Annotated in this window: 50 protein-coding genes (1 of these 50 running past the window's edge); 23 read left to right on the top strand and 27 right to left on the bottom strand. The window is 71.2% G+C overall.

Going from position 1 to position 56,036, the window contains the following annotated elements:
• Together Q0741_RS22645 and Q0741_RS22640 are read right to left on the bottom strand one after the other, a co-directional pair.
• Window positions 1–1,113, bottom strand: partial view of an acyl-CoA dehydrogenase family protein gene (locus tag Q0741_RS22645; protein ID WP_298235457.1) — the 5' portion only. 93 nt of this gene lie to the left of the window's left edge; 1,113 of the gene's 1,206 nt are visible here — the first part of the coding sequence; the start codon lies at window positions 1,111–1,113; its stop codon lies beyond the left edge, outside the window.
• A gap of 123 nt (window positions 1,114–1,236) precedes the next feature.
• On the bottom strand, window positions 1,237–2,304 hold the full coding sequence (locus Q0741_RS22640; RefSeq protein WP_298235456.1) for a class I SAM-dependent methyltransferase: 1,068 nt from the start codon (window positions 2,302–2,304) through the stop codon (window positions 1,237–1,239).
• Between the two features lie 147 nt (window positions 2,305–2,451).
• Between Q0741_RS22640 and Q0741_RS22635 the strand changes: the two genes are divergently transcribed.
• Window positions 2,452–3,468, top strand: a complete 1,017-nt coding sequence (locus Q0741_RS22635) for a GlxA family transcriptional regulator (RefSeq protein WP_298235455.1) — start codon at window positions 2,452–2,454, stop codon at window positions 3,466–3,468.
• A 100-nt stretch (window positions 3,469–3,568) separates the two neighbouring features.
• Window positions 3,569–4,912 (top strand): NADP-specific glutamate dehydrogenase, encoded by a 1,344-nt coding sequence (gdhA, locus tag Q0741_RS22630; protein ID WP_298235454.1) that lies wholly within the window; start codon window positions 3,569–3,571, stop codon window positions 4,910–4,912.
• A 9-nt stretch (window positions 4,913–4,921) separates the two neighbouring features.
• On the opposite strand, the gene Q0741_RS22625 is transcribed toward gdhA, so the two are convergent.
• From Q0741_RS22625 to Q0741_RS22600, 6 genes are all read right to left on the bottom strand, one after another.
• Window positions 4,922–6,898, bottom strand: a complete 1,977-nt coding sequence (locus Q0741_RS22625; RefSeq protein WP_298235453.1) for a VWA domain-containing protein — start codon at window positions 6,896–6,898, stop codon at window positions 4,922–4,924.
• A gap of 21 nt (window positions 6,899–6,919) precedes the next feature.
• Window positions 6,920–7,732 carry a CbbQ/NirQ/NorQ/GpvN family protein gene (locus Q0741_RS22620; protein WP_298235452.1) on the bottom strand — a complete coding sequence of 271 codons (813 nt, stop codon included), beginning with the start codon at window positions 7,730–7,732 and terminating at the stop codon, window positions 6,920–6,922.
• On the bottom strand, window positions 7,732–9,123 hold the full coding sequence (locus Q0741_RS22615; protein WP_298235451.1) for a cbb3-type cytochrome c oxidase subunit I: 1,392 nt from the start codon (window positions 9,121–9,123) through the stop codon (window positions 7,732–7,734). The genes Q0741_RS22620 and Q0741_RS22615 overlap by 1 nt, the downstream gene beginning before the upstream one ends.
• A gap of 15 nt (window positions 9,124–9,138) precedes the next feature.
• On the bottom strand, window positions 9,139–10,002 hold the full coding sequence (locus tag Q0741_RS22610; RefSeq protein ID WP_298235450.1) for a c-type cytochrome: 864 nt from the start codon (window positions 10,000–10,002) through the stop codon (window positions 9,139–9,141).
• Window positions 10,003–10,010: 8 nt separating this feature from the next.
• Entirely contained in the window at window positions 10,011–10,139 is a 129-nt protein-coding gene (locus Q0741_RS22605) for a hypothetical protein (protein ID WP_298235449.1), read from the bottom strand.
• 215 nt (window positions 10,140–10,354) lie between these two features.
• Window positions 10,355–11,872 carry a YdiU family protein gene (locus Q0741_RS22600; protein ID WP_298235448.1) on the bottom strand — a complete coding sequence of 506 codons (1,518 nt, stop codon included), beginning with the start codon at window positions 11,870–11,872 and terminating at the stop codon, window positions 10,355–10,357.
• Window positions 11,873–12,059: 187 nt separating this feature from the next.
• Between Q0741_RS22600 and Q0741_RS22595 the strand changes: the two genes are divergently transcribed.
• Window positions 12,060–13,991 carry a PAS domain S-box protein gene (locus tag Q0741_RS22595; RefSeq protein ID WP_367184165.1) on the top strand — a complete coding sequence of 644 codons (1,932 nt, stop codon included), beginning with the start codon at window positions 12,060–12,062 and terminating at the stop codon, window positions 13,989–13,991.
• An 18-nt stretch (window positions 13,992–14,009) separates the two neighbouring features.
• Here the strand turns inward: Q0741_RS22595 and Q0741_RS22590 are convergent, their stop codons facing one another.
• The 6 genes from Q0741_RS22590 to Q0741_RS22565 all read right to left on the bottom strand — a co-directional run bounded on the left by Q0741_RS22590 (window position 14,010) and on the right by Q0741_RS22565 (window position 20,818).
• Window positions 14,010–14,663, bottom strand: a complete 654-nt coding sequence (locus Q0741_RS22590; protein ID WP_298235446.1) for a methionine ABC transporter permease — start codon at window positions 14,661–14,663, stop codon at window positions 14,010–14,012.
• Window positions 14,644–15,813 (bottom strand): methionine ABC transporter ATP-binding protein, encoded by a 1,170-nt coding sequence (locus Q0741_RS22585; protein WP_298235445.1) that lies wholly within the window; start codon window positions 15,811–15,813, stop codon window positions 14,644–14,646. The genes Q0741_RS22590 and Q0741_RS22585 overlap by 20 nt, the downstream gene beginning before the upstream one ends.
• Before the next feature lie 8 nt (window positions 15,814–15,821).
• On the bottom strand, window positions 15,822–16,631 hold the full coding sequence (locus Q0741_RS22580) for a MetQ/NlpA family ABC transporter substrate-binding protein (protein WP_298235444.1): 810 nt from the start codon (window positions 16,629–16,631) through the stop codon (window positions 15,822–15,824).
• 39 nt (window positions 16,632–16,670) lie between these two features.
• Window positions 16,671–18,029 (bottom strand): LLM class flavin-dependent oxidoreductase, encoded by a 1,359-nt coding sequence (locus Q0741_RS22575; protein ID WP_298235443.1) that lies wholly within the window; start codon window positions 18,027–18,029, stop codon window positions 16,671–16,673.
• Window positions 18,030–18,063: 34 nt separating this feature from the next.
• The gene (locus Q0741_RS22570; RefSeq protein WP_298235442.1) at window positions 18,064–19,347 is read right to left on the bottom strand and encodes an acyl-CoA dehydrogenase family protein; all 1,284 of its coding nucleotides are present in this window, start codon (window positions 19,345–19,347) and stop codon (window positions 18,064–18,066) included.
• Between the two features lie 70 nt (window positions 19,348–19,417).
• A complete protein-coding gene (locus Q0741_RS22565) occupies window positions 19,418–20,818 on the bottom strand; it encodes an acyl-CoA dehydrogenase family protein (protein ID WP_298235441.1) in 1,401 nt (466 codons plus the stop codon).
• 140 nt (window positions 20,819–20,958) lie between these two features.
• On the opposite strand from Q0741_RS22565, the gene Q0741_RS22560 reads away from it, so the two are divergent.
• Complete coding sequence (locus Q0741_RS22560) at window positions 20,959–21,588, top strand: YidB family protein (protein WP_298235440.1); 630 nt, start codon at window positions 20,959–20,961, stop codon at window positions 21,586–21,588.
• 260 nt (window positions 21,589–21,848) lie between these two features.
• On the opposite strand, the gene Q0741_RS22555 is transcribed toward Q0741_RS22560, so the two are convergent.
• The 3 genes from Q0741_RS22555 to Q0741_RS22545 form a co-directional block, all read right to left on the bottom strand.
• A complete protein-coding gene (locus tag Q0741_RS22555; RefSeq protein ID WP_298235439.1) occupies window positions 21,849–23,324 on the bottom strand; it encodes an aldehyde dehydrogenase (NADP(+)) in 1,476 nt (491 codons plus the stop codon).
• Between the two features lie 192 nt (window positions 23,325–23,516).
• A complete protein-coding gene (locus tag Q0741_RS22550) occupies window positions 23,517–24,050 on the bottom strand; it encodes a hypothetical protein (RefSeq protein ID WP_298235438.1) in 534 nt (177 codons plus the stop codon).
• A 145-nt stretch (window positions 24,051–24,195) separates the two neighbouring features.
• Window positions 24,196–24,801 carry a hypothetical protein gene (locus tag Q0741_RS22545; protein WP_298235437.1) on the bottom strand — a complete coding sequence of 202 codons (606 nt, stop codon included), beginning with the start codon at window positions 24,799–24,801 and terminating at the stop codon, window positions 24,196–24,198.
• Between the two features lie 415 nt (window positions 24,802–25,216).
• Between Q0741_RS22545 and Q0741_RS22540 the strand changes: the two genes are divergently transcribed.
• Genes Q0741_RS22540 through Q0741_RS22530 form a run of 3 tightly spaced genes read left to right on the top strand, consistent with a single transcriptional unit; the run spans window position 25,217 to window position 27,632 of the window.
• Complete coding sequence (locus tag Q0741_RS22540; protein WP_298235436.1) at window positions 25,217–25,699, top strand: hypothetical protein; 483 nt, start codon at window positions 25,217–25,219, stop codon at window positions 25,697–25,699.
• Window positions 25,696–26,637 carry a thiamine pyrophosphate-dependent dehydrogenase E1 component subunit alpha gene (locus Q0741_RS22535; RefSeq protein ID WP_298235435.1) on the top strand — a complete coding sequence of 314 codons (942 nt, stop codon included), beginning with the start codon at window positions 25,696–25,698 and terminating at the stop codon, window positions 26,635–26,637. The genes Q0741_RS22540 and Q0741_RS22535 overlap by 4 nt, the downstream gene beginning before the upstream one ends.
• An 11-nt stretch (window positions 26,638–26,648) precedes the next feature.
• The gene (locus Q0741_RS22530; RefSeq protein WP_298235434.1) at window positions 26,649–27,632 is read left to right on the top strand and encodes an alpha-ketoacid dehydrogenase subunit beta; all 984 of its coding nucleotides are present in this window, start codon (window positions 26,649–26,651) and stop codon (window positions 27,630–27,632) included.
• 118 nt (window positions 27,633–27,750) lie between these two features.
• Here Q0741_RS22530 and Q0741_RS22525 read toward each other — a convergent pair whose 3' ends face one another.
• The 3 genes from Q0741_RS22525 to Q0741_RS22515 are packed head-to-tail and all read right to left on the bottom strand — an operon-like array spanning window position 27,751 to window position 30,348.
• Complete coding sequence (locus Q0741_RS22525; protein ID WP_298235433.1) at window positions 27,751–29,193, bottom strand: GAF domain-containing protein; 1,443 nt, start codon at window positions 29,191–29,193, stop codon at window positions 27,751–27,753.
• Window positions 29,190–29,681 carry a hypothetical protein gene (locus Q0741_RS22520; RefSeq protein ID WP_298235432.1) on the bottom strand — a complete coding sequence of 164 codons (492 nt, stop codon included), beginning with the start codon at window positions 29,679–29,681 and terminating at the stop codon, window positions 29,190–29,192. The genes Q0741_RS22525 and Q0741_RS22520 overlap by 4 nt, the downstream gene beginning before the upstream one ends.
• Window positions 29,682–29,700: 19 nt before the next feature.
• Window positions 29,701–30,348, bottom strand: a complete 648-nt coding sequence (locus Q0741_RS22515) for a hypothetical protein (RefSeq protein ID WP_298235431.1) — start codon at window positions 30,346–30,348, stop codon at window positions 29,701–29,703.
• 296 nt (window positions 30,349–30,644) lie between these two features.
• On the opposite strand from Q0741_RS22515, the gene Q0741_RS22510 reads away from it, so the two are divergent.
• The 6 genes from Q0741_RS22510 (at window position 30,645) to Q0741_RS22485 (ending at window position 39,307) form a co-directional block, all read left to right on the top strand.
• Complete coding sequence (locus Q0741_RS22510; protein WP_298235430.1) at window positions 30,645–31,364, top strand: phosphatase PAP2 family protein; 720 nt, start codon at window positions 30,645–30,647, stop codon at window positions 31,362–31,364.
• A gap of 242 nt (window positions 31,365–31,606) precedes the next feature.
• Window positions 31,607–33,016 carry an OmpP1/FadL family transporter gene (locus tag Q0741_RS22505; RefSeq protein WP_298235429.1) on the top strand — a complete coding sequence of 470 codons (1,410 nt, stop codon included), beginning with the start codon at window positions 31,607–31,609 and terminating at the stop codon, window positions 33,014–33,016.
• A 74-nt stretch (window positions 33,017–33,090) separates the two neighbouring features.
• A complete protein-coding gene (locus tag Q0741_RS22500; RefSeq protein ID WP_298235428.1) occupies window positions 33,091–33,756 on the top strand; it encodes a TetR/AcrR family transcriptional regulator in 666 nt (221 codons plus the stop codon).
• Between the two features lie 30 nt (window positions 33,757–33,786).
• Window positions 33,787–35,574, top strand: a complete 1,788-nt coding sequence (locus Q0741_RS22495; protein WP_298235427.1) for an acyl-CoA dehydrogenase C-terminal domain-containing protein — start codon at window positions 33,787–33,789, stop codon at window positions 35,572–35,574.
• A 120-nt stretch (window positions 35,575–35,694) separates the two neighbouring features.
• On the top strand, window positions 35,695–38,085 hold the full coding sequence (locus Q0741_RS22490; protein WP_298235426.1) for a 3-hydroxyacyl-CoA dehydrogenase/enoyl-CoA hydratase family protein: 2,391 nt from the start codon (window positions 35,695–35,697) through the stop codon (window positions 38,083–38,085).
• A 19-nt stretch (window positions 38,086–38,104) separates the two neighbouring features.
• Window positions 38,105–39,307, top strand: coding sequence for an acetyl-CoA C-acyltransferase (locus Q0741_RS22485; RefSeq protein ID WP_298235425.1), 1,203 nt, complete (start codon window positions 38,105–38,107; stop codon window positions 39,305–39,307).
• Window positions 39,308–39,328: 21 nt separating this feature from the next.
• Here Q0741_RS22485 and Q0741_RS22480 read toward each other — a convergent pair whose 3' ends face one another.
• Window positions 39,329–40,291, bottom strand: coding sequence for a LysR substrate-binding domain-containing protein (locus Q0741_RS22480; protein WP_298235424.1), 963 nt, complete (start codon window positions 40,289–40,291; stop codon window positions 39,329–39,331).
• Window positions 40,292–40,374: 83 nt separating this feature from the next.
• Here Q0741_RS22480 and Q0741_RS22475 point away from each other — a divergent pair, with 83 nt between their 5' ends.
• Window positions 40,375–41,115: a TSUP family transporter gene (locus Q0741_RS22475; protein WP_298235423.1), complete on the top strand. Its 741-nt coding sequence runs from the start codon at window positions 40,375–40,377 to the stop codon at window positions 41,113–41,115.
• 7 nt (window positions 41,116–41,122) lie between these two features.
• Here the strand turns inward: Q0741_RS22475 and Q0741_RS22470 are convergent, their stop codons facing one another.
• Entirely contained in the window at window positions 41,123–41,959 is an 837-nt protein-coding gene (locus tag Q0741_RS22470) for a fatty acid desaturase (protein WP_298235422.1), read from the bottom strand.
• On the opposite strand from Q0741_RS22470, the gene Q0741_RS22465 reads away from it, so the two are divergent.
• Complete coding sequence (locus tag Q0741_RS22465; RefSeq protein WP_298235421.1) at window positions 41,958–43,265, top strand: nucleotide disphospho-sugar-binding domain-containing protein; 1,308 nt, start codon at window positions 41,958–41,960, stop codon at window positions 43,263–43,265. The genes Q0741_RS22470 and Q0741_RS22465 overlap by 2 nt on opposite strands.
• A 47-nt stretch (window positions 43,266–43,312) precedes the next feature.
• On the opposite strand, the gene Q0741_RS22460 is transcribed toward Q0741_RS22465, so the two are convergent.
• Window positions 43,313–43,747: a hypothetical protein gene (locus tag Q0741_RS22460; protein ID WP_298235420.1), complete on the bottom strand. Its 435-nt coding sequence runs from the start codon at window positions 43,745–43,747 to the stop codon at window positions 43,313–43,315.
• 95 nt (window positions 43,748–43,842) lie between these two features.
• Between Q0741_RS22460 and Q0741_RS22455 the strand changes: the two genes are divergently transcribed.
• The 8 genes from Q0741_RS22455 (at window position 43,843) to Q0741_RS22420 (ending at window position 53,041) form a co-directional block, all read left to right on the top strand.
• Entirely contained in the window at window positions 43,843–44,400 is a 558-nt protein-coding gene (locus tag Q0741_RS22455) for a DedA family protein (protein ID WP_298235419.1), read from the top strand.
• An 82-nt stretch (window positions 44,401–44,482) separates the two neighbouring features.
• A complete protein-coding gene (locus tag Q0741_RS22450; protein WP_298235473.1) occupies window positions 44,483–45,913 on the top strand; it encodes a cobyric acid synthase in 1,431 nt (476 codons plus the stop codon).
• 118 nt (window positions 45,914–46,031) lie between these two features.
• Window positions 46,032–48,071: an ATP-binding protein gene (locus Q0741_RS22445; protein ID WP_298235418.1), complete on the top strand. Its 2,040-nt coding sequence runs from the start codon at window positions 46,032–46,034 to the stop codon at window positions 48,069–48,071.
• A gap of 207 nt (window positions 48,072–48,278) precedes the next feature.
• The gene (locus Q0741_RS22440; protein WP_298235417.1) at window positions 48,279–48,836 is read left to right on the top strand and encodes a hypothetical protein; all 558 of its coding nucleotides are present in this window, start codon (window positions 48,279–48,281) and stop codon (window positions 48,834–48,836) included.
• A 554-nt stretch (window positions 48,837–49,390) separates the two neighbouring features.
• Complete coding sequence (locus tag Q0741_RS22435) at window positions 49,391–50,992, top strand: methyl-accepting chemotaxis protein (RefSeq protein WP_367184164.1); 1,602 nt, start codon at window positions 49,391–49,393, stop codon at window positions 50,990–50,992.
• Window positions 50,993–51,309: 317 nt separating this feature from the next.
• Window positions 51,310–52,401, top strand: a complete 1,092-nt coding sequence (locus tag Q0741_RS22430) for a hypothetical protein (RefSeq protein ID WP_298235415.1) — start codon at window positions 51,310–51,312, stop codon at window positions 52,399–52,401.
• Between the two features lie 47 nt (window positions 52,402–52,448).
• On the top strand, window positions 52,449–52,643 hold the full coding sequence (locus tag Q0741_RS22425; protein ID WP_298235414.1) for a type II toxin-antitoxin system VapB family antitoxin: 195 nt from the start codon (window positions 52,449–52,451) through the stop codon (window positions 52,641–52,643).
• Window positions 52,640–53,041, top strand: a complete 402-nt coding sequence (locus Q0741_RS22420; protein WP_298235413.1) for a PIN domain nuclease — start codon at window positions 52,640–52,642, stop codon at window positions 53,039–53,041. The genes Q0741_RS22425 and Q0741_RS22420 overlap by 4 nt, the downstream gene beginning before the upstream one ends.
• 45 nt (window positions 53,042–53,086) lie before the next feature.
• Here the strand turns inward: Q0741_RS22420 and Q0741_RS22415 are convergent, their stop codons facing one another.
• The 4 genes from Q0741_RS22415 to Q0741_RS22400 are packed head-to-tail and all read right to left on the bottom strand — an operon-like array spanning window position 53,087 to window position 55,980.
• Window positions 53,087–53,770 (bottom strand): GNAT family N-acetyltransferase, encoded by a 684-nt coding sequence (locus Q0741_RS22415; RefSeq protein WP_298235412.1) that lies wholly within the window; start codon window positions 53,768–53,770, stop codon window positions 53,087–53,089.
• Window positions 53,771–53,826: 56 nt separating this feature from the next.
• The gene (locus tag Q0741_RS22410) at window positions 53,827–54,525 is read right to left on the bottom strand and encodes an aspartate/glutamate racemase family protein (RefSeq protein WP_298235411.1); all 699 of its coding nucleotides are present in this window, start codon (window positions 54,523–54,525) and stop codon (window positions 53,827–53,829) included.
• A gap of 19 nt (window positions 54,526–54,544) precedes the next feature.
• Window positions 54,545–54,868: a hypothetical protein gene (locus Q0741_RS22405; RefSeq protein ID WP_298235410.1), complete on the bottom strand. Its 324-nt coding sequence runs from the start codon at window positions 54,866–54,868 to the stop codon at window positions 54,545–54,547.
• A gap of 23 nt (window positions 54,869–54,891) precedes the next feature.
• Window positions 54,892–55,980, bottom strand: coding sequence for a PHB depolymerase family esterase (locus Q0741_RS22400; protein ID WP_298235472.1), 1,089 nt, complete (start codon window positions 55,978–55,980; stop codon window positions 54,892–54,894).
• Window positions 55,981–56,036 lie beyond the last annotated feature (56 nt).

Here is a 56,036-nt window from a genome sequence, read left to right as displayed (position 1 = left end):
CACGCGGGCGTTGCGCCAGAAACGGTCCAGCCCCAGGCGCGAGGCCGTCGCGCCCGCGCCGGTGAGCTCGAAGACCTGGGTGCTGACCTCGATGGCGGCGCGGTGCGCCACGGCCTTGGCCTGCGCCACGGCCACGGCCACCTCGCCGCGGTCCGGGGCCGTGACGTCCTCGCCCAGCGCCAGCGCCTGGTCGAGCTTGTGCGCCGCCAGGTCGGCCAGCACCTCGGCCGGCCGCACCAGCACCGACAGCTCGCCGTAGCGGTGCTGCACGTAGGGGTCGTCCACGGCGCGGGCCACGCCCGAGGCGAGGAAGGGGCGCGAGGATTCGCGCGTGTAGCGCAGGCCCTGCGCCAGCGCGCCCTGGGCGATGCCGGTATAGAGGTTCACGAGCACCAGCTGCGCGATCTGCGCGCGCAGCGTGGCGCGCGGGCGTGGCACGGTGCCCGGGCGCACCAGCGCCTGATGTGCTTGCACGCGCACCTGGTTGAAAGTGACGGTGCCGCTGTCGGTCTGCTTCTGGCCGAAGGCGTCCCAGTCGCCGTGGATGCTGATGCCCGGGTGGCGGCTGGGCAGCGCGGCGATGAGCAGGCTCTGTGAAGCTTCGTGCCAGGCGGAAAAGGTGAGCTGGTCGGAGCCCACCGAGCCGGAGCAGTAGCTCTTGGGGCCGTGGACGATGAAGCCGTCGCCGTCATCGTGCGCGAGCGCGCGCTTGTCGTTGGGGTTGAGCGCGTTGCCCCAGAACAGGCGCTCGTTCACCGTGGGCAGCAGAAAGTATTCGTGCTGCTCCGGCGTGCCGTACAGCAGCACCGTGGCGACCTGCAGGTGGTGGAAGGCGTACACGTGCGCCAGCGCGCTGTCCACCTGCGCCAGGCGCCGCAGGCCCTGGAAGAAGAGCTGCCAGGGGTGGCCCCAGCCGCCGAAGGCGCGCGGCGTGGTCAGGTTGAGCAGGCCGCTGCCGCGGATGAGCTCGCGCTCCTCGCGGGCGTGGCCGCCGCGCTGGTCGCGTGCGACGGCGCTTTCCTCCAGTGCTCGGGCCAGCGCTTCGGTTGCGAGCTCGACTTCCGCCGGATCGGCCAGGCTGGCCGCGGCCGGGCCCGTGGGGGTGCGGTGCAAGGGCATGTTCCTCGGTTTTCATTCGACTGAATTCAGTCTAGGAGGGGCCCCTTGGCCGCGACAACGACGCATTCCGAGCGTGCTTATGCGGGGAGCTGGGATGCCCTCAGCCCCGTGCCGCCGTCAGCGCCGCGCTTCCAGGATCAGGTTGAACGGCGTCTGCGCCGCGCGCCGGAAATGCGTGAAGCCCGCCTTGCGGAACACCTCGCGCAGCCGCGCCTCGCCGGCCTGGGCGCCCAGCACCAGCTGGCCGCCCTCGGAGATGGCGTGCGCGCAGCACATGGTGGTCGAGGCCGAGTAGTACAGCCGCGCCACGGTGTCGGGCTGGCCGTCGAAGCGGTCGGGGGCGAAGGGCTCCACCAGCAGCACGGTGCCGCCGGGCGCCAGCACCTCCGAGGCGTACTGTGCCGCCGCCACCGGGTCGCCCATGTCGTGCAGGCAGTCGAAGAAACACACCAGCCCGTAGTGCCGGTTCGGGTAGCCCACGGCCGGCGCCACCTCGAAGCTCGCCCGGTCGGACACGCCGGCCGTGGCCGCGTTGCGCCGGGCCTCGGCGATCGAGCCCGCGTGCACGTCGAAGCCGTGGAAGCGCGAGTTGGGAAATGCCTGCGCCATCAGCACCGTCGAGTGCCCGTGGCCGCAGCCCACGTCGGCCACGCTGATGCCCGCTTCGAGCTGTTCCACTACGCCCTCCAGCGCGGGCAGCCATTGCGGCACCAGGCAGGCCTTGTAGCCGTTGCGGTAGAAGGCCGCCACGCCGCAGTGCAGCCGCGCGTCATGCTCGCCCCAGGCCAAACCCTTGCCGGTGCGGAAGGTCTCCAGCGTCTTGTCCTCGTCGAACCACATCGACGCCGGCACGTGCCAGGCGTTGGGGATGAACACCGGGCTGTCCTCGTCGGCCAGCACCAGCGCCTGCTCGGCCGTGAGCTCGAAGGTGCCGCTGGCGGCGTGGTAGTCCACGTAGCCGCCCGCGGCCTGCGCGTTGAGCCATTCGCGCACGTAGCGCTCGGCGCAGCCGCTGCGCGCGGCCAGCTCCGCGGCGCTGACCGGCCCGGCGCCGGCCATCGCCTTGTACAGGCCCAGGCGATGGCCCAGGCTCACCATCACGCCGCCGTAGGCGGAAGCGATGTCGCCGATGGCGCGCGTGACGAAGGCGTCCAGCTTGTGCTGATCGATGGTGGCCGTGTCCATGGTCTTTGCTTCCTTTCATCGGCGCCCGAGGCGGGGACCGTGGCAGCCATGGTGGCGAGGGCGCCTCTTCGGACGAAGAGGCTAAATCGCCCAAAATCGGTCCGTTCGTGCCACGCCGGCGCGGCGGCGCCGAAGGAAACCGAGGCCATGATCCGAGCGAACAGCCCTGCCGCAGCGGCTCCGCGCCACGTCAGCCTGGTGGCCCTGCCCGAGGCCGCGGTGTCCACGCTGTTCGGCCTGTACGACGTTCTGAACGCCTTCGCGCTGATGGGCCTGCCGGCGCCGTTCCAGGTCGAGATCGTGGGCGAGGCCATGGGCCCGCTGATGCTGGCCAGCGGGGTGCCCGTGCAGGTGCAGCGCTGCATCGGCGACATCGCGGCCAGCGACATCGTGATCGTGCCGTCCGTGGTGGTGAGGCCGCAGGGCTGGGGGACGGGGCGCCATCCGCGCGTGGTGGAGTGGGCCCGCGCCATGCACGCGCGCGGCGCGCTGCTGTGCTCGGCCTGCTCGGGCATCTTCCTGCTGGCCGAGACGGGGCTTTTCGACGGCCGGGACGCCACCGTGCATTTCGAGTACGCGCGCACCTTTGCCGCCACGTACCCGGCCGTCACGGTCCATCCCGAGCGCGTGCTCGTGATCTCGGGGCAGCACGACGAGCTGGTCACGTCCGGCGCGTCGAACACCTGGCACGACCTGGTGCTGTACCTGATCGCGCGCCACGCCGGCGCCACCACGGCGCAGGCGGTCGCGCGCATGTTCGCGCTGCAGTGGCACCAGGACGGGCTCACGCCCTACATGGTGTTCGAGGGCCGCAGCGACCACGGCGACGCCGAGGTGCTGCAGGCGCAGAAGTGGTTGAGCACGCATTTTTCCATGGCCAACCCCGTGGAGGAGATGGTCAAGCGCTCGCGCCTGGCCGAGCGCACCTTCAAGCGCCGCTTCGCCGCGGCCACCGGGCTCACGCCCATCGCCTACGTGCAGCGGCTGCGCATCGAGGATGCCAAGCGCCGGCTGGAGCGCACCGATGCGCCGGTGGACGAGATCGGCTGGCGCGTGGGCTACGAGGACGCCGCCTTCTTCCGCCGCCTGTTCAAGCGCACCACCGGCATGGCGCCGGGCGCGTACCGGCGGCGCTTCAGCATTCCGGCATTCGCCCGGACGTAGCGGCGGGGCAGGGACGGCCGCGCCGCAAGGCCCCTGGCTCGGCCATTGCTGCTCCCAGGCCACCGGAGCGTCCCGGTGCAGCCGCCATGAAAGGAATGACTTGAAGCTTGCAAACCTTTCCGATTTCCTGGGCGCGCTGAAGGCGCGCGATCCGCATCAACCCGAATTCCTGCAGGCGGTCGAGGAGGTGATGGGCAGCTTGTGGCCCTACATCCAGCAGCACCCCTACTACGCCGAGCAGGCCTTGCTGGAGCGCCTGGTCGAGCCCGACCGCGCCATCCAGTTCCGCGTGTCCTGGGTGGACGACAAGGGCGAGGTGCAGGTCAACCGCGCCTGGCGCGTGCAGCACAGCAACGCCATCGGCCCGTACAAGGGCGGCATGCGCTTTCACCCGTCGGTGAACCTGTCGATCCTGAAGTTCCTGGGCTTCGAGCAGACCTTCAAGAACGCGCTGACCACGCTGCCCATGGGCGGCGGCAAGGGCGGCTCGGACTTCGACCCCAAGGGCAAGAGCGACGGCGAGGTCATGCGCTTCTGCCAGGCGCTGATCTTCGAGCTGTTCCGCCACATCGGCCCTGACACCGACGTGCCCGCGGGCGACATCGGCGTGGGCGCGCGCGAGGTCGGCTACATGGCCGGGATGATGAAGCGGCTGAGCAACGACGCCTCGTGCGTGTTCACCGGCAAGGGCCTGTCCTTCGGCGGCAGCGCGATGCGCCCGGAAGCTACCGGCTACGGCACGGTCTATTTCGCCCAGGAGATGCTGCACCGCGAGCACCTGGCCTTCGACGGGCTGCGCGTGTCCATCTCGGGCGCGGGCAACGTGGCGCAGTACGCGGCGGAAAAGGCCATCGAGCTGGGCGCGCGCGTGGTCACGCTGTCGGATTCCGAAGGCACGCTCGTGGTCGATCAGGGCCTGCAGGCGGACCAGCTGGGCGAGATCATGGAGTGGAAGAACGTGCAGCGCGGGCGCCTGTCGGCCTTTGCCGAGCGCCACGGGCTGCAGTTCGAGGCCGGCCGCCGGCCCTGGCACGTGCCGGTGGACGTCGCGCTGCCCTGCGCCACGCAGAACGAGCTCGATGGCGACGACGCGCGGCTGCTGGTGCGGCAGGGCGTGCGCTGCGTGGCCGAGGGCGCCAACATGCCCTCCACGCTGGAGGCGGTCAACGTGTTCCTGGACGCGCGCACGCTGTACGCCCCGGGCAAGGCCAGCAACGCCGGCGGGGTGGCGACCTCGGGCCTGGAGATGACGCAGAACGCCATGCGGCTGTCCTGGCTGCACGCCGAGGTGGACGAGCGGCTGCACGCGATCATGAAGGACATCCACATGCATTGCGTGCGCCACGGCCGGCGCGACGACGGCTCGGTCAACTACGTGGACGGCGCCAACATCGCCGCCTTCGTCAAGGTGGCCGACGCGATGCTGCGGCAAGGCGTGGCCTGATCCCGGCCCTCAGGGCGCCATGAGCAGCCGGCGCAGCCACTGCAGCACCAGCAGGGGCAGCCGCTCGGGCTGCTGCAGCAGCGCCCAGTGTCCGGGCGGGAACACCCTGGGCATCCAGTCCGCGGCCTGGCGCTCGACCGTCAGCGCGAACGGGTGCTGCCCCTGCGCCCGCGCCTCCAGTACCGCGCGGCGCAGGTCCTGCACCGCCGCGGCGCCCTCGTAGCCGCCGTCGTCCTGCGGCTTGCCGTCGGACAGCAACAGGAGCAGCCGGTGGTGCTCCGCACGTTGCGACAACAACCACGAGGCATGGCGTAGCGCCGCCCCGGTACGCGTGCAGTGCTGCGGCTCCAGCCCGGCGATGCGCGCGAGCACCGCCTCGCTGGAGGGCTCCTCGAAGCCCTTGAGCTGCCACAGGGTCACGCGGTGGGAGCCGCGGCCACTGAAGGCCATCAGGGCATGGGGCTCGCCCAGGCGCTGGAGCGCCAGGGCCAGCAGCAGCAGGGCCTCGCGTTCGACGTCGATGACGCGGCGGCTGCCGGCCAGCCAGCCGTCGGTGGAGCCGCTGATGTCCACCAGCACCACGCACGCCATGTCACGCCGCAGCAGCCGCTGGCTGCGGTACACGCGCTCGCTCAGCGGCAGCCCGGCGCGAAAGTCCGCGCGCGCCTGCACCAGCGCGTCCAGGTCCACCTCGTCGCCCTCGGCCTGCGCGCGCAGCGTGACGCGGCGCGAGCGCAGCAGCTCGAAGCGCCGCACCAGGCCCTGCAGCAGCGCGTGCTGCTCGCGCAGCGTGCGCTCGACCCAGCCGCGGGAGCCGGGCTCGGCGGCGCGCACCCAGACCGTCGTGCCGGGCCGGCGGTACGCCTGCTGGCGGTGGTCCCACTCCGGGTACTCGAAGCGCTGCGCTTCGCCATGGGCGGGCGTGCGCCGCGGCAGGGCCTGGGCCGGCGTCGCTGGCACCGGGTCGTCCGACAGCAGCACCTCCTGCGCGCGCTGCGGCGTGCGTACCAGCCTCGCGGCGTCCAGCTCGGCGAGCGATTCGGCGTGCGACTGCGCGGGCTCCTGGGTGTCGCGGTCCGCCGGGCGCTGCAGCCCTGCCGGGTCCTCGGCCTTTTCCTGGGGCTGTGCCGTCTGCACCATCCAGGCGCCGGGGGACGCGTCGTCCTCGCCCTCTTGCGCTTGGCGCACGCGCGGGCGCCGCCGCAGCTGGGCGCTGCGTGGCGGCCCGTCGCCGTCCTCCTCGTGCTGCGCCGACGCACATGCGGCCATGCCGGACGCGCCCGGCTCCGGCATGCGCCATTCGCCGCTCCACCAATCCGCGTGCAGCCGGGCGCCGGGCTGGCCGGCCACCAGCGCCCGCGCTTCGGACACCAGCTCGGCCGGGGCGGGTGCGACGGCCGCGCTCAGTGGCGCCTGCCACCGCGCGCGCAGCGTGTGCTCCAGCCGTTGGAACGCCTCGGCCAGCGCCTGCGGCTGTGGCCGGCGCGCCAGGGCCGCGTCACGCAGCGCCTGCAAGGGGCCGCTCAAGCCGGGCAGGGCGTGCAGCAGCGCGGCCTCCACCGCCAGCGTCTCCAGCAGCAGGAAGGCGTCACGCTCGGCCGGCAGGAGCGCGGCGGCCCGTTGCGGCGAGCCGCGCTGCGCACGCGCCGCCTGCTGCAGCGCCATGGCGCGGTAGAGCGCCGGGATGGCGTCCTCGGGCACGCCGGGCAGCGCGGGCGGCAGCCACAGCCGCGTGCCGTCGGTGCCGGGCAGGGCGGGGCGCTGGACCTCGCCGCGCCACCAGCGCGCCAGCAGCGTCGGCGGCACACCCGGCTGCGCCACGCGCAGCGGGAAAGGCCGTCCATGCACGGCGCGCAGCAGCAGGTCCAGGCGCGGCGCGAGCTCCGCCAGCCCCTGTGCCGCATCGGGAGCGCGCACGCGCCGCGCCTGCACCCAGGCCACGGCGTGGCGGGCGGCATCGACGAGGACGTCCTCGGCTTCGGCCATGCGCGGGCGTCCCGGGCGCCGCTACGCGAAGCTGGCTTCGACCAGCTCCTGCATCGCCTGCAGCAGCACCGGGTCGTCCGACAGCGGCGCCAGCAGCGCCACGCGGCAGGCCGTGCGCAGGTCGGTCCCGGCGGCCACCAGCCGCGCCGCCGCCACCAGCAGCCGCGTGCCCGGCAGCTCCGTCAGTCCTTGCGCCTGCAGCTGGCGCAGCCGCTGCGCCAGCTGCACCAGGGCCACGGCGTCGCCCTCGGCGCAGCCGGACTCGCGCTGCACCACGCGCGCCTCCTGCGCCGGCGCGGGAAAGTCGAACTCCAGCGCCACGAAGCGCTGCCGCGTGCTGGGCTTGAGGTCCTTGACCATGCGCTGGTAGCCCGGGTTGTAGGACAGCACCAGCATGAACCCCGGCGGTGCCGCGAGTTGCTCGCCGGTCTTGTCGATGGGCAGGATGCGGCGGTGGTCGGTGAGCGCGTGCAGCACCACGACCGTGTCCTGGCGCGCCTCCACCACCTCGTCGAGGTAGCAGATGGCGCCCTCGCGCACCGCCCGCGCCAGCGGCCCGTCGTGCCAGGCGGTGCGGTCGTGGTGCACGAGGTAGCGCCCGACGAGATCGCTGGCGGCGAGGTCGTCGTGGCACGCCACCGTCACCAGCGGACGCCCCAGCCGCCACGCCATGTGCTCCACGAAGCGCGTCTTGCCGCAGCCCGTGGGGCCCTTGAGCAGCACGGCCAGCCGCTGCGCGTGGCAGCGCTCGAACAGCGCGCACTCGTCGCGCTGGGGCAGGTAGAAGGGCGCGTCGCCCGCGGCGTGCGCCCCGTCTCCGCGTGCGTCCCCCATCAGGCCGGCCGGCGCTGCGCACCGACGCGCGCGGCCGCGGCGCTCGCGCTGGTGGCTTCGTCCTCCGCGATGACCCGCAGCCGTGGCGCGAAGCGGAAGAAGTCCCAGATGAACAGTGCCACGCCCACGGTGAAGAGGCTGGCCGTGGCGATGAGCATCAGGAAATGGACCTGGATCTTGAGCTGCGAGTCCAGGTAGCCCAGGCCCATGATGCGTTCCAGGTACACCTGCGCAATGCCCGCGGTGGCGAAGGACAGCGTCATGCCGAACATGCCCGCGAGCTGCAGCCAGAAGGCCCAGTAGCCCATGGCCGAGCCCTGCTCGCGCCGGCCCGGCGTGAACGAGGGCAGGGCGTAGCTGATCATGGCCATGACGACCATGGCGTAGGCGCCGTAGAACGCCGCGTGCCCGTGCATGGCCGTGATCAGCGTGCCGTGCGTCCACTTGTTGACGCTGGGCCAGGTGTGCGCCAGCCCCAGCAGCCCCGCGCCGAAGAGCGTGAACACGGCGCTACCCAGCGTCCAGTGCAGCGCCAGCGTGTTCGGATGCGACATCCCCGAGCGCCGCAGGGCGCCGTACGCGTACATCGCCATGCCCACCAGCGCCACGGGCTCCAGCGCGCTGAACAGCCCGCCGATGGGCAGCCAGTAGTACGGCACGCCGACCCAGTAGTAGTGGTGCGCCGTGCCCAGGATGCCGGCGATGAACACCAGGCCCACGATGACGTAGAGCCACTTCTCCATCACCTCGCGGTCGGCGCCGCTGAGGCGGATCAGCAGGTAGGCCAGGAAGCCGCCCTGGATCATTTCCCACACGCCTTCGACCCACAGGTGGATCGTCCACCAGCGGTAGAAGATGCTGACGGTGTAGTTGTCGAAGTCCAGCAGCGAGGGCAGGTACAGCACCGCCGCGCTCGCCAGGCCCAGCAGCAGCACGCCCTCCGTGGCCGTGAAGCGCCCGCTCTTGCGGATGGTCATGAGGATGTTCCACAGGAACATCAGCATCACGACCACGATCACGAGCTTGTGCGGCAATGGTTGCTCCAGCAGCTTGTTGCCCGTGCCGAAGCGGAACAGGTAGCCGATGACGGCGGTCACGCCCATCACCACCCACAGCGCGAGCTGGATGTAGGCCAGCCTGACGCTGTAGAGCTCGGTGCGGCTCTCGTCGGGCACCATCCAGTACGTCGCGCCCATGAAGCCCGTGAGCACCCACACCACCAGCAGGTTGGTGTGGATCATCTTGGTGACGTCGAAGGGCAGCACGTACAGCAGCGGATCGGGCCCCAGGTACTTGGCCGCCGACAGCAGCCCGAAGACCAGCTGCAGCCCGAACAGCAGCATCGCCACCGCGAAGTACCAGTAGGCCACGGCCTGCGAGCGGTATCTCATGGCGTCTCCCTTGCGTTACTTGAGCGTGGCGAGGTAGGCCACGAGCTGGTCGATCTGCTGCGGCTGCAGGCTGCCATAGGTGGTGGGCATGAAGGACTGGCCGTTGGCCGAGTACATCGCCCCGGGCACCAGGTGCGCGCTGGGCTGCACGATGGACTCGCGGATGTAGCCCTCGACGTCGCGCGCGCCGCCCTTGTAGCCCGGGTCGGCCACGGTCTGCGCGGCGCGCGTGGCGAGGCCTGCCAGCGTCGGCCCGGCCATGTTCACGCCCGGCGCCACCGAATGGCAGGCGTTGCAGGCCGGCTGCACGGAGCGGAACAGCGCCTGGCCCAGCGCGATGGGGTTGTCCTGCGCCGGCGCCACCGGGCGCGCGCCGGGCGGCAGGGCCTGCTCCGGTGGCTCGGTCTGGGAGCGCTGCGCCGCGCTCATGTCGGTGCCGGGGATGGTGGCGCCCGTCACGAGGATGGGCCGCGGCGGCCAGCCCTGGTTGTCCACCTTGCTGACCCAGTCCAGGAAGACGATCAGGTCCTTGATCTCCTGCTCGGACAGGTTCTGCCGCGGCATGAGGCGGCGGTGCCGCTGCTCGTCATAGAACTGCGAGGGGTCGCGCATGTACGCGGTGAGATAGGCCTCGCCGCGGTGCTGCGTGATCTTGGTCAGGTCCGGCGCGTAATAGGCGCCTTCGCCGAAGAGCGTGTGGCAGTTGATGCAGTTGTATTTGTGCCAAACGTCCTTGCCGGCCACGACCTGCGGCGTGAGGTTCTGGGCATTGGTGAGCCGGTCGAACTGCCGGTGGCTGTCCAGCGTGAGCGCCCCGAACACCAGGGCGGAAACGGCGGTGGCGCCGATGGCGAAGAATCGGGCTTGCCTCTTGTCCATCGCACGCCCTACACGCCGATGCCGGCCCAGTGGGCCATGGACACGTAGGCGCCCCATCCCATGGCCAGCGCCATGAGGGCCAGCACCACGGCGGCCGCGGCCTTGAGCGGGCCGTGGCCCTTGGTCGGTTCATCCATAGACGTGCCTCCCGGGCTGCAAGCCGTGCAGCCGCGGGCCCAGGAGGGCAAGCACCATGCCGGTGCGGTCCTCTGGCGTGTATCGCTCCCTGCGTTGAGGGGCCGGAACGGGTCTCAGGAAGGCCTCAAACGAAACCTTTCCCGTTCGCCCTGAGCTTGTCGAAGGGCTCGGCCCGAACGGGGTAGGAAGGTTTGAGAGCGTCGCGGGATTCCGATCAAGTCCCGCAGAAGGTGCGATAGCAAGCGGTCACCTCGGCCGGCGCCGGCTCGGCGTAGCGGGCGTTCTGCGCCGTTTCCTCGAAGGGGTTGCGCAGCGCTTCCAGCATGCGGTTGAGCGGGCCGAGGTCGTCGTGGTCCGAGGCCGCGGCCAGCGCCTCCTCCACGAGGTGGTTGCGCGGGATCACGATCGGGTTGACCCGGCGCATGCGCTGCGCGCGCCGTGCGCCGGCCTCGTCCGCGCCGGCATCCTCCGTGGCACAGCGCCCGCGCCAGCGCGCGAGCCAGTCGTCGAGCTTGCGCGCCTGGCCGAAGAGCGCGCGCAGCGGTGCCTCGTTGCCTTCGGCCGCGTCGGCCAGGCGGCGCCAGGCGAGCGTGAAGTCCACGCCCAGGCCGTGCATCAGATGCAACAGATCCTCGGCCAGCACCGAGTCGGCCTCGGCATCACTCGCCTCGGCGCGCGCCAAGCCCAGCTTGGCGCGCCGGCCCTGCAGCAGCGCCGCATCGTAAAGGGCGGGAAAGTCGTCGATCACGGCCGTCGCCTGCTTCACGGCCTCGGCGGTGGCGGGGTCGGACTCGTCCGCGGCGATCAGCGGCAACAGCGTCTCGCCCAGCCGCGCCAGGTTCCAGCGCGCGATCAGCGGCTGGTTCGAGTAGGCGTAGCGGCCGTGCTGGTCGATGGAGCTGAACACCGCCGCCGGGTCGTAGGCCTCCATGAAGGCGCACGGGCCGTAGTCGATGGTTTCGCCCGAGATGGTCATGTTGTCGGTGTTCATCACGCCGTGGATGAAGCCCACGTTCATCCAGCGCGCCACCAGCGCCGCCTGCCGCTGGGCCACGCGGCGCAGCAGCGCCAGGTAGCGGTCGGGGGTGCCGGCCAGGTCCGGGTCGTGGCGCAAGAGGGCGTAGTCGGCGAGCTGGCGCAGCTTGTCCAGGTCGCCGCGCACCGCGAAGAACTGGAAGGTGCCCACGCGCAGGTGGCTCAGCGCCACGCGCGTGAGCACCGCGCCGGGCAGCACGCGCTCGCGCATCACCGGCTCGCCCGTGGCCGCCACGGCCAGCGCGCGCGTGGTCGGGATGCCCAGCGCGTGCACGCCTTCGCCCACCAGCACCTCGCGCAGCATCGGCCCGATGGCGGCCTTGCCGTCGCCGCCGCGCGAGAAGGGCGTGCGCCCCGAGCCCTTGAACGCGATGTCGCGGCGCCGTCCGTTGTGATCGATCACTTCGCCCAGCAGCAGCGCGCGCCCGTCGCCGAGCTGTGGCGAGAAGCCGCCGAACTGGTGCCCGGCATAGGCCTGCGCCAGCGGCTCAGCGCCTTCGGGCAGCTGGTTGCCGGCAAAGAGTGCGGCGCCCTCGTCGCTGTCGAGTGCGGCCGCATCCAGGTCCAGCTCCTCGGCCAGCTCGCGGTTGAGGAACAGCAGCCGCGGCGCCGTCACGGTGGCGGGCTTCCAGGGCACGTAGAAGCCCGGCAGGTCGCGGGCATAGGTGTTGTCGAAACGGAAATTGAAGGCGGTCATGGGGAAGGCTGGCGCTCAAAACGCCAGTGTGACGGTGGCCACGATTCCGGACCGGGCCAAGGTCTAGTGGCGCATCGCCCGCCGGGCTTGGCGCCAGGCAGCAGCCTCGCCCCAGGCCGCTCCCAGGGTTGCCAAGGTATCCAACACCGGGCGCGCGGCTTGCTGCTGTTGCCGTTTGCCCCAAGCCGTGCAATCAGCCGTCCCTCTTGTGTCTTCCCAGCCTTTGTCCCGGTCGGATGACCGGTTCCGCCTGCTCGTTGACAGCGTGCAGGACTACGCCATCTTCATGCTCGACCTCGACGGGCGCATCCAGACGTGGAACGCCGGCGCGCGGTGCCTGAAGGGCTACGAGGCCGACGAGATCATCGGCCGCTCCTTCGAGCTGTTCTATCCGGCCGAGGCCGTCGAGCGCGGCTGGCCGCGGGAGGAGCTGCGGCGCGCCGCGGCGCAGGGCCGCTTCGAGGACGAAGGCTGGCGCGTGCGCAAGGACGGCAGCACCTTCTGGGCCAGTGTCGTCATCACGGCGCTGCGCGACGCACGCGGGCGGCTCGTGGGCTTCGGCAAGGTCACGCGCGACCTCAGCGAGCGCAAGCGCCAGGAGGAGGCGCTGCGCCGCAGCGAGGCGCAGTTCCGGCTGTTGGTGGAGGCGGTCAAGGACTACGCCATCTTCATGCTGGACCCGGAGGGCCGCGTGCTGACCTGGAACGCGGGCGCGCGGGCCATCAAGGGCTACACGGCCGGCGAAGTGGTCGGGCAGCACTTCTCGATGTTCTTCACCGCGCAGGACGTGGCCGCGGGCGTGCCCCAGAGCGAGCTGGACGGCGCGCGCCGCACCGGCGGGCTGGAAGCCGAGGGCTGGCGCGTGCGCAAGGACGGCAGCCAGTTCTGGGCCAATGTCGTCATCACGCCGGTGCGCGACGACACCGGCGTGCTGCGCGGCTTCGCCAAGGTCACGCGCGACCTCACCGAGCAGCGCCGCATGCAGGAGCTCGAGCACTCCAGCCGCCGCATGCACGAGTTCCTGGCCATGCTCGCGCACGAGTTGCGCAACCCGCTGGCGCCCATCCGCAACGCCAGCGAGATCATGCAGCGCATGCCCGCGCTGCCCGCGCCGCTGGTGCGCGTGCGCCAGATCATCGACCGCCAGCTGGGCCACCTCACGCGGCTGATCGACGACCTGCTGGACGTGGCTCGCATCGTCAACGGCAAGATCGTGCTGCGCACCGAGCCGATCGACTACCGCGACGTCGTCGACGCCAGCCTGGACGCGGTTCGACCGGTGGTTGCCTTGCGCAACCAGCGGCTGGAGGTGGAGCTGCCGGACTCGCCGCTGAGGATGAGCGCCGATGCCACGCGCATCTCGCAGTCGCTGCAGAACCTGCTGAACAACGCTTCGCGCTACACGCCCGCGGGTGGCGGGATCCGGGTGACGGTCAGCGTGGAGGACGGCGCGTGCGTGACCACGGTGGAGGACACCGGGCAAGGCATCGCGGCCGAGGCGCTGGAGCGCATCTTCGGCCTGTTCGAGCAGGAGGGCCCGCCGCACGGGCACGGCGACGGCGGCCTGGGCATCGGGCTGTCGCTGGCCCGCAAGCTCGTGGAGCTGCATGGCGGCGCGTTGTCCGCCTTCAGCCAGGGGCCGGGGCACGGCAGCCGGTTCACGATGCGGTTGCCGCTGGAGGCGTCCGACGCCCGCCCGCCACAGTCCCAGGCGCCGCCGGAAGGCGACGCCCCGGGCGTGAGCCGGCGCGTGCTGGTGGTGGACGACAACCGCGACTCGGCCGACACCATGGTGTCGCTGCTGCAGTTGCTGGGCCACGAGGCCCAGGCGGTGTACGGGGCGCGGGACGCGGTCGAGGCGGCCCAGGACTTCCAGCCCCAGCTGGTGCTGCTCGACCTCAACATGCCCGATGGCGATGGCTATTCGGTGCTGCGGCAACTGCGCGAGGCCATGCCGGGGCCGCTGTTCGTGGCGGCCATGACCGGCTACGGCCAGGAGACGGACCGGCGCCGCACCGCGCGGGCGGGTTTCCAGGCCCACCTGACCAAGCCCGTGGGCATCGAGGAGCTGCAGCGGGTGCTGGCGAACGCCGCCGGGCGGCAGGCCCCGTCCCCGTAGCCCTCGGGTGGGCGGGCCTCAGCGCCCCTTCAACCGCCGCACCCAGAAGTCGCCCGTGAACTGCACCAGGCTCACCAGCGCCACCAGCACGACGATGACGACGGCCATCACCGTGGTGTCGAAGCGCTGGTAGCCGTAGCGGATGGCGAGGTCGCCCAGGCCGCCGGCGCCCACCGCGCCGGCCATGGCCGAGGCGCCGATCATCGACACCACCGTGATCGTGAAGCCGCCCACGATGCCCGGCAGCGCCTCGGGCAGCAGCACGTGCCACACGATGTGCCGGCGACGGCAGCCCATGGCCTGCGCCGCCTCGATCAGCCCGGCGTCCACCTCGCGCAGGCTCACCTCGGCAATGCGCGCGAAGAAGGGCGTGGCGCTGATGGACAGCGGCACCACCGCGGCCCAGATGCCGATGGTCGTGCCCGTGATCAGCCGCGTCAGCGGGATCAGCGCCACCAGCAGCACGATGAAGGGCGTGGCGCGAAAGGCGTTGACGATGGCGCCCGCCACCCGGTTGAAGCGCGGCCACGGCAGCACGCCGCCCGGCGCCGTGAGCACCAGCAGCACCGCCAGCGGGATGCCCGCCAGCAGCGCGATCAGCGCCGAGGTGCCCACCATCAGCACCGTGTCCAGCAGCGCCTCGATGAGGCGGTCAATCATGATCGGCGACATGGCCCAGCTCCCTGGCGTGATGGCACAGCCGCAGCGCTTCCAGCTCCGCGGCAAGGGGTTGTGCGTTGGCGGCGGCGATCACCAGCCGCCCGTGGCTGTGGCCCTGGATGCGGTCCACGCCGCCGTGCAGCAGCTGCACCGGTCCGCCCAGCGCGGCGGCCAGCCGCGCCAGGTCGGGCTCGATGCCGCCTTCGCCCGTGTAGACCAGCTCCAGCACGCGCCTTGAAGGCCGATCGGCCGGCGGTTGCGCCAGCAGCCGCTGCTGCAGCTCCCGCGGCAGCGACTGTTCCAGCGGACGCAGCAGTGCGCGCGTGGCGTCGTGCGCGGGCGCGCCGAACACCTTCCACACCGGCCCGGTCTCGGCGATGCGGCCCTTCTCCAGCACCAGCACCTCGTCGCAGATCTCGCGGATCACACCCATCTCGTGCGTGATCAGCACGATGGTCAGGCCCAGCTGGCGGTTGATGTCGCGCAGCAGCGCCAGGATGGACTGCGTGGTCTCCGGGTCCAGCGCCGAGGTGGCCTCGTCGCACAGCAGGATCTCCGGGTGGTGCACCAGCGCGCGCGCGATGCCCACGCGCTGCTTCTGCCCGCCCGAGAGCCGGCCGGGATACGCGTCATGCTTGCCCTGCAGGCCCACCAGCGCCAGCAGCTCGCTGACGCGCTCGCGGATGGCTTGCGGCTTGGCCCCGGCCACGCGCAGCGGCAGCGCGACGTTCTCGAACACCGTCTTGGCCGAGAGCAGATTGAAATGCTGGAAGATCATCCCGACCCGGCGGCGCAGCTGCACCAGGCCGTCCTCGTCCAGCGTGGCGAGGTCCTGCCCGTCCACCAGCACGCGCCCGCTGCTGGGCCGCTCCAGCCGGTTGATGGTGCGCAGCAGGCTGGACTTGCCCGCGCCGCTGCGGCCGATGATCCCGAAGATGCTGCCGGCGCGGATGTCCAGGCTGATGCCCTCCAGCGCCTGCACCGGGCCGGCGCAGGCGCGGTAGGTCTTGCCCACCTGCTCGAAGCGCACCGAGCCGCCTGCCGGGCGCCGCGGCGTGTCCGCCGGGGTGTCCGCGCTGGTTGAGGGCGCATCCGGAGGGCCCGGCGTCCGCGCCGGCACGAAGGAAGTCCTGGGCGCGATGGCCCACGGCGTGGCTGACATGGCGCGGCTCACTGGTGCAGCCAGGGCAGGGAGTAGAGCTTGGCCTCGCCGCCGAAGAGCTTATGCACCTCGTCGCGCACGGCCTTGGACTCCTGGAAGATCTTCACGAACTTCCTGACGCGCGGGTCGTTCACGTTGTCCTGCCGGGTCACGAAGCGGATGGCGAAGTAGACGTCCGACACGCCGGTGTAGAGCAGCCCGGCGGTGGCGACCTGCGGCTTGCCGGCGCTGACGAAGTGCGCGGGGATGCCTTGCGCCAGGTCCACGTCGTCGATGGCGCGCACGAGCTGCGGGCCTTCCACCTCGGCGAACTTGAGCTTCTTCGGGTTGGACACGATGTCGTTGACCGTGCCGCGCACGCCCACGCCGTCCTTGAGCTTGATGAGGCCGGCCTTCTCCAGCAGCGCCAGGCCGCGCCCCTGGTTCACCGGGTCGCTGGCGACGGCCACCCGGGCGCCGTCCTTGAGCTCCTCGAACTTCTTGATGCGGTAGGAGAACAGGCCGATGTTGGGCAGCACGCCGATGCCGGCCACGGCGAACTTGTAGCCGCGCTCCTTGATGGCGTTGTCCAGGAAGGCCTGGTGCTGGAAGTAGTTGATGTCCAGGTCGCCGGCCTGCAGCGCGGTGTTGGGCGTGGTCCAGTCGGTGAACTCGATCACCTTCACGTCCAGGCCCTGCTTGCGCGCCTCGCGCGCGGCGGCCTCCATGGTGTCGGCGTGCACGCCGGCCGAGGCGCCGACCTTGAGCGTCTGCGCCTGCGCGGCGCCCCAGACGAGGAAGCTGGCGAGGAAGGTGGTGAGCAGTCGGGTGGGTTTCATGGTGATGGGTGTGTTTCTTGTGGGAAGAGGGAAAGGGGCTCAGCGCAGCCGCCGGAACTGCGCCGCGGCGTGGCGTTCGGGCAGGCGGTCGCCCTCGCCGAAGAGCTTGTGGCGCAGGCTGCCCGGGGCGTAGGCGCTCTTGTGCAGGCCCCGGTTCTGCAGTTCGGGCACCACGAGGTCCACGAAGTCCTCGAAGCTCTCGGGCACCACCGTGCGGGTGAGGTTGAAGCCGTCGATGCCGGTCTCTTCCACCCAGCCCTGCAGCTCGTCGGCCACCTGCGCGGCGTCGCCCACGATGGCCGGGTAGCGGCCGCCGAGCTCGAAGTGCTCCAGCAGCTTGCGCCGCGTGCCGCCGAGCTGCTGTATCGCCTTCGCGGCGGACTGGATGGCATTGGTGGTGTCCAGCTGGATGGGGTCGTCCAGCCCGTAGCGCGCCAGGTCCACGCCCACGCTGGAGGCGAAGTGCGCCAGGCCCGCCTCGGGGTTGGCGTAGCGCACGTACTCCGCGTGCTTGTCGTGCGCCTCGGCGGCGGTGGCGCCGGGCACCACGCTCACGCCCAGCACGATCTTCACGTCCTCCGGCCGCCGCCCGGCCTGCGCCGCCGCCGCGCGCAGCGACTGCACCGTCTCGCGCACGGCCGGCTTGTGGATGCCGCCGACGAAGACGGCTTCGGCGTGCCGCGCCGCGAAGCGCTGCCCGCGCCCCGAGGTGCCGGCCTGGTACAGCACCGGCGTGCGCTGCGGCGAGGGCTCGCTCAGGTGCACGCCCTCCACGTCATAGAAGCGGCCGTGGTGCCGCACCGCGTGCACCCGCGCCGGGTCGGCGAAGACGCGGTGCTCCCGGTCGCGGCGCACCGCGCCGTCCTCCCAACTGCCTTCCAGCAGCTTGTAGAGCACTTCCAGGCACTCGTCGGCGCGGTCGTAGCGCTCGTCGTGCAGCAGCTGGTTGTCCAGCCCGATGGCGCGTGCCGCGCTGTCCAGGTAGCCGGTGACGATGTTCCAGCCGAAGCGTCCGCGCGTGAGGTGGTCCAGCGTGGAGAAGCGCCGCGCCAGCAGGTACGGATGTTCCGACAGCGCGTTGACCGTGACGCCGAAGCCCAGGTGCGTGGTGGCTGCCGCCATGGCCGACACCAGCAGCGTCGGGTCGTTGATGGGCAATTGCACCGCCTCGCGCAGCGTCAGGTCCAGGCCGCCGTTGTAGACGTCGTAGACGCCCAGGATGTCGGCAATGAACAGCCCGTCGAACAGGCCGCGCTCCAGCGTGCAGGCCAGGTCGGTCCAGTACTCGATCGTGTTGTATTCGGTGCTGCGGTCGCGCGGGTGCGTCCACAGGCCGTGGTTGATGTGCCCCACGCAGTTTTCATTGAACGCGTTGAGGACGATGTGCTTGCGGGCCATGGCGATCCGTGGGTGAGAAAAGAAAAATCGGAACTCAGTGCGCGGCGGCTTCCGCCACGCGGGTCGGCCTGGGAATTTCAGGAGCGGGCGTTGAATGGGCCGCGCTTGCCGCCGGGCGTGGCGAATACCCGGCTTCGCGCCGCCCGCGCTGTGCCTGGACGGCCGACTGCGCGAGCGTGGAAATCACCATGTCGTTCTGCGGCGGGTTGTGCAGCCCGCACAGCACGTCGCGGAAATGCCGCTCCAGCGGCAAATCGCGCGACAGGCCGTGCCCGCCGGCAATGCTCATGGCCAGTTCCACCACGCGCACCGCGTTGTTGGTCACGGTGTATTTGGTGGCCCACACCTCGTTGTGGAGCCGGTGTTTCAGCGCGTCGTGGCGCTCCCAATGCGCGGCCAGCCCGTAAAGCTGGGTCTTGGACGAGGCCAGCAGCAGCTCGATTTCACCGATCTTCTGCTGCACCTGCGGCGCCTCCAGGATGCTGCCGCCCAGGCTGGCGCTGTGCTGCCGGTTGGCGAAATCGAGGATGAAATTCCGGGCCGATGTCGCGATGCCGAGATACACCGCCGCGATCTGCAGCCCGAATACCCGGCTGCCGGTGGTGAAACTGCTGGGCTGCCCTTTCACCACGTCGCCCAGGCGCGCCTCGTGCGGTACCAGCACCTCGTCGAACTCCATATCGTCGCTGCCGGTGCTGCGCATGCCCAGGCTGTTCCAGTTGCGGATCACGCGCACCCGGTCCGAGCGAGGCACCAGGAATTCCGCCATGCGGCCTTCCTCCTCGACCCAGGCGTAAATGATCATTTGCTTGAGTGCGGGTGCTGCCGAGCAGAAAGCCTTGCGGCCGTTGATCACATAGCCCTGCGCCGTGCGGCGCGCGGTGGTGGAAGCTTGGCCGCCGCGCAGCAGGTTGCCCGCGTCGCGCTCGGTGACCAATATGTTGACCAGGTCGCCGTCCCGCACCACGCCGCGGCACAGTTTTTCGAATGCCGGCCGTGGCCAGTGCAGGTCGAAACTCAGGTAGGCAAAAGCCATCAGGTGCCAGCCCAGCGACAGCGCGGTGGAGGCGCTGCCCTGAGCCAACCGTTCCTGGAACAGCAGAAACTCGTACAGCGACAAGCCGCGGCCACCCAATTCCTTGGGAATGGTGAGTTTCAGGGCGCCGCGATCGCGCAGCAGGTCGAAATGTTCGGAAGGAAAATCGCCGGCATCGTCATAGAAACGCGCGGTCTTGGCGATTTCCGCGGCCAATTCATCGGCGTAGGCGGCAAGGGCCTCGTCCGAGGAATGGCGCAGCGTCACGTCGGCGTGGGGCATGGTGGTGTGATGCGGAGCAGATAAAGATGGCGCCGCCGCGCGCGGCGCGGCTAGGGGTGGCGCCAGGAAATCAGAACAGTCCCGACAGCGGTGGCGGCGTGCCCTTGAGGTGCCACGCGCCCACGGCGGCGGCTTTCCATTGCCGCGGGTTGTGGTTCGCTACCGTGCGGGCATTGCGCCTATGGCGGTCGAGGTTGTGCTTGCGGGCCGTGGTGGAGGCGCCGCCCACGTCGAATATCAATTCGGCGGCTTTCAGTGCCGCGGCGGCGGCCACATATTGAGCCTGTGCCACCTCGATGGCCGCGGCGGCGATGGATTCCTCCGTCAGCCCTTCGACCCAGGCCGCGTCGATCCGCTCTGCCGCGCGCAATACCACGGCTTCGGCCGCATAAGCCTGGGCCGAGATCTCGCCCACGCTGAATTCCACGTAGGGGTCGTCCACCGAGCGGCTGGCCGAGCTGTGCTTGATGGGCCGCGCATGGTGGCGCGCGAAATTCACCGCGTCCGCCAGCGCATTGCGCGCCACCCCGGCCTCTACCGCGGCCAGGAAAAGCTGGGCAAAGGGCGTCACGATGCTGCGCCGGCTCTGGCCCTCGAGTTGCAGCGGCGAGGGGATGATTTCTTCCGGCAATACCTCCACGTCCACGAGATGGGTGGTGCCGCTGGCCGTGAGGCGCTGGCCCATGGCGTCGAAATCGTCAATCAACTCCAGGCCCCTGCGGTGCACGGGCAACATGAATCTCACTTCGTGCCCGTTTTCATCCAGCGCCGCGGCGCTGATCCAGTCCGCATACAGGCTGCCGGTGCTGTAGTACTTGCTGCCGGTGGCGCGATAACGCTCGCCGTCGCGCACGATGCGCGCACTGATGGCGCCATTGGCCCCGCCGATTTCCCAGCCGGCATTGCCGAACACGTCGCCGCGCAAATAGCGCGGCAGCCAGCGCCGGCGCAGCGTTTCGTCCCCATTCGCCAGCAAGCCCTCGACAAACAGGAAACTCGGCCGCAGCGCCTGGGCGATGTTGGAATCCACGGCCGCCACGTCGATGACGAATTGCACCGTCTCGCGCACCGACGCGCCCGGGCCACCGTAAGTCCTGGGAATGCGCCAGGTCAGCAGCCGCTCGCTGCCGATGCGGCGAATCTGCTCATGCGGCAGCTGGCGCCGCAACTCCCTTTCTTCCGCCCCCTGGCGCAATTCGGGCAGCAGCGCGGTGGCGCGGTTTTTCAATTCGGGCACGCCAAGGGATGATTCCTCACGTGCACTTGCCTTGGGGTGGGCTATGGTCAGTTCGCTCATGTCGATTTGCAGCGCGGCGGGTTCGAAATTCGTCCCGGGAGCTCGATGATGGAAGCTCCTGGGTTCCCGAACCGGCCGGGCTGTTCCCCTCCTGGAAATTGGATGGGGTGATGCTAGGTAGACCAGGGGAATTCCCGAACGAACGGATTCGCATACGGGTATGAGCGGGATCAAGCGGGTTTCTTATCTGATTTTTTGCGCTGGAAATTCGTGCCGCGCATGAATTGCGGGTGGCACGGCGTTGCACGCTGGGAGCGGGCGGCACAGGGGGTGCTAGTGTTGGGGTTCTATCAATGCAACACAGGAGCGCAATCATGGGCTTGCTGGACCAGATCCTGGGCGGACTCGCCGGACAGGGGGGCTTGGGCGGACTTGGCGGACCGGGCGGGAGGAACCAAGGGGGCGGCGTGCCCATGGGGCAGGCCCCGGGCGGACGCGTCAGCACGCAGGTGCTGATGGCGCTGCTGCCCATCGTGCTGAACCTACTGGCCAACCGGCGCCGTGGAGGTTCGACGCCCGGCCTGGGTGGCGGCCTGGGCGGCGGCTTGGGTGGCCTCGGCGAGCTGCTGGGCGGGCTGGCCGGAAGAGGCGCTTCAGGCGGCGGCCTGGGCGGCCTGGGAGGTCTCGGTGGACTGGCGGGCCTGGGCGGCTTGGCTGCGCTGCTGGGCCAGTTGAGCCAGCAGGGCTATGGCCAGCAGGTGCAGTCCTGGGTTGGCACGGGAGCCAACGAGCCGCTGCCGCCGGAGGCGCTGTCGCAGGTGTTCGACCAGCAGCAGCTGGCCGAGATCGCCAGCGAGGCGGGCGTGAGCGAGGACGAGGCGCGGCTGGGCCTGTCCGAATTGCTGCCCGAGGTGGTGGACCGCTTCACGCCGCAAGGGCAGTTGCTGGGCGAGGACGATCTGAACAACAGCATCGACGACTTCGTGCGGCGGCTGGGGGGCTGAGCTGCGCGGGGCTCCTCATCCTTCTTCCTGCCGCCGCCACCTGGCCACCGGAAGGATGTCGCCGCCATCGCAACGCACCGACACTCGCGTGCCCCGGCGTCAAGCCGCCGGCGTGTGCTGGCACTGATCAAGAGGATTTCATGAGTAGATGTGGCGGTGGTCCAGGTGGCGGATGACGCGCTGCCGGCATAGCCCCCGGCCTTCGCCGGGATAGCCGGCACCGCGGCAGCCCGCGGGATGCGCCCCGGCCGCCGCTCAGCTCAGCAAATCCGCCCCTCCCGCTCCAGCAGCCACTCCGGCGCGTCCTGCAGCGCCACCGGGCGCAGGAAGCGGTCCAGTGCGGCGTAGCCCACCGAGGTGGTGAAGGGCTGCGTCGATGCCGGCCACGGGCCGCCGTGGTGCTGCGCCGCCGTCACCGCCACGCCCGTGGGCACGCCGGAGAACAGCACCCGGCCCGCCACCTGCATCGCCGCGCGCACGATGCGCTGCGCCTCCTCGCCGGCGCTCTCCGCGCCCCATACCGTCACCGTCAAGCTGCCGCCCACGGCCTTGAGCACCTGCACCGCCTCGTCGGCCGAGCGCACCTGCACCACCACCGCGGCCGGGCCGAACACCTCCTCGCGCAGCGCGTGGTTGCCGATGAAGGTCTCGGCGCTCGTCTCCACCAGCAGCGGCGTCGGGGCGATGGTCGTGGAGGCGTGGTCCACCGCCACCAGCGTTTTCACGCCCTCGTGGCTCGCCAGCCGCGCCACGCCGGCGTCGAAGGCCTTGCGCATGCCGGGCGTGAGCATCGCGTGCGGCGTCTGCGCCGCCAGCGCTTCGGCAAAGGCTTTCACGAAGCCCTGCGAGGCGGCGTCCTGCTGCACCACGATCACGCCCGGGCTGGTGCAGAACTGGCCGCAGCCCATGGCGATCGAGCCCGCCAGCGTCTTGGCCAGCTCCGCGCCCTTGTCCGCCAGCGCCGAGGGCAGGGCCACCACCGGGTTGATCGAGCCCAGCTCGCCGTAGAAGGGGATCGGCTGCGCCCGCGCGTTGCACTCGGCCTGCAGCGCCGCGCCGCCGCGGAAGGAGCCGGTGAAGGCCACGGCCTGGATCTGCGGATGCCGCACCAGCGCCACGCCCAGCTCGATCGAGCCGCCCTGCACCATCTGCAGCACGCCGGCGTCCAGCCCCTGGGCCGCGACCACGCCGCGCGCCAGCTCGAACACCTCGCGCGAGAGCTGCGGATGCGCCGGGTGCGCCTTCACCACCACCGGGCAGCCGGCGGCCAGCGCCGAGGCGGTGTCGCCGCCCAGCACGGAGAAGGCAAAGGGGAAGTTGCTGGCGGAGAACATCGCCACCGGCCCCACCGGTACGCGCACGCGCGTCAGGCGCGGACGGCCCGCGGGCGGGGCGCCGGCCACGGCCGGGTCGTCGGTGAAGGTGTAGGGCGCGCCGGCTTCCGCCTGGCTGGCGAAGCCGCGCAGCTGGAACGCGGTGCGGTCGAGCTCGCCGTTGAGGCGCACGGGGCCCAGGCCCGTCTCGCGGTCGGCCAGCTCGACCAGTGCCTCGCGCCGGCCTTCCAGCGCATCGGCCAGGCCGCGCAGCAGCGCGGCGCGGGTGGCGGCGTCCGAGGCGGCCCAGCCGTCGGCCGCCGCGGCGGCGGCGGCCACGGCCTGGTTCATCTCTTCGATGGTGGTTTCGGCCAGCGGCTCGCCGAAGGCTTCGTGGGTGCGGGCGTCGATGGATTGCAGCATGTGGGGCTCCTTGTGAATCCGTGGTCCGAAATGGCAGCGGCCCGGACAGGCCGGGCCGTGCAAGGGGGATGCCTCCAGCTTAGTCCCCGGCCGCCGGGGCGGCAGGGATGCTGTTCCGCATGCTGGGCTGCAAAGGGGATATGGCCGGCGTGCCCCGCGGGGCGCGCCGGCTGCCGGGGGCGTGCGCCGGTTTCAGCGCCACACCACCAGTGAGCTGTCGCTCAGCCAACCGGTGCCGCCGTTGACGGTGCGGGCCAGGACCTGGATGCGATAGTTGCCGGCCGGCAGCTGCACCCCGGTGGCGATGACGGTCTGCGTGGCCCAGCCGTCGTGGCCGGCCGTGCCGTTGGAGGTGCAGAACGCGTCCTGGCCGCCGGCCGTGTTGGTGGGCGGCAGCACCTTGACGGCGCCGGTGTTGACGTTGACGGCACGGATCTCGAGCGTCACCCAGCTCGTGGTGCCGGGGGCGTCATTGGAGCATTCGGCGCTGTAGCTGACGATGAAGCGGCCGCCGGCGGGCACGTTGAAGGCGGGTGTCTGGGTGGCGCCATCCGGCTTCAGCGGCATCAGCGTGCCGCCGGCGCCGAAGCCGGAGAAGTTGCCCTGGCGTGTCATGGTCACCAGGATCTCGGCCTGGGCCGGCACCGCTGCCGCCAGGGCGGCCGCGCCGATCAGGCCGGCCAGCAGCGCACGGGATGCGACGGGAAAGCGGGAGAGCTTGCTCATGAGGGTCTCCTTGGCCGGGCAGGGGAGGACAGCCACCGCGCGCCATGCCCGGCCGGGCGCGGTGCTGTGGGAGAGGCAAGGCCCGGCCCGCGCCGCGTCATGCGCGGCGGCGAGGCGGGTCAGGAGGTCGGGGAGCGGGGCGCCGCTACTGCTGGTACTGCTGCTGCCCCAGCGCGGCGTTGTGCTGGTAGAGCTGCTCGATGCCGTCGAGCTGCTCGCGCGCCTTGGCTTGCAGTGCGGTGTGGGGGATGCGCAGCACGGCCTGCAGTCCGCTGCGCAGCGCGTCGAGGTCACCCGACTGGGCCTCGATGTAGTTGTCGAAGGCCAGCAGGCGCACGCGCTCGGAGGGGTCCTGCGCCATGAGCTGCATCAGCTGCGCTTCGGGCAGCGGCTCGCCCTCGGAGCGGGCCTGCAGCAGCGCGTCGTAGCGCTGCTGCTCGCTGCCGCCGCGCAGCGCACGCGCCAGGCGCTCGGCCGGGGTGTCGTCCCGCGGGGGCTGCACCGGTGCCGCGGCGGTCGTGGCGGCGTCCTTGCCGGCGCAGCCGGCCTGCTCGGCGCGGGCGGGCTCCTCGGCCGGCTGCGGCCAGGCCAGCACCGACAGGCGCGAGGACGGCGCCTCGGCTGCCTCGGCTGCCTCGGCAGCGGCAGTGGCGGGCGCGGGCGGCGGCGCCTCCGGTGCATGCAGCATCCAGCCCACGCCGCCCGATACCAGCGCCAGTACCAGCGCGCCCAGTCCATGCACAGCGTTCATGCCATCTCCTTGCTGCGGTTGCTGCCCGCGCGCCGGGCGGCAAAGCCTGGCGCAGCGTCATTGCGCCACTGCGTTGCGGCGGCCGGCGCGGTGGTTCAAGTGAACTTGTGCCGTGTCGCGCGGCCCGCGTGGCGCGCATGAATCCAAGGTAGGCGAGCGCGAGTACCGCCGCCACCTCCATGCGATGCAGGTACTTGCTCCCTCCGGCGAGGCGGCGGCCTGGCGCCTTCGGGGCAGCGGGTTCGTCCGGCGGAGGGGGCTTCGAGCGCCTCGCCGCACCCCCCGTGGAGGGGTTAAGAAATCCTTATGTTTTGTTGAGCCAGCATTTAAGAAACGGCCCCGGCGCGCCTTCCTACAGTCCGCTCCGTCGTGAACCCGCCCGCTTCCGGGCATCCGATGTGAGAGGAGACAAACGATGTCGATCGCCACGCCCGCCGCGCGTCCCGCCGTTCCCGTGGACGCGAATCCGCACTCTTCGCCGGCCGCGGTGCCGGCGCGCCGCTGGTCGGCGCTGAGCCTGGACGAGCGCTTGCTGCGCCTGGCCGTGCTCTACGCGCTGCTGGGCATCGGCATGGGGCTGGCCATGTCGATGTCGCACGACTTCACCAACAAGGGCGTGCACGTGCACGTGAACCTGCTGGGCTGGGTCTCGATGTCGCTCATGGCGCTGGGCTACCGGCAGTTCCCGCACATGGCGCGCAGCTCGCTGGCACGGGCGCACTTCTGGCTGCACGCCCTGGGCCTGCCGGTGATGGCGGTAGGCATCTGGATGGTGCTGCACCAGATGCCCAATGCCGAGCCGGTGGTCGGCGGCGGCTCGCTGGCGGTGGCCGCGGCCTTCGCCTGTTTCGCGCTCAACGTCTGGATCAACGCCGTCAACGCCAAGGAGGTCGCATGAACGCCGTCGAACTGCTGGAGCGGATGCTGCTCATCCGCGCCTATGAGGAACGCGTGGCCGAGCTGCAGAAGCAGGGGCCCTTTCCTTCGACCTGTTCCTCGCAGGGCCAGGAGGCCAGCGCGGTGGGGCTGATGGCGGCGCTGCGCCCGCAGGACCGCATCCTCACCAACCACCGCAGCGCCGGCCACCTGCTGGCGCGCGGCGCGGACCCGGGACGCATCCTGGCCGAGGTGATGGGCAAGGCCGCGGGCTACTGCCAGGGCAAGAGCGGCTCGCTGCACATCTCGGTCAAGGAGCTGGGCGTGGTGCTGACCTCCACCATCGTGGGTGGTGAGCTGTCGATGGCGCCCGGCGTGGCGCTGGCGATGAAGATGCGCCGCGAGCCCGGCGTGGTGGCCTGCATCTTCGGCGACGGCGCGGCCTGCGAGGGCATCTTCCACGAGGCGCTGAACCTGGCCTCGGCGTGGCGGCTGCCCATCCTGTTCGTGTGCGAGAACAACCAGTGGCAGGCCTATGTGCGCCGGCAGGAGACCATGCTGACCGAGCACGTCAGCGACTGGGCCAAGGGCTACCCCATGCCCGCGCGCACGGTGGACGGCAACGACGTGGGCGCGGTGCTGGATGCGGCGCAGGCGGCCGTGGCCAGCATCGAGGCCGGCGAGGGCCCCTACCTGCTGGAGACCTGGACCTGGCGCCAGCGCGGCCACTACTCCGGCGACGACGAGGCGCACATCACCGCCGAGGAGCGCGCGCCCTGGCTGGAGCGCGACCCGATCCAGCGCCTGCGCCAGCACCTGCTGCACGAGGGCCTGCTGGACGCGGCCGGCGCCCAGGCGCTGCAGGCCCGGGCCCGCGCGCGCATCGACGCGGCCGTGGCCTTCGCGCAAGAGGCGCCGTGGCCGCAGCCCGCGCAACTGCTCACCGACGTCTACGCTTGAAGGAGAGGCCCATGAAAAGCTTGACCGCACAACAGGCGCTGCACGAGGCCCTGCGCGAGGAGATGGCACGCGACGACGCCGTGCTGCTGATGGGCGAGGGCATGGCGACGCTGCGCCCGGACCTGGTGGAAACCTTCGGCGCGGAGCGCGTGCGCAACACGCCGCTGTCGGAAGCCGCCATCGCCGGCTGCGCCGTGGGTGCGTCGGCCATGGGGCTGCGCCCGGTGATCGACCTGCTCTACGCGCCCTTCTTCACCTATGCCATGGACGCGCTGGTCAACAGCGCGGGCAAGCTGCGCTACATGTCCGGCGGGCAGTTCAGCTTCCCGCTGGTGGCGCTGGCGCAGACCGGCGCGGGCTGGGGCGTGGGCGCGCAGCACAGCCACAACCTGGAAGCGTGGTTCGTGCACAGCCCGGGGCTGAAGGTGGTGATGCCCTCCACGCCGGCGGACGTGAAGGGGCTGCTCAAGAGCGCCATCCGCGACGACAACCCGGTGGTGTTCCTGCTCGACATGACGCTGGGCTTCACGCCCGGCGAGGTGGCCGAGGAACCGGAAGCCGCGCTGGTGCCGCTGGGGCAGGCGGCCGTGCGCCGCGCGGGGCGTGACGTGACGCTGGTGTCCTATGCCAAGAGCGTGGGCACCTGCCTGCAGGCGGCCGAGGCGCTGGCGGGCGAGGGCGTGGAGGCCGAGGTGATCGACCTGCGCTCGCTCAAGCCGCTGGACCTGGATACGGTGCTGCGCTCCGTGCGCCGCACCGGCCGCCTGGTGGTGGTGCACGAGGCCGGGCCGCTGTGCGGCGTGGGTGCCGAGGTGGCCTGCGCGGTGGCGGAACGCGCCTTCGACGCGCTGAAGGCCCCCGTGCGCCGCGTCACCAGCGCCGATGTGCCCACGCCGGCGAGCTTCGCGCTGGAGCAGGTTTTCGTGCCGCAGGCGGGGCAGGTGGTGGCCGTGGTGCAGGAGCTGATGGGGACAAAGGCGCCGGCAGCGGCTTGAGGCCGGCGGCCTTATGCGGGTCCCGTGGAATTTTCAAACCCGTATTCCGTTCGCCCTGAGGTATCGAAGGGTCAGCACGAACGGGCTTTCAGTATTCGAAAACTAAGTGGGATCCGTATTACTCCACCAGCACCAGCCGCAGCGGCCGCGACACCTCCAGCGCGAAGCGGCCGCGCCCGGTCTTGCGCATGCGCACGCAGTCGCTGCGCTCGGCCAGGCGGCGCTGCAGCAGCACCAGGCGCGCCTCCAGGTTGTCGGCGACCTCGGGCAGCGCCAGTTGCGGGTCCAGCCGCAGCTCGCGGTTGCTGAACTGGTCGCGCCCCTTGTGCTGCAGCGTCTGCATCAGCCGCCACAGGATCGCGCCGGCCAGTCCCTTGATGAGGTAGTCCTCGTCCAGGAACACGCTGTGGTCGGCGCGGAAATACCGCACCTGCAGCGGCCGGACCGCGGCGGGTGCCTCGGCAACCATCCCGGCCCCGGCCACCACCTCTGGCGCGATGGGCTTCTCCGGGGCCGAGGCCGCTGCTGCGGCGGACGCCGAAACGGTGGATGGCGGTGGCACCGGCGCATCCGCGCCCGGCTCGCATACCGCCTCCGCCGCGAGGCTGCGTGCCATCCAGCCGAACTGCTGCGCCAGCACCTGCAGCAGGTCCTCGTCGTCATAGCTGAAGCGCAGGTCCAGCGGGCTTTCGACGTAGAGCACGCCGTAGAGCGCCTGGCCGGCCAGGATCGGCACCGCCATCTGGCTGCGGCATTCCGCCAGGCCGGGCATGGGGATGGCGGTTTCCAGCTGGTGGTGCAGCCCCTGCGCGGCGGCGCTCTCGCGCACGGCCTTGCCGTAGGCGTACTCGCTGGTCATGTGCGAGATGCGGATGGGCGTGCGCTCGCGCGCGGCCACGCCGATCACGCCGTGCCCCATCGGGATCTCCGAGCCCACGCCCGAGCTCGCGTAGCCGCGGCTGGCCACGGTGAAGAGGCGTTCGCCGCACTCGTCGAGCTTGAGGATCATCTGGTGCTCGATGCCGCACTCCCGCTCCAGCGCGCTGAGGGTGTTGTCCAGCAGCTCGTCGAGGTCGCGGCTGGCATCGAGCAGGGCGCAGGCGCGGCGCAGCCTCGGCAGGTGGTCCGCGAGCGCGGGCACCGGCGCCGGTGCGGGGCTGGGCAGGGCCTCGACCTGCAGTACCTCGTACACGTCCGCGCCCAGCAGCCTGAACACCTCGGCCATGCCGGTGTGCGAGGCGATGCCCGCGAGCTTGGCCTTCATGCTCTCGAACAGGGCGCCGCTGGTCTCGGTGCGCAGGTAGCGCACGCGCAACCGCCAGCCGTGGCCGCTGAAGGGGTCCACCACCTTCAGCATGGCCCAGGGGTTGGCCAGGATGTTGCGGCGCGTCTTGTTGAAGAACTGGAAGGTCAGCGCCACGTGGCGCTCGTCCACGTACTGCACCTGCGAGAGGTACGTGACGTTGGGCACGCCGTCGGGCGAGCAGGTGGCCAGCACGCTGGGCACGGCGCCTTCGAAGCAGTTGCGCAGCGGGGTGAGGCACACGGCAGCCTCTTTCATGCGGCCGACTCCTCCTTGTGCCGGCCGGCCTGCGGCCCGGGCGTCTGGTCGAACACCGCCTCGACCGTGAAGCTGAGCGCCACCATCTGCGCCGGGTCGATCGCCATGTAGGCCTCGGCGAAGGCGCGCTCGTAGCCCAGGCGCGCGATGCCGTCCACGAAGCGCGCGCAGTACTCGCGCACGTGGGCAACCTCCTCGGCCGAGGCCGCCGCGATGCCGACGTGGCGGCCCTTGACCTGGATCGACACCTCGGTTTCGGGCAAGCAGAACACCACCGCGAGCTGGTCGTGCGCCACCACGTCCTGCAGCAGCGGCAGCGCCTCGGGGCGGCGCACGTAGAGCGTCAGCCGCTGCCGGTCCGGCGCCACGCGGCAGGCGAAGCCGCGGCAGGTGCTGGGACGCTGTTGCGCGTCGCACGCGCCCAGGTCGATGGCGACCTCGCGCTCGATGAAGGCGACGGTGGCGTCGCCGAGTTGGATGGGGGGCATGGGCTTCACTCCTTCTTTATCACTGCGGCACCGCCCCATCGTCACGGTACGCGTCCTCCAATTCGTCGAGCTGCTCGCGCGCCCGCGCTTGCAGCGCCGCGTCGGGGATGCGCAGCACGGCCTGCAGCGCGGCACGCATCTCGGCCATGGTGCCGGAGCGGCCCTCGATGTAGCTGTCGAAGGCCTCCAGGCGTACCTGCTCCGACGGGTCCGAGGCCATCAGCGCCTGCAGCGTCCCTTCGGGCAGCGCCTGGCCCTCGTCACGGGCCTGCATCAGCGCCTGCAGACGGGCCTGCGCGTCCGGGTTCTTCAGGCGGCTGAGCGTCTGCGCCGTGCCGGAGGCGGGCGCCGCCGCGATGGGCACCCCGCCGGATCCGCAGCCCGCCAGCCCGCGTGCGCCTTGGCGGCACAGCTCGCCCAGCACCCAGGCCGGCGGTCGCTGGCGCACCTGGATGCTGGCGCTTCCGTCCGGATGCAGCTCCACCCGGTCGGCGTCGGCAGTGGGCGCCGCAGGGAAGGCCAGCAGCGAGGCGCGCGACGCTGGATCGGCCGGTGCCGGCGCGGCGGCCGCAGGCGGTGCCGGCTGCATCAACCCGTGCAGCATCCAGCCGGCCGTGCCCGAGAGCGCGACCAGCGCCAGCGTTCCCATTCGAGTTGCCCAGCTCATGTCCCTCGCTCCTTCCGGTACGGCCTCGACCGCCGCCGTGAAGGCTTAGCCCCGGCGCCAGGGACTGTCCAGCGCCGCCGCCGTTGCCATTGGCACAGGAGGTAACACCAGTGCGGCGGTGGCCCGGCGCCGCGCCGATGGATGCCGGGAACGGCCGCGCCGCTGCGGAGTCATCTTCCTGGCGCCGGCCCGTGCCGCGGACCGGCCGCGGCGCGCGGGCACGATGCGCGCCAAGTGCGTGCGTTGCGGGCCCTGTCCGTGCCGCGCGCCGCAACCCCTCACGCACCAGGAGAGCAATGAACCTGAGAACACTTTGGGACCGGCGTCCCGTGCCGCACGTGCTGGCGGCGCTGCTTGCGGCCGCGGCCGGGCTGTGGGTCTTCATCATGCTGAGCGACTCGATCGGCAACGGCGAACTGCACACGCTGGACCGGACGATCCTGCTGGCGCTGCGCAACCCGGCTGATCCGAGCGACCCGCTGGGGCCGCGCTGGTTCGAAGAGTTCATGCGCGACCTCACCGGCCTCGGCGGTCACGGCGTGCTGGGCCTGCTGCTGCTGGCGGTGGCGAGCTTCCTGCTGCTGGCCGGGCTGCGGCGCACGGCAGTCTCGGTGCTGGCGGCCTGCCTCAGCGGCGCGGTGCTGTCCGACCTGCTCAAGGATTTCTTCAGCCGCCCGCGGCCGGACCTGGTGCCGCATGCTGCCTACGTGCTCACGCCCAGCTTCCCCAGCGGCCACGCGCTGCTGTCGGCGCTGGTGTACCTGACGCTGGCGGCGCTGGTGACGCGGCAACTCAAGCGCCGGCGGCTGAAGCTGCACGTGATGACGGTGGCGGTGCTGCTCACGATGCTGGTGGGCATCAGCCGCGTGTACCTGGGCGTGCACTGGCCCAGCGACGTGCTGGCCGGCTGGGCCATCGGCGCGGCCTGGGCGCTGGGCTGGTGGGGCATCGCGCAGATGCTGCGGCCACGGGCCAGGGCGCGACCCGCGGAGCCGGGGGCGGCGGCCGAGGTTTGAGGGCGTGGCTCCAGCCCCACCCGCATGAGTCTGGACGGCCGAAGAAGACTGAGCGCCGGCGCATGCCTGGGGCCCTTCTGGGCGCCGCTCCACCCAGTCGTTGCCACCGCGCCACAAGCTGGCGTTGTTACGGACTGAAACCTGCGCGCTTCACGATCATCCTGGGCTCGTTGCCGGCGAAACCGGCCGCTCGCGCGGCCTGCGGCCGGCGGCCTCCATTTCCGTTCCGCAGGAGACAACGCATGACAAGCATTCCCGCCGCAACGCAGGCCCGTGTTTTCAGTCTCCGGCCCCGGCTGCGCACGCTGCCCGCGGCGCTGCTGGGCCTGCTGGGCTGCTCGCTGGCGCAGGCCGCGGGTTTTCAGTTGCTGGAACAAAACGCCAGTGGCCTCGGCAACGCCTACGCCGGCTCCGCCGCCATCGCCGACAACGCCAGCACCGTCTTCTTCAACCCCGCGGGCATGACCGAGCTGCGCGAGCGCGAGCTCTCGCTGGGTGGGACGCTGGTGGACCTGAGCGCCAAGTTCCGCGACAACGGCTCCAGCGCCGGGGCCTTGACCGGGGCGGGCAATGGCGGCGATGCGGGCGCGCGTGCCCTCGTGCCCAACGCCTACCTCAGCTGGAAGCTGGGCGAGCGGCTGTGGGGCGGCCTGGGCATCAGCGCGCCCTTCGGGCTCAGGACCGAGTACGACAGCCCCTGGGTCGGCGGCGCACACGCGATTCACTTCGACGTCAAGACCATCAACATCAACCCGTCGCTGGCCTTCAAGGTCAACGAGACGCTGTCGCTGGGTGCCGGTCTCAACTACCAGAAGCTGCGCGCCGACTACCTGCGCCTCATCAGCATCGGGCCGCTGACGCTGCCGCCGCCCGTGGTGCCAGTGACAACGACCGTGCCGCTGCAGCAATCCACGGTGCTCTTCAAGGGCGACGACTGGTCCTGGGGCTGGAACGTGGGCGCGCTGTACAAGCCCACGCCCGACACCCGGCTGGGCATTGCCTACCGCTCCGCCATCAAGCACACGGTCAGCGGCAGCCTGACCACGGGCGCGCCTACCGGCGCCGAGGGCATCGTGGCCGCCATCGGCAACAGCGGCGCGTACACGCGCATCAAGCTGCCCGAGACGCTGATCATCTCCGCGGCGCAGCGCGTGAACCCGCAGTGGGAAGTACTGGGCGACGTGTCCTGGACCGGCTGGAACAGCATCCAGGATGTGAACCTCGTGCGCAGCAATGCCGTGGCCGCGCCCGTCACGCCTTCGGGCCAGGCCGGTGGCACGGCGCAGACGCTGGAGGCCAAGTTCCGCAACTCCTGGCGCGTCGCCCTGGGCGCCAACTTCCGCTGGAACGACGCCTGGACCTTCAGAGGCGGCCTGGCCTACGACCGCACCCCGGTGCGCGGACCCGCCACCACGCTGGTGTCGCTGCCCGACGCCAACCGCACCTGGCTCACGCTGGGCGCGCAGTGGCGCCCCACCAACGACGACCGCGTGGACTTCGGCCTGGCGCGCATCCTGATCAGGGATGCCGACATCGACAACGACCAGGGCACCAGCGCTCTGTCCCCAATCCAGCCCCCGCGCGGCCGCGTCACGGGCAGCTACGAAAGCGATCTCTGGCTCCTCGGCGTGCAGTACTCGCGCGCCTTCTGAGGTGAAACCCCCGGTTGATCCGGGGGGTGGTGGCTTCCTAAAATAGAACGAACGTTCGTTTTCAGTGAGCCTTCATGACGCCAACGCCCAGGACGCCCGATGACGCCGCCACGCGCCCTTCCGCCAAGGGCCGGGTGACGCGGGCGGCGATCCTGGACGTGGCGCTGAGGCAGGCGCTGCACTGCGGGCTGGAGGGCCTGTCCATCGGGCTGGTGGCCGAGCACGCGCACATGAGCAAGTCGGGCGTGTTCGCCCACTTCGGCTCGCGCGAGGAACTGCAGATCGCCGTCATCCGCGAGTACCACCGTCGCTTCTCGGCCGAGGTGTTCGCGCCCGCGCTGCGCCAGCCGCGCGGGCTGCCGCGGCTGCGCGCGCTGTTCGAGAACTGGCTGCGGCGCGTGACGGAGGAGCTGGCGGCAGGCTGCATCTACATCAGCGGCGCGGTGGAGTTCGACGACCGTCCCGGCGCGGTGCGCGACGCGCTGGTGGCGATGGTGGACGACTGGCACGCGGCGCTGGAGCGCGCCATCGGCCTGGCGGTGAGCGAGGGCCACCTGCGCGCCGACGCCGACCCGGCGCAACTGCGCTTCGAGATCCACGGGTTGATCCTGGCCGTGCACCACGACGTGCGGCTGCTGCGCCGCGGCGACGCGCCTCAGCGCGCGCGCAACGGTTTCGACCGCATCGTCGAGCGCTGGTCCACCGCGGCCCCGGCCGAGCCTGTCGCCGCTCGCGGCTGAACGAAGTTACCCATACCCCGAGGAGTAGCCATGCCCCAGTACACGCCCCCGCTGCGCGACATGCAGTTCGTGCTGCACGAGATGCTCCAGGTCAGCGAGGTATTCAAGGCCATGCCACGGCACGCGGAGGTGGACGTGGACACCATCAACGCCGTGCTGGAGGAGGCTGGCAAGTTCGCCGCCGGGGTGGTGGCGCCGCTCAACCCCGTGGGCGACCGCGAAGGTTGCACGCTCGACAAGGACACGCACGAGGTGCGCACGCCCACGGGCTTCAAGGCGGCGTACCAGCAGTTCGTGGAGGGCGGCTGGGGCGCGCTGTCCTGCGACCCCGAGCATGGCGGCCAGGGCCTGCCCATCGTGCTCAACCAGTGCCTGTACGAGATGCTGAACTCGGCCAGCCAGGCCTGGACCATGTACCCCGGCCTCTCGCATGGCGCCTACGAGTGCCTGCACGCGCACGGCACCGAGGAGCAGAAGGCGCTGTACCTGCCCAAGCTCACCAGCGGCGAGTGGAGCGGCACCATGTGCCTGACCGAGCCGCACTGCGGCACCGACCTGGGCCTGCTGCGCACCAAGGCCGAGCCGCAGCCCGATGGCAGCTACCAACTCACCGGGCAGAAGATCTTCATTTCCGCCGGCGAGCACGACCTGGCCGGGAACATCGTGCACCTGGTGCTGGCGCGGCTGCCCGATGCGCCCCCGGGCAGCAAGGGCATCTCGCTGTTCGTGGTGCCCAAGTTCCTGCCCCAAGGCGACGGCAGCCTGGGCGCGCGCAACGGCATCTTCTGCTCGGCCCTGGAGCACAAGATGGGCATCCACGGCAACGCTACCTGCCAGATGGTGCTCGAAGGCGCCTACGGCACGCTGGTGGGCGAACCCAACCAGGGCCTGCAGGCCATGTTCGTGATGATGAACGCGGCGCGGCTGGGCGTCGGGATGCAGTCGCTGGGCCTGACCGAGGTGGCCTACCAGAACGCCGCGGCCTATGCCAAGGACCGCTTGCAGATGCGTGCGCTCTCCGGCCCCAAGGCGCCGGACAAGCCGGCCGATCCGATCATCGTGCACCCCGACGTGCGCCGCATGCTGCTGACCGCGCGCGCCTATGCCGAGGGCGGCCGGGCGCTGGCGATGTACAGCGCGCTGCTGCTGGACCAGGCGCACGCCTCCGAGGACGAGGAGGAGCGCCAGGAAGCGGCCGAACTGCTGGCGCTGCTCACGCCCATCGTGAAGGCTTTCCTGACCGACAACGGCTGGATCGCCACTTCCGAGTGCCTGGGCGTGTTCGGCGGCCACGGCTACATCGCCGAGTGGGGCATGGAGCAGTTCGTGCGCGACGCGCGCATCAACATGATCTACGAGGGCACCAACACCATCCAGGCGCTGGACCTGCTGGGACGCAAGGTGCTGGGCGACAACGGCGCGCGCATGAAGCGTTTCGGCGCCAAGGTGCGCGAGCTCATCGAGCAGGAAGGCGTCAACGAGGCGATGCAGGAGTTCGTCAACCCGCTGGCGGACCTGGGCGACAAGGTGGTCAAGCTCACGACGGAGCTGGGCTTCAAGGCTTTCCAGAACCGCGACGAAGTGGGCGCCGCCGCCGTGGACTACCTGCGCGTGTGCGGCCATCTGGTGTTCGCCTACCTGTTCACGCTGCAGGCGCGCATCGCGCTGCAGAAGCAGGACGAGGACACCTTCTACCGCGCCAAGCTCGCCACCATCCGCTTCTACTTCGCCAAGCTGCTGCCCGAGACGGCCATGCTGATCCGCCGTGCGCGCAGCGGCGCGCAGCCGCTGATGGCCATGGATGAGGCGCTGTTTTGAGCCCCACTTTCCGTTCGGGCTGAGCGCGTCGAAGCCCTGCATCACAGCCGAGCTGCAGGCCCTTCGACGGGCTCAGGGCGAACGGCCAACACACGACCATCTTTCCAAGGAGCTCGGACCATGAGTCGATTCCAGGTGCGCAAGGCCGCCGTGCTCGGCGCCGGCGTGATGGGCGCGCAGATCGCGGCCCACTTCATCAACGTGCGCGTGCCGGTGGTGCTGTTCGACCTGCCGGCCAAGGAGGGGCCCAAGAACGCCATCGTCACCAAGGCGGTGGAGAACCTCAAGAAGCTCAAGCCGGCGCCGCTGGGGCTGGCGGAGGAGGCGGGGCTGATCCGCCAGGCCAACTACGAGCAGGACCTGGCGCTGCTGGCCGAGTGCGACCTCGTCATCGAGGCCATCGCCGAGCGCATGGACTGGAAGCAGCAGCTCTATGCGCAGATCGCGCCGCACGTGGCGCCGCATGCCATCGTTGCCTCCAACACCTCGGGCCTGTCGATCACGCAACTGGCGCAGGCGCTGCCCGAAGCGCTGCGCCCGCGCTTCTGCGGCATCCACTTCTTCAACCCGCCGCGCTACATGCAGCTGGTGGAGCTGATCCCCGCGCCGCAGACGGCGCCGGAGATCCTGGACCAGCTCGAAACCTTCGTCACCACGGGCCTGGGCAAGGGCGTGGTGCGCGCCAAGGACACGCCCAACTTCATCGCCAACCGCGTGGGCGTGATGAACATGCTCGCCACCATGGTCGAGGCCGAGCGCTTCAAGCTCTCCTACGACGTGGTGGACGACCTCACCGGCAAGAAGCTGGGGCGCGCGAGCTCCGGTACCTTCCGCACCGCGGACGTGGTGGGCCTGGATACGCTGGCACACGTGATCCGCACCATGCAGGAGCAGCTGCCCGAAGACCCGTTCAAGGCGCACTTCGCCACGCCGCCGGTGCTGGCGGCGCTCATCGGGCAGGGCGCGCTGGGGCAGAAGGCCGGCGCGGGCTTCTACCGGAAGGTGGGCAAGGACATCCTGCGCCTGGACCCCGAGAAGCGCGACTACGTGCCCAGCGGCGCCAAGGCCGACGAGATCATCGGCCGCATGCTCAAGAAGCCGCCCGCCGAGCGGCTGAAGCTGCTGCGCGAATCCAGCAACCCGCAGGCGCAGTTCCTGTGGGCCATCCTGCGCGACGGTTTCCACTACGCCGCCGTGCACTTGCAGGACATCGCCGACTCCGCGCGCGAAGTGGACCTCGCCTTGCGCTGGGGCTTCGGCATGTCGCAGGGGCCCTTCGAGCTGTGGCAGTCCGCGGGCTGGACACAGGTGGCGCAGTGGATCAAGGAAGACATCGACGCCGGCAAGGCCCTGAGCAGCGCGCCGCTGCCGGCCTGGGTGTTCGAAGGCCCGGTGGCCGAGCGCGGCGGCGTGCACACGGCCGAAGGCTCGTGGAGCGCGGCGCAAGGCAGCTTCGTGCCCCAGCGCGAGTTGCCGGTGTACGGGCGCCAACTCTTCCCCGAGAGCGTGGCCGGCCTGGGGCGCGACGCGCTGCACTCCGGCACCGAGCTGTTCAAGGGCCCGGAGCTGCGCGCGTGGACCCTGGATGGCGAAGTGCTGATCGCCAGCATCACCTCCAAGCTGCACCTCATCAGCCCGGACGTGACCGCCGGGCTGGCCAAGGCGGTGGAGCTGGCCGAACGGCAGTTCAAGGCGCTGGTGATCTGGTCGCCCGACGAGATGTTCTCCGCTGGCGCGAACCTGGAGTCGCTGATGCCGGTGTTCATGGCCAAGGGCCCGGCCGGCATCGCACCCGAGGAACAGAAGCTGCAGCAACTGATGCTGCGCGTGCGCTACGCCGGCGTGCCGGTGGTGGCCGCCATGCGCGGCATCGCGCTGGGCGGGGGCTGCGAGCTGGCGGTGCACTGCGCCAAGCGGGTGGCGGCGATGGAAACCTACATCGGCCTGGTGGAAGTGGGCGTGGGCCTGATTCCAGGCGCCGGCGGCCTGACCTACATCGCGCGCCGCGCCGCCGAGAAGGGTGCCGCCGCACCCAACACGGACCTGCTGCCCTTCCTCAAGGACGGTTTCACCGCCGCCGCGATGGCCACCGTGGGCACCAGCGCGCTGGAGTCCAGGAAACTCGGCTACCTGCAGGAGAGCGACGTCATCGTGCCGCACAAGGATGAACTGCTTTACGTCGCGCTCAACGAAGCGAAGGCGCTGGCGGCCTCGGGCTACCGGCCGCCGCTCAAGCGCAGCTTTCCGGTGGCCGGGCGCTCCGGCATCGCCACCATCGAGGCGCAGCTGGTGGGCATGCGCGACGGCGGCTTCATCAGCGCGCACGACTACCGCATCGCCCGGATGATCGCCGAGGTGGTTTGCGGCGGCGACGTGGACGCCGGCACGCTGGTGACCGAGGGCTACCTGATGGCGCTGGAGCGCAAGCACTTCTGCGGCCTGCTGGGCCATCCCAAGACCCAGGAACGCATCATGGGCATGCTGCAGACCGGCAAGCCCGTGCGCAACTGAACCCGATCGAGGACATCACATGAGCACGGTGCAAGTTCAGGACGCCTACATCGTCGCGGCCACGCGCACGCCCATCGGCAAGTCCGGGCGCGGCGTCTTCCGCAACACCCGGCCCGACGACCTGCTGGTGGCCGCCCTGCGCGGCGCGTTGAAGCAGGTGCCCACGCTGGACCCGGCGGCCATCGAGGACGCCATCGTCGGCTGCTCCTTCCCGGAAGGCGAGCAGGGCATGAACGTGGCGCGCATGGCGGTGCTGCTGGCCGGGCTGCCGCCCTCGGTGGGCGGCGCCACGGTCAACCGCTTCTGCGCCTCGGGGCTGACGGCGCTGGCGATGGCGGCGGACCGCATCCGCGTCGGCGAGGCCGACGTGCTGATCGCCGGCGGCGTGGAGTCCATGAGCCTGGTGCCCATGGGCGGCAACAAGCCGTCCTTCAACCCGGAGACGTTCACGCGCGACGAGAACGTGGGCATCGCCTACGGCATGGGCCTGACGGCGGAGAAGGTGGCGGCGCAGTGGAAGGTGAGTCGCCAGGCACAGGACGAGTTCGCGCTGGCCTCGCACCAGAAGGCCGTGGCGGCCATCCAGAGCGGCGAGTTCAGGGACGAGATCACGCCGGTGGAAGTCATCGAGCGCCGCCCGGACCTGGAGACCGGCGAGGTGATCAAGACCCCGCGCGTGGTCGATACCGACGAAGGGCCCCGCCCCGAGACCACCCTGGAGGCGCTGGCCAAGCTGAAACCCGTGTTCGCCGCCAAGGGCAGCGTGACGGCGGGCAACAGTTCGCAGACCAGCGACGGCGCCGGGGCGCTGATCGTCGCCAGCGAGGCGGCCGTGAAGCGTTTCAACCTGCAGCCCCTGGCGCGCTTCGTGAGCTTCTCGGTGAAGGGCGTGCCGCCGGAGATCATGGGCATCGGGCCCATCGAGGCGATCCCGGCGGCCCTGAAGCGCGCCGGCATCCAGTTGTCGGACCTGGACTGGATCGAGCTGAACGAGGCCTTCGCGGCGCAGGCGCTGGCGGTGGTGGACAGCGTGGGCATCGACCGCGCCAAGCTGAACCCGCTGGGCGGCGCCATCGCGCTGGGCCACCCGCTGGGCGCCACCGGGGCGCTGCGCGCGGCCACGGTCGTGCACGGCCTGCGCCGCCGCGGCGGGCGCTACGGGATGCTCACCATGTGCGTGGGCACGGGGCAGGGGGCGGCGGGGGTTTTCGAGAGGGTGTGAGGCTGGGCGGCGGAGCCGGCGTCACGATGCCGGCTTTCGTGCCCCGAGCCCGTCCGCATCGCCCTCGCTCAACTCCCGCATCTCCATCAGTGCATCCCGCAGCAACCGGACCGCGGGCATCTCCTCGCCCATCGCGCCGGTGCAGACCAGCAGCCGCCGCCGCGCCCAGGCGTCGGCCAGCGGCACGATGCGCACGCTCGCGTCCTGCCGGCGCCGGGCGGCGCTCAGCGGCATCACGGCCACGCCGACGCCAGCCGCCACGATGGGCACCATCGCGTCGAAGTTGCCCACGCGCACGCGGTGCTGCGGCACCCGCCCGGCGCGGCTGGCCTGCTGCAGCAGGAAGCGGCTGAGCCCGCTGTCCCGCGGCAGGCCGACGAAAGGTTGCTCCAGCAACTCCACGTAGCGCACGGCCGCGACCGGCTGATCGCCGTGCCGCGCCGGCATCAGCGCCACCAGCTGGTCGGCCAGCCAGGGCCGCGCATCCAGGCCGGAAGGGTCCACGTGGTCGGCCGCGATGCCCAGGTCCGCTACCCCGCGCCGCAGTGCGTCCAGCACGGCGGCGCTGGAAGCCTCCTGCAGCTCGATGTCGATGTCCGGGTGCGCGGCGAGGAAGCGGCCCAGCCGTGGCGGCAGCGCCTCCGACAGGGCCGCGGTGTTGCACAGCACCCGCACCGTCCCGCGCAGGCCGCCGGCAAAGCTGGCCATCTCCACGTGCAGCGATTCCAGCTCCACGAGCACGCGCTGCGCGTGCCGCGCCAGCGCCCGGCCCGCCGCGGTGGGGAGCGCGCCGGTCTTGGAACGCTCCAGCAGCCGCGTGCCGACCAGCGTCTCCAGCGCCTTGAGCCGCGCGCTGGCCGCGGCCAGCGACAGGCTCATGGCCTCGGCCGCAGCGGTGATGGTGCCCAGCTCCAGCACGGCGGCGAAGAGGCGCAGGTCGAACGGTTCGATGCGGTAGTCCGACACGCGGCGTGCTGCGGGCATGGTGCTTCCTTCGGCGATGCCGAAGGATATGCGGCGCGTTTACAGATGGACGCCGCGGGGCCCGCGCCGCCAGCATGCCGGGCATGAATGGAATGGATCTCTCGCAAGCCGTGGCCGTGGGCCTGGTGTTCGTGGTGGCCGGGGCGGTCAAGGGCATCACCGGCATGGGCCTGCCCACGGTGGCGGTGAGCCTGCTGGGGCTGTGGATGGCGCCCGGCGAGGCCGCCGCGCTGCTGGTGGTGCCGGCGCTGGCGACCAACGTGGCGCAATGCCGCGGGCCCTACCTGCGCCGCCTGGCCGCGAGGCTGTGGCCGGCCTGGGCAGCGCTGGCGCTGGTGACGATCGCGATGCCCGTGCCCGCCGCTGGACCGGCGGGGCTCGGTGCCCATGCGCTGCTGGGCGGCGTGCTCGTGCTCTATGGGCTGTGGGGACTGTGGCGCCCGCGCCTGCCCGATCTGCCGTCCCGGGCGCGCTGGGTGGCGCCGGTGGCGGGTGCGGCCACCGGTGCCGTGACGGCCGCCACGGCCGTGTTCGTCCTCCCGCTGGTGCCCTGGCTGCAGTGCCTGCGGCTGGGCAGGGAGGAGATGGTGCAGGCGCTGGGACTGTCCTTCACCGTGGCGACGCTGGCGCTGGCCGTGCGCCTGGGCAGCTCAGGCGGCGGCAACCCGTGGTCCGTGGATGCGGCGCTGGCGCTGCTGGCCGCCTGCGCCGGCCTGGGGCTGGGCGCCTGGGTGCGAACGCGCATCAGCGGCGCGGCCTTCCAGCGGGCGCTGTTCCTGGTCTTCGTGGGGCTGGGCGTCGCGAACCTGCTGCGTGGCGCCTGATTCGGGGTCAGCGCGACTTCACCGAGGGCAGCCGCCACCACGGCAGCTGCGGCCACAGGTGGTGCTCGTGGTGGCGCCCGAAGTGGTAGCAGGCCAGCAGCGACAGCAGCCAGGGCCAATGCAGCGTGCGCGTGCGGTGGCGATCGGCGAAGGCGTCGGCGCCATGGCGGTGCGGCAGCCAGGTGCCTACGGTGAAGAGTTGCAATGCGGACAGGATCGCCGGCAGGCCCCAGAAGGCGATCAGGTTCGAGGCCCGCGCGCCCAGCGCCAGGTACAGCACCAGCACGGCGGTAACGGTGGCGAACTCGGCCCATCCGAAGTGGCGCAGGAAGAAGGCGCGCAGCCAGGCGACGAAGGCGCGCGGGTCGGCGGCGTGGAAGTCCGGGTCCTCCGCCGTGCCGGGCGCGTCATGGTGGCGCTGGTGCGAGGCCGCCAGCCGCTGGAAGCGGAAGCCCGCATACAGGCCCACGCACAGCTGGCCGAGGGCCGCGTTGAGCCGGGGCCGGTGCGGCGCCAGCGAGCCGTGGATCGCGTCGTGCGCCACGATGAACAGCCCCGTGGACAGCCAGCTCTGCAGTGCGATCAGCAGGGGCGCGCGCACCCAGTCGATCGCGCTCCAGCGGTGGAGGAGCACGCCCCACAGGTGCAGCGCGAGCCAGCCGCCGATGATCGCCGCCGCCAGTGCGACGCCCACCAGGCGCTGGCGCGCGGGCGAGATGGTTTCGGCCGGCCGGGCCGGCGCGTGCGGAGGCTGGGGCGAGGGCATGGCGGTCGAGTTTGCGGCAGCCGGTGTGCCGTGGCCGGGCCGTCCCTCCCGCCCGCCGCTGGCAGACTCCTCCGCCATGGCCCGCCTCCTCGTCGCCACCGTCCCCATGACCGGCCACGTACGGCCGATGGCCGCGCTGGTGCGCGCCCTGGCGCAGCGGGGCCACGCCATCACCTGGCAAACGGGCCGCAAGTTCGAGCCGCTGGTGCGGGACAGCGGCGCGGCGTTCCGGCCCATGGCGCCGGACACCGACTGGGACGACGCCGACATCGAGGCGGCTTTCCCCGGGTTGCGCCACCGGCGCGGCATCGCCCGCCTCAAGGCGCAGCTCGATGCGGCCTTCATCGCCCCGGCGCCGCGCCAGATGCGCGACCTGGAAGCCGCCTGCGACGCCTTCTCCCCCGACGCCCTGCTGGCCGACCAGGCGCACCTGGGCGCGGCGCTGCTGCACGAGAGGCATGGCGTGCCCTGGGCCGGCCTGGGCGTGAGCGCGCTGGGCGTGCCCAGCGTGGACACGGCGCCTTTCGGATCGGCGCTGCCGCCGGCGCGCAACGACGGCGACCGCTCGCGCAACCGGCTGCTCAATGCGCTGATCCTGCGCGGGCTGTTCGCCGGCACCAACCGGGCCTGGCGGCGCGCCCGGGTGGCGGCGGGGCTGCCGCCGGGCGAGGGCACGTACTTCGACGTGCTCCCGCCGCAGCTCTACCTGCAGCCCACCGTGCCCGGCTTCGAGTACGTGCGCGGCGACCTGCCGCCGCAGGTGCATTTCATCGGCCCGCTGTGGCTGCGCGACGCGCCCCGGCCGCCGGCGCTGCCCGCCTGGTGGGCCGAGGTGCAGGCGTCGCACCGGCGCGGCCGGCCGGTGGTGCTGGTGACACAGGGCACGCTGGCGACCGACGTGCGCGAGCTGATCGTCCCGGCCTTGCGCGCGCTGGCGCGGGAGGAGGTGCTGGTCATCGCCACCGCGGCGCCCGAAGGCGTGGCGGCGGTGCTGCACGGCGCGCCGCCGGCCAATGCCCGGCTGGCGCCCTTCGTGGCGTACCCCGCGCTGCTGCCGCTGCTGTCGGCGGTGGTGACCAACGGCGGCTACGGTGGCGTGCAGCAGGCGCTGGCCCACGGGCTGCCGCTGGTGGTGGCCGGCGGCAGCGAGGAAAAACCGGAGATCGCCGCGCGCGTGGCCTGGAGCGGCGCCGGCCTGGACCTGCGCACCGGCCGCCCATCGCCGCGCGCGCTGCTCAAGGCGGTGCGGCGCGTGCTGGGCGAGCCTGCTTTCAGGACGCGCGCCCGGGAACTGGCGGCGCAGATGGCGGCCTTCGATGCGCCGGTGCTGGGAGCCGGCCTGGTGGAGCGGCTGGCGGCCACGCGGGCGCCGGTTTTGCGGTAGACGCGGGATGCCTGGCCTGAGGGCGAAACGGTAGGCCTTCTACTTCGTCATCCCCCCTCCACCAGCGCCTTCCACCCTTCCGGATCGCTCCGGCGCAGCTCCTCCAGCTCGGCGCGCAGCCGCTGCATGCGCTGCGTGCAGCTTTCCTGCTTGAGCTTGGCGACCTCGCGTGCCAGCGCCTGGAAGTCCTGTACCGCCTGATGCTCGTGGGTCTGGGGCAGGGCCTCGACCACGGCCTGCATCGCGTCCATGAGCCGGCCGATTTGTCGCCCATAGCTGACGCGGCTGAGCACCGCCTGCTCCACTTCGGGCGCCGAGGAATTGGCGTGATTGACGATCAGGTTGCCGAAGCTCCAGCCCGGGTTGATGGGCTGCCAGAGCTGGCTGGGAGCGAGCTGCAGCCAGCGGCCGTCGGGGGCGGGCGGCCAGCGCAACGTCCAGGTCCAGCCGTCGGCGGGGGCCGGCGCGGCGTCCTTGCTCATGGCGTCCTCCTGTGAAGGTGTTCAGGCACGGCGGGCCAGCATAGGGGCCCGGCGCGAGGATTGCTCGCGCGTGGCGCCGGCCCTGAAGGAAGACGATGGACCTGTGGGCGCTGATCGAAACCCATGGCTACTGGATGCTGGCCCTGGGCTGCCTGCTCGAAGGCGAGACCATGCTGGTGCTGGCCGGCTTCGCCGCGCACGAGGGCCACCTGAGCCCCGCCGGCGTGCTGGCCGTGGCCACCGTGATGGCGATGGTGGGCGACCAGATTTACTTCTGGCTCGGTCGCTGGCACGGGCCGCAGCTGCTGGCGCGCTACCCCAAGCTGGCCGCCAAGGCCGAGCGGGTGCACGTGCTGCTCGACCGCTGGCACGCGCCGCTGATCATCGGACTGCGCTTCGCCTACGGGCTGCGCATCGCGGGGCCCATCTTCATCGGCGCCTCGCCGCTGGCGGCGTGGCGCTTCGCGCTCTACAACGGCATCGGCGCCGTGATCTGGGCGGTGGTGATTGGCGGCATCGGCTGGGCCTTCGGCGCGGCGGCGCAGGCGCTGCTGGGCGAGCTGCAGCGCTACCAGATGGGCCTGATGGGCGCGCTGCTTGGAGCGGCGCTGCTGGTGTGGATGTGGCGGCGCCATCGGCGGCGGGAGCGCTGAGGCCGCGCACCGGGGGGTGGGTCCGACTCGTGTCCAATCGCGGCTTTCACACGCGAGAGGACGAACGTTGGGACAAGCCGTGATGGTGCTGGGCACCACCAGCGGGGCGGGCAAGAGCTGGCTCGCCACCGCGCTGTGCCGCTGGTATGCGCGCCGAGGACTGAAGGTCGCACCCTTCAAGGCACAGAACATGAGCAACAACGCCCGCGTGGTGCCGGGCCCGGGCGGGCGCGTGGGCGAGATCGGCAGCGCGCAGTACTTCCAGGCCCTGGCCGCGGGCGTGGTGCCCGATGTGCGCATGAATCCCGTGCTGCTGAAGCCCGAAGGCGACACCGCCAGCCAGGTGATCGTGCTGGGCCAGGTGCGGCCGGACCTGATGGCCGTGCCCTGGCGCTCGCGCAGCGAGCAGCTGTGGCCGCCGGCGCGCCAGGCGCTGCAAGAACTGCTGGACAGCCACGACGTGGTGGTGATCGAGGGGGCGGGCTCGCCGGCCGAGATCAACCTGCACGCCAGCGACTACGTGAACATGCGCACCGCGCTGGCGGCGCGCGCGGCGTGCCTGCTGGTCACGGACATCGACCGCGGCGGCGCCTTCGCCCACCTCTATGGCACGCACGCGCTGCTGCCGGCCGAGGAGCGGGCGCTGATCCGCGGCTTCGTGCTCAACCGCTTCCGCGGCGATGCCTCGCTGCTGGCGCCGGGCCCACAGCAGTTGCAGGCGCTCACCGGCGTGCCCACGGTGGCGGTGCTGCCGATGTGGCGCGAGCACGGCCTGCCGGAGGAGGACGGGCTGTACGACGAGGCGCCGCGGGGCGAGGGCATTCAGGTGGCGGTGGTGGCCTACCCGCGCATCTCCAACCTGGATGAATTCCAGCCGCTGCGCCGCCTGCCCGGCGTGCGCCTGAGCTGGGCGCGCACGCCGGCGCAGCTCGCGGGCGCGGACTGGATCGTGCTGCCCGGTTCCAAGCACACCAGCGGCGACCTGGCCTGGCTGCGCGCGCAGGGGCTGGACGAGCCCATCCGCCGCCACGCCGGGCTGGGCCGGCCGCTGCTGGGCGTGTGCGGCGGGCTGCAGATGCTGGGCCGCGCGCTGCACGACCCGCATGGCGTGGACGGCAGCGGCCCGGGGCTGGACCTGCTGCCGCTGGAAACCACTTTCGACACGGCAAAACTGCTGCGTCCGGGCCGGGTGCGGTTCGAGGCACTGGAGGCGCCGTGGGCGGCGCTGTCCGGCGTCGAGAGCGAGGGCTACGAGATTCGCCACGGCCGCACGCGGGCGGTGGGCGAGGGCGCCGCCGTGGCGCTGCGCAACGCGGACGGCGAGGCCATCGGGTGGCAGCGCGGCCACGTGCTGGGGCTGTACGCGCACGGGCTGTTCGAGTCACCCGCGGTGCTGCACTCGCTGTTCGGCGCGACGGTGCCGGCGCTGGATGCGGTGTTCGAAGGGATGGCGGAATTCGTGGAGCAGCATTTCGAGCCGGGAGTGCTGGAGGGGCTGCTGGGGACTTGCTGATCCAGTTTCTTGGCAGGGAGCTGGCTGGCGTGCTGCGCTGTGCCGGCCGGAGGGCGGTTGCCGACGCCGGGGGCTCAGCGGCAGGCCGCGGGAAGCTCAATTGCTTCGCGCCACGGTCATGTCGGCTTCTGAACTTTCTTTTGACGAAAACCTGGACGCCCGGGCCCCTGCGCCCAGCGCGGCGCTGGTGTGGCACACCAACGCCGAGGGCGCCATCGAGATCGAGAACCCGTCCTGGAGCGCCTTCACCGGCCAGGACTTCGCCCGCTGCCGCGGCTGGGGCTGGAGCGACGCGGTGCATCCGGACGACCGCCCCGAGGTGCTGCGGCGCTGGCAGCGGGCGCTGGCCACCGGGGACGTGTTCCTGCTGCATTACCGGCTGCGTCGGCGCGACGGCGAGTACCGCGAGGTGATGGCGCAGGGCGCGCCGGTGCTGGCGCGGGACGGCTCGGTGCGCGAGTGGGTCGGCACCTGCGTGGACGTCACCGCCGAGCGCCGTGCGCAGGCGGCGCTGCGCGCCAGCGAGGAGCGGCTGCGCTTCCTGGACCGCATCGGGCAGGCCACGCGCGCGCTCACCGACGCCACCGAGGTCATGGCCGTGACCGCGCGCATGCTCGGCGAGCACCTGGGCGCCACGCGCTGCGCCTATGCCGACGTGGAGCCCGACAACGACCGTTTCACCATCCGCAGCGACTGGTCACGCCCGGGCGTGCCCAGCAGCGCCGGCGTGTACTCGCTGGACTTGTTCGGTCCGCAGGCCACCTCCAACCTGCGCCGCGGCCGGCACCTGGTGGTCAACGACGTGGACCGCGAGCTCGGCGACGAGGGCGGCGGGCGCATGTTCAACGCCATCGGCATCAAGGCCATCATCTGCGCCGGCCTGGTCAAGGAAGGGCGGCTGGTGGCGATGATGGCCGTGCACCAGGCGCATCCGCGGCGCTGGACGCCGCTGGAGATCTCGGTGGTGGCCGAGGTCGTGGAGCGCAGCTGGGCGCACATCGAGCGCGTGCGCGCCGCGGCCATGCTGCGCGAGCAGGACCGGCACAAGGACGAGTTCCTGGCCACGCTGGCGCACGAGCTGCGCAACCCGCTGGCGCCCATCAAGTACGCGATCGCGCTGCTGCGCCTGTCCACCGACCCCGCGCGGCAGGCGCAGGCGCACAACACCATCGACCGGCAGGCCTCGCACATGGCGCGGCTCATCGACGACCTGCTGGACGTCTCGCGCATCAGCCGCGGCCTCATTGCGCTGCAGCGCGAGCAGGTGCCGCTGCGCCGGCTGATGCTGGAAGCGGTGGAGACGGCGCGCCCGGCCATCGAGTCCGCGCGGCACTGCTTGACGCTGCAACTGCCCGACGAGGGCGTGCTGCTGGACGCGGACCCCGCGCGCATCGTGCAGGTCATCGGCAACCTGCTCACCAATGCCGCGAAGTACACGCCCGATGGCGGCGAGATCCGCCTGGCGGGCTGGCCGGCCGGCGCGCGCGCCGTGGTGGAGGTGGTGGACAACGGCGTGGGCGTACCGCCAGAGCAGCAAGGGCGGCTGTTCCAGATGTTCACGCAGTTGCACCACAGCGCCGGCCGTGCCAAGGGGGGCCTGGGCATCGGGCTGTCGCTGGTGAAGAAGCTCACCGAGATGCACGGCGGCAGCGTGCGCATGCACAGCGGCGGGCTGGACGAGGGCAGCACCTTCAGCATCGAGCTGCCGCTGGCGCGGCAGGTGGCGCCGGTGGCGGGCGCGCTGCGAGGCGCGCCGCTGCAGGCGCTGCCGCAGGGCGCGGAAAGTGCGCCACGCGTGCTGGTGGTGGAGGACAACCCCGACGGGCTGGAGATGCTGGTGTCGCTGCTGCAGGCGCTGGGCCTGCACGTGGCCTGGGCGGCGGACGGGGCCGAGGCGCTGCGGCAGGCGCAAGGTTTCAGTCCGCGGCTGGTGCTGCTGGACCTGGGCCTGCCGGGCATGGACGGCTACGAGGTGGCGCGGCGCCTGCGCGCCGATCCGCGGCACGCCGGCACGGCCCTCGTGGCGCTCACCGGCTGGGGCGCCGAGAGCGACCGCCGCCGCACCGCCGAGGCCGGCTTCGACGCGCACCTGACCAAGCCGGTGGAGCCCGACGCGCTGCGCGCGGTGCTGGAGCATTTCGCGCGGGTGGCGGAGTGAGGGGCGCGGCACGGCCGCCGCAATAAGCGCACTGGTTTAAGTGCCGGTACCGGCCTGGTGTGAGACATCACCGGTCCGCCCATGGTCCCGCGCCGGGAAAGGCAATTCAAGCCGCCTTCATCTCAAGCGCAAGCCGTGGTTCGTGAAATATTGCAGGGTCGGCGGAATATGTGACGAGCGGCGCTTGATTCTTGGGAAGCACCTTGAGTGGCTTTTCAGGTTCGAACTGAATTGCCATGGACCGGCAGGCATCCACGCCGTGAATGCCACCACCGTTTGGCAGGCCGTGAATTTTTCCCGGATTCGCGTGGATCAAATCGGCTGCGCCAACGCCGGACCGCCGCATTCCATGCGCATGTGGAATTTGCCGGCGCCGCCATCCAGCCGCTTTCCAGGAAGGGCGGGCAGGCAGCAAGCCGAGGCACAGGGGATTGGGAATGCACCTTGCCCGATGGTGGCTCCCATCACTTTCCGGAGAACACCATGCCTGGATTCCTGATCGGCGTCGTCGTCGGCGCGCTGGCGGCCTCGGCTTACCTGAAGAAGAAAGGCGGCGTTTCCCTGTCGTCCGCCACCTCCTCGCCCTCACGCTTTACCGGGGCCACCGAGGGCCGCGTGGATGAGCTCTCCAGCGCGGCCCAGATGACCAACCCTGAAACCGCCCCGCTCAATGCCGGTGACGGCACGCCTTCGGCCGCTTCCGGCACGAGCCGGCCGATGAACCCGCAGACGCCGGCCACCGGCCTGTCCGAAAGTCGGCATTGACGCGTTGAGGCGGGCGCGGGGCCGTGGGACGGCTGGCGCCGTCCAGTCCCTGCGCACGCCCTGCAGGCCGCGTCCATGCGGCCCCGCGGCGCTACGGACAAATTCGGCGCTACTGCGAAAGTTATTCGGGTCATCCCAATATTCGCCGATGATTACATCAGGCTGACAATCTGGATTGATCCTAAGACTGCAGTTCAGTTGCGGTGCGTCAAGGCGCGAGGGTAAGTCCCGTGAAAGCTAGGAATAAAACGCCTTACATTCGTCTGACTGAGTTTGACTGCCTGCTTGCCGTGAAATACGGCCCGGTTGCTTGATATTGGTTAAATCCGCTGCCCGTGAGGCCGCGGCCTCGGGAAAAACTGGCTCCTCACGCCGTCAGGCGGCCCCGGGTGACTGCCGGGGCCGTGAAACGGCATGGCGGTGCGGCGGCCGGGCAGGCGTTTCTTGATTTTTTCAACCTGGAATTGGTTGCCTGACGGTTTACGCAACGCAATATGAGAACAAATCTGCCCGTCACCGGCCGCGAATACACCATTCCGGCTGGCGTGACCTTGATGTCCACCACGGACCTCGACGGCCGCATCACCTATGCCAACGCCGCCTTCGTGCAGGCCAGCGGCTTCCAGCGCGGGGAGCTGCTGGGGCAGCCGCACAACCTGGTACGCCACCCGGACATGCCGCCAGCGGCCTTCGCCGACATGTGGAGCACGCTCAAGGCTGGCCTGTCCTGGTCCGCGCTGGTGAAGAACCGGCGCAAGAACGGCGACCACTACTGGGTGGAGGCCAGCGCCACGCCCATGCGCCGCGACGGGCAGGTGGTGGGTTACATGTCGGTGCGCACGCCGGCCTCGCCGCAACAGATCCAGGAGGCCGAGCGGCTCTACGCCGACTTCCGCGAAGGGCGCACCAAGGGCCGCAAGATCCACCACGGCCTGGTCGTGCGCAGCGGTGTGATGGTCTGGATGTCCGCGCTGCAGCTCCTGCCGCTGCGGGTGCGGCTGGGGTTGATCATGGCGCTGGCCCTCTTGGTGGCGGTGCTGCCCGCGCTGGTGCTCGGTGGCGCCAGCGCAATGCAACTGGGGCTGGGCCTGGGCGGGGCGGTGGCCGCAATGGTGCTGAGCGGCCTGCTGCTGGAGCAGCAGGTGGTGGCGCCGCTGCGTGCGGTGCTGGCGCAGGCCAACGCGGTGGCCTGCGGCGAGGCCCGGCGCAGCCCGCCGCTGAACCGCGTGGACGAGATCGGCCTGCTCATGCGCGCCGTCAACCAGTCCGGGCTCAACCTTCGCGCGCTGGTGGACGACGTGGCCGAGCAGGTGGGCGGCGTGGCCGTGGCCAGCGAGCAGATCGCCACCGGCAGCAGCGACCTCAGCGGGCGCACCGAGCAGACTGCGGCCAGCCTGGAGCAGACCGCCGCGTCGATGGAAGAAATCACGCAGACGATCCAGCAGAACTCCGCCACCTCCGTCGAGGCGCGTCGGCTCGCCGAGCAGGCTTCGTCCGTGGCCACCGAGGGCGGCGAGGCGATGCAGCAGGTGTGCCGCCACATGAGCGACATCCAGCGCCACAGCGCGCGCATCGCCGACATCATCGGCGTGATCGACAGCATCGCCTTCCAGACCAACATCCTGGCGCTCAACGCCGCGGTGGAGGCGGCGCGCGCCGGCGAGCATGGCCGCGGCTTCGCAGTGGTGGCCGGCGAGGTGCGCGCCCTGGCGCAGCGCTCGGCCACGGCGGCGCACGAGATCAAGGCGCTGATCGGGGAGTCGGTGGAGCGGGTCAACGCCGGCAGCCACTACGTGGAGCAGGCCGGCACCACCATCGACCGCATCATCGAGCAGATCAACCGCGTGTCGGCGCTGGTGTCCGAGATCTCCGAGGCCTCGGCGCAGCAGCGCCAGGGCTTGGAGCAGGTGCACCAGGCGGTTTCCGAGCTCGACGGCACCACGCAGCAGAACGCCGCGCTGGTGGAGCAGAGCACTGCCGCCGCGGTCTCGCTCAACACCCGCGCCAGCCTGCTGGCCGAAGCCGTGGCCGTCTATCGTGGCGCGGGCAACGGCACGTCCAGTGGCGTGTCGGCGTTGCAACCCAGTACCGAGCGGCGGCCGTCCCCGGGCCGTGCGCCCTCAGCCGAGCCGCGCCTGCGGCGCGTGATGGCCTGAGGCCTGGCCGGCGTCCGGAGCCCGGCGGGCGCGGGATCGGGCAGAACACCGGGCGTCGGCGGTTCGCCACCCCTGGGCTTCGTGCGGACGTGGGGCCGCCTGGGTCCCTGCCTACGCAGGGATGGCGGCGTAGTCGTCGAACCTGGCCAGTTCACGACCGAGGCTCCAACACTTTTCCCCGGACAGCGGTGTGCCCGCGCCGCAAACCAGTCTTCCTCCACGCCCGCTCCGCACCCCGCGCCAGGGCCGCCATCCCGCATCGGGGACAATCCCGCCCTTGCGTGAGCAGGGCAGCGGGATCCAGGGAGTTTTGATTGATGCGGCAAGGAGGACTTTTCGACGCGGAGACGCCGCCGTCCGGCAAGGAAAGGCCGGGCCCGTCGCGGCGCAAGGCGCCGGCGCCCGCGCTCGAACTCGTCCCCTACGGCAAGTTCAAGGACCAGCCCCTGAGCGTGCTGCTGGTGCACGCGGAGTACTCGCTGTGGCTCATGGGCGCGCGCCACGCGCACCTGCGCCGCCACCACCCGCAGCTGCTGCAGTGGCTGCATAAACACTTCGGCCCGCCGGCGAGCACGCCGGAGCAGAACCGGCTGCAGAACCGCTTCCTGCAGCCCGACTTCTGCCTGAAGCTGCTGCTGCGCGTGAACCCCGAGCTGCCGGCACAGCTGGCCGCGGCCGTGTCGCCCGAGGCCATCGTGCGCGGCTGGCAGGCACGGCTGCCCGCGCGCATCGCGCTGCGCTACCAGGACTACGGCCTGCACGAGCCGCTGGAGGAGGGCGACCCCATCCCCGAGGCGCACCTGCGCCATAAGTCGCGCGTGCTGCAGGCGCTGGAGCGCGAGCTGCCGCGCCTGGTGGTGGAGTGCCCCGGCACACCGCTGGACACCGTGCCGGCCGTGGCCCCCGACGGCGAGCCGGTGCAGCGCTGGTGGGAGCCGGTGCTGCAGCTCGACCCCGCGCTGTTCGAGATGGATGGCGCGCATGTGCAGTTCACCGCGCGCGCGCAGTGCCGCGTGCGCGTGGACGGCGAGGCGCCCAGCGAGGGCGCGCTGGTGGACTTCAGCTTCGAGGACGAGCTGCGCATCGAGCTGCGCGCGCACCTGGGCGACGACTACCCCTCGGTGCTGCGCACCATGCGCGCCAAGCGCTGCAACGTGCTGCTCATCGGCCAGTTCGAGGCCGACGGCGCGTGCTGGGAAGAGTTGATAGAGATCTATGCCCGCCGCGGCATCCGCGTGGCGCTGCTGGACGAGGTGCTGGTGACGGCCGTGCCCTCGGCCGTGCGCAAGCTCAAGGTGCCGGCACTGGAGCCCGATGCGCTGCTGGACGCGGCGCGCGAGGAGCTGGAACGCTTCGACGCCGAGTGGCTGCTGCGCGGGCGGGGGCTGCAGGCCCGGCTGGGGATGTAGGCGGGCGGCGCCTATGATGTGTATGAAAGCTTGCCAGGATACACATCATGCGCACCAACATCGACATCGACGACAAGCTGCTCAGCGACGCCATCCGGCTGTCCGGCGCCAAGACCAAGCGTGAAGCCGTGGAGCTGGGACTCCGCACCCTGGTGCGACTGCGTCAGCAGGAGGAACTGCGCAAGCTGCGGGGCAAGCTTGACTGGCAAGGTGACCTGAATGCGATGAGGACCGACCGGTGATCCTCGTCGACTCCAGTGTCTGGATTGACTACTTCCGAGGTACGCCGACGCCGCAAGCCGATGAGCTGGACCGGTTGCTGGGCCATGAAGTCCTGGCCACTGGGGACTTGATACTGGCCGAGGTGCTGCAGGGCTTCGCCAGCGAACGTGATTTCAATCAGGCCAGGAAGCTGCTGACTTCGCTGGAAATCGTGGACATGGTGGGAGCCGAATTGGCAATCCAGGCGGCAAGAAATTTCCGCACTCTTCGGGCATTGGGCGTCACCGTGCGCAAGACCGTGGACACCTTGATTGCCACTTGCTGCATCGAGCGCGGTCACGCCCTGCTGTTTTCCGACAGAGATTTCGACCCCTTCGTGCGCCACCTGGGCCTGGTTCCGGCCTTGCCGGCAGCCTGACTCCGGCCGCTGGCACACCTCGGGCCGGCATCCAAGTGGCTGGCTCTACCGCGCCGGCGCCACCACCCGCACCACGCTTTCCTTCCAGTCCTTGAAGCCCATGCGCTGGTAGAGCCCGTGCGCGGCGTGGTTGTCGCTCATGACGTGCAGGAAGGGCGTCTCGCCACGGCGCATCTGGCGCCGCAACAGTTTCAGCATCAACCGCCTCGCCCAGCCGCGGCCCTGGCAGTCCGGGTGGGTGCATACGCCACTGATCTCGCGCAGCGGCCCGGCGGCCATGCGCTCGCCGGCCATGGCGATCAGCCGCCCGTCCTCGAAGATGCCGAAGTACTCGCCCAGCTCGACGGTGCGCGGCCCGAAGGGCCCGGGACGCGTGAGCGTGGCCAGCTCCAGCGCCTGCGTGGCGTGCGCCGCGCCCAGCGGCACGGCCTCGGGCGCCTCGTCCGCCGGCGGCAGCTCGCCTTCCCAGACCATCTTGAACATGGTCGTTTCGGCCTCGATGTGCCAGCCCGGCGGCGCCTTGCCCGACCAGCCGTCGCAATAGAAATGCTCGCCGGCCTCGCAAAAGGGCCGCAGCGCCTTGAAATCGGGCCGCTCCTGGTCGGCGAAGCCCACGATGGGAGAAAAGCCCGTGGCGTAGCGGCGCGCCGTGTCGGTGCCGGCCGAAAAGCGCCGCTGCGCCCCGGACAGGGCGTGCCAGACGATGTTGTCGAGGAGATGCTGCGGCATGGCTTCCTGTGTACAGGCCCCAGGGGCCGCGATGATGCACCCGCTCGGTGCGGCCCTCACTCCGAAGCCAGCGCCAGCTCCGCGGCCTTGACCGCGTGCAGCGTGGTGGTGTCCAGCAGCGGCACGGTGGCGTCCTGCGGCTTCACGAGCAGCGAGATCTCGGTGCAGCCCAGGATGATGGCCTGCACCCCGTTGTCCACCATCCGGGCCATGATGCGGCGGAACTCCCGCCGCGACTCCGGCAGCACCTGCCCCAGGCACAGCTCCTCGTAGATCACGCGGTGCACGATGTCGCGGTCCGCCGCGTCGGGCACGCGCACCTGCAGCCCGTGGCGCTGGCGCAGCCGCTCCTTGTAGAAGTCCTGTTCCATGGTGAAGCGCGTGCCCAGCAGGCCCACCGTGGTCAGGCCCGCCTGGCGGATCTCCTCGCCCGCGGGGTCGGCGATGTGGAACAGCGGGATGCGCACCGCCGCCTCCAGTTCCTGCGCCACCTTGTGCATGGTGTTCGTGCACAGCACCAGGAAGTCCGCGCCCGCGGCCTGCAGCGACCTCGCCGCGCCGGCCAGGATCAGCCCGGCCGAGGTCCAATTGCCCTCGCGTTGCAGCTGCTCGATCTCGTGGAAGTCCACGCTGTAGAGGATCACCCGGGCCGAGTGCAGCCCGCCCAGGCGAGCCTTCACGGTCTCGTTGATGAGCCGGTAGTAAGGCACGGTGGATTCCCAGCTCATGCCGCCGATGAGGCCGATGGTCTTCAAATCAAGGCTCCTCCTTGGGTCACAGCGACGCGATGCTTTGGATGATCTCCCGCTTCTCCCCGGAAAGCCCGTCGAGCTGCTCCATGCGGATCCTGCCCTCGCGCAACAGGCGTCCGAAGACGAGGGGCAGCTGGGAATAGCGGTAGTCGTATTTCCGGTCGATCTCGCGCCGCTTGCTTTCAAGATACTCCTGGATTGCCCACACGCCCTCGATGCCGGCCGTCGCGGCGGCGCGAGTCTTGAAGTCCTCCACGATCTCCGCCAGCTCCGCTTTCAGGGCGGCGTCGAAAACCTGCTGCGCGAGCTTCTTTTCGGACTTGGACCAGTTGATGTCGTGGTACATGGCGGTTGCCTGGCTGTAGGGCTTCAGTTCGCTTGGCGCAGCCGCTGCGCCTCGAAGAATCGCAGCATGGCCGCCGTGGCGTCCGGGCCGCTGGCATCGGTGTAGGAGCCGCCGGGATGGCCGCCGGACCACGCATGGCCCGCCCCGTGCACGGCCCAGTGCTCGGCGCGCGGCCGTCCGGCGTCGTCGTGCCAGACGCGCCGCGTGTAGGAGCGTCCGCCCGGGCTGCGTCCGCGCTCGGTGTGGCTGGCCGCCGCGGCGTCGGTGCAGGCGGCCAGGGCCCGCTCGCCGTTGGACGGGTGCACGGTGCCGTCCCGGTCGCCGTGGAAGACGATGGTGGGCGGCACCGGGCCTTGGGCGGCAGGCGCCTCGTGCGCATGGGCTTCGGCCTCGCCGTCCTCCAGGCCGTCCCAGCCGGGAAGCCCGGCCATGCCGGGCAGCTCGCCCAGGTCGGGCATGCCCGGCAGGTCGGCCAGCGCCTGCAGCTCCTTGAGCTGCTTCAGGTCCTTCAGGCCCTTCAGTCCTTTCAGGTCCGGCAGGCCGGCCAGGCCCGTGCCGCCCGCCGCGCCACTCGAACCGGCTGCGCCGGCCGGCGCGCCCTGCATCGCCGCCAGGGCGGAGGGCAGGTCGCGCGCGGCGCCGGCGGGCAGCCCGGAGTGCACTCCCACGGCGGCGAACAGGTCGGGATAGGCGGCGCCCAGGATGGCCGCCATCGCGCCCCCGGCGGACAGGCCCGCCACGTACACGCGCCGCGGGTCGATGCCGTGACGCTCGACCACGGCGCGCGTCATGCCCGCCAGCAGCGCGGGCTCGCCCCGGCCGCGTCCCTGGTGGTTGTGCTTGAACCAGTTCCAGCAGCGCGACGGGTTGGCCTTCTGCGCCTGGGCCGGGTAGAGCACGTAGAAGCCCCGTTCGCGCGCCGCGGCGTTCATGCCGGTGCCGGTAGCGAAGTCGTCGGGGTGCTGGGTGCAGCCGTGCAGCATCACCACCAGCGGCAGGCCCTGGCCATGGCGGCCCGGCGGCACGTAGAGCTTGTAGTGGCGGGTGAGGCCGGCCTCGGTGTGAACGCCGTCGATGAAGCTGTCGCCATCCACCTGGGCCGGGTCGGGCACCGTGGCGGGGGCGGGCCGCGGCCTGGCGCCCGGCGGCCGGGCGCGGCCCGGCGACG

Source organism: uncultured Azohydromonas sp. (assembly GCF_937926365.1).
GTDB lineage: Bacteria > Pseudomonadota > Gammaproteobacteria > Burkholderiales > Burkholderiaceae_C > Azohydromonas.
This window is presented reverse-complemented; position numbering and strand designations above follow the sequence as displayed.

Coding starts and splice junctions, on each gene's coding strand:
- Q0741_RS22535 (WP_298235435.1), top strand. CDS start 25,696: ATGAACGCCGTCGAACTGCTGGAGCGGATGCTGCTCATCCGCGCCTAT.
- Q0741_RS22615 (WP_298235451.1), bottom strand. CDS start 9,123: ATGAGATACCGCTCGCAGGCCGTGGCCTACTGGTACTTCGCGGTGGCG.
- Q0741_RS22495 (WP_298235427.1), top strand. CDS start 33,787: ATGCCCCAGTACACGCCCCCGCTGCGCGACATGCAGTTCGTGCTGCAC.
- Q0741_RS22450 (WP_298235473.1), top strand. CDS start 44,483: ATGGTGCTGGGCACCACCAGCGGGGCGGGCAAGAGCTGGCTCGCCACC.
- Q0741_RS22490 (WP_298235426.1), top strand. CDS start 35,695: ATGAGTCGATTCCAGGTGCGCAAGGCCGCCGTGCTCGGCGCCGGCGTG.
- Q0741_RS22430 (WP_298235415.1), top strand. CDS start 51,310: ATGCGGCAAGGAGGACTTTTCGACGCGGAGACGCCGCCGTCCGGCAAG.
- Q0741_RS22485 (WP_298235425.1), top strand. CDS start 38,105: ATGAGCACGGTGCAAGTTCAGGACGCCTACATCGTCGCGGCCACGCGC.
- Q0741_RS22405 (WP_298235410.1), bottom strand. CDS start 54,868: ATGTACCACGACATCAACTGGTCCAAGTCCGAAAAGAAGCTCGCGCAG.
- Q0741_RS22545 (WP_298235437.1), bottom strand. CDS start 24,801: ATGAACGCTGTGCATGGACTGGGCGCGCTGGTACTGGCGCTGGTATCG.
- Q0741_RS22555 (WP_298235439.1), bottom strand. CDS start 23,324: ATGCTGCAATCCATCGACGCCCGCACCCACGAAGCCTTCGGCGAGCCG.
- Q0741_RS22625 (WP_298235453.1), bottom strand. CDS start 6,898: ATGGCCGAAGCCGAGGACGTCCTCGTCGATGCCGCCCGCCACGCCGTG.
- Q0741_RS22550 (WP_298235438.1), bottom strand. CDS start 24,050: ATGAGCAAGCTCTCCCGCTTTCCCGTCGCATCCCGTGCGCTGCTGGCC.
- Q0741_RS22640 (WP_298235456.1), bottom strand. CDS start 2,304: ATGGACACGGCCACCATCGATCAGCACAAGCTGGACGCCTTCGTCACG.
- Q0741_RS22540 (WP_298235436.1), top strand. CDS start 25,217: ATGTCGATCGCCACGCCCGCCGCGCGTCCCGCCGTTCCCGTGGACGCG.
- Q0741_RS22620 (WP_298235452.1), bottom strand. CDS start 7,732: ATGGGGGACGCACGCGGAGACGGGGCGCACGCCGCGGGCGACGCGCCC.
- Q0741_RS22425 (WP_298235414.1), top strand. CDS start 52,449: ATGCGCACCAACATCGACATCGACGACAAGCTGCTCAGCGACGCCATC.
- Q0741_RS22575 (WP_298235443.1), bottom strand. CDS start 18,029: ATGGCCCGCAAGCACATCGTCCTCAACGCGTTCAATGAAAACTGCGTG.
- Q0741_RS22445 (WP_298235418.1), top strand. CDS start 46,032: ATGTCGGCTTCTGAACTTTCTTTTGACGAAAACCTGGACGCCCGGGCC.
- Q0741_RS22470 (WP_298235422.1), bottom strand. CDS start 41,959: ATGGCGGAGGAGTCTGCCAGCGGCGGGCGGGAGGGACGGCCCGGCCAC.
- Q0741_RS22480 (WP_298235424.1), bottom strand. CDS start 40,291: ATGCCCGCAGCACGCCGCGTGTCGGACTACCGCATCGAACCGTTCGAC.
- Q0741_RS22585 (WP_298235445.1), bottom strand. CDS start 15,813: ATGTCAGCCACGCCGTGGGCCATCGCGCCCAGGACTTCCTTCGTGCCG.
- Q0741_RS22580 (WP_298235444.1), bottom strand. CDS start 16,631: ATGAAACCCACCCGACTGCTCACCACCTTCCTCGCCAGCTTCCTCGTC.
- Q0741_RS22560 (WP_298235440.1), top strand. CDS start 20,959: ATGGGCTTGCTGGACCAGATCCTGGGCGGACTCGCCGGACAGGGGGGC.
- Q0741_RS22455 (WP_298235419.1), top strand. CDS start 43,843: ATGGACCTGTGGGCGCTGATCGAAACCCATGGCTACTGGATGCTGGCC.
- Q0741_RS22600 (WP_298235448.1), bottom strand. CDS start 11,872: ATGACCGCCTTCAATTTCCGTTTCGACAACACCTATGCCCGCGACCTG.
- Q0741_RS22510 (WP_298235430.1), top strand. CDS start 30,645: ATGAACCTGAGAACACTTTGGGACCGGCGTCCCGTGCCGCACGTGCTG.
- Q0741_RS22635 (WP_298235455.1), top strand. CDS start 2,452: ATGATCCGAGCGAACAGCCCTGCCGCAGCGGCTCCGCGCCACGTCAGC.
- Q0741_RS22525 (WP_298235433.1), bottom strand. CDS start 29,193: ATGAAAGAGGCTGCCGTGTGCCTCACCCCGCTGCGCAACTGCTTCGAA.
- Q0741_RS22610 (WP_298235450.1), bottom strand. CDS start 10,002: ATGGACAAGAGGCAAGCCCGATTCTTCGCCATCGGCGCCACCGCCGTT.
- Q0741_RS22500 (WP_298235428.1), top strand. CDS start 33,091: ATGACGCCAACGCCCAGGACGCCCGATGACGCCGCCACGCGCCCTTCC.
- Q0741_RS22570 (WP_298235442.1), bottom strand. CDS start 19,347: ATGCCCCACGCCGACGTGACGCTGCGCCATTCCTCGGACGAGGCCCTT.
- Q0741_RS22520 (WP_298235432.1), bottom strand. CDS start 29,681: ATGCCCCCCATCCAACTCGGCGACGCCACCGTCGCCTTCATCGAGCGC.
- Q0741_RS22475 (WP_298235423.1), top strand. CDS start 40,375: ATGAATGGAATGGATCTCTCGCAAGCCGTGGCCGTGGGCCTGGTGTTC.
- Q0741_RS22415 (WP_298235412.1), bottom strand. CDS start 53,770: ATGCCGCAGCATCTCCTCGACAACATCGTCTGGCACGCCCTGTCCGGG.
- Q0741_RS22605 (WP_298235449.1), bottom strand. CDS start 10,139: ATGGATGAACCGACCAAGGGCCACGGCCCGCTCAAGGCCGCGGCCGCC.
- Q0741_RS22460 (WP_298235420.1), bottom strand. CDS start 43,747: ATGAGCAAGGACGCCGCGCCGGCCCCCGCCGACGGCTGGACCTGGACG.
- Q0741_RS22435 (WP_367184164.1), top strand. CDS start 49,391: ATGTCCACCACGGACCTCGACGGCCGCATCACCTATGCCAACGCCGCC.
- Q0741_RS22515 (WP_298235431.1), bottom strand. CDS start 30,348: ATGAGCTGGGCAACTCGAATGGGAACGCTGGCGCTGGTCGCGCTCTCG.
- Q0741_RS22505 (WP_298235429.1), top strand. CDS start 31,607: ATGACAAGCATTCCCGCCGCAACGCAGGCCCGTGTTTTCAGTCTCCGG.
- Q0741_RS22465 (WP_298235421.1), top strand. CDS start 41,958: ATGGCCCGCCTCCTCGTCGCCACCGTCCCCATGACCGGCCACGTACGG.
- Q0741_RS22590 (WP_298235446.1), bottom strand. CDS start 14,663: ATGTCGCCGATCATGATTGACCGCCTCATCGAGGCGCTGCTGGACACG.
- Q0741_RS22530 (WP_298235434.1), top strand. CDS start 26,649: ATGAAAAGCTTGACCGCACAACAGGCGCTGCACGAGGCCCTGCGCGAG.